Below are 57224 nucleotides of genomic sequence, written 5' to 3' on the forward strand. Positions count from 1 at the left end.
ACTTCGCGGCCGGCATGTCGGGCGGCATTGCCTATGTGTATGACCCGGCCGGCGACTTTGCCACCAAATGCAACACGGCCATGGTCAGCCTGGACAAGGTCGTATCCGCAGCGGAACAGCATCTCGACCGCGACGCCTGGCATACCCAGCACCGCGACGGCGTGCCGGAAGCCGACGAGGTCATCCTCAAGCGCCTGATCGAGCGTCACTTCAAGCACACGGGCAGCACCCGCGCCCGCGTCCTGCTGGACGATTGGGCTGTGGCGCGCGGCAAGTTCGTGAAAGTCTTCCCGAACGAATACAAGCGCGCGCTGATTGAAATGGCTGCCGATGCCGCCATGGAAGTACAAGCCGTCGCCGCCTGAGCCAGCCGAGATGAATGTGAAGGGAGCGGCCGCGCCGCTCCCGCCAGCTAAAAATACAAAGGAACTATCGTGGGTAAAATTACCGGCTTCATGGAATTCAAGCGCCAGGACGAGCACTATCTGGAGCCTGCCGCGCGCCTGAAGAACTACAAGGAATTCGTGCTGCACCTGTCGGATGCGCAAGCCACCGTGCAAGGTGCACGCTGCATGGATTGCGGCATTCCCTTCTGCACCACGGGTTGTCCCGTGAATAACATCATTCCTGACTGGAATGACCTGGTATACCGCGGCGCCTACCGCGAAGCGCTCGACATCTTGCATTCGACTAACAACTTCCCGGAATTTACGGGCCGCATCTGCCCGGCGCCGTGCGAATCGGCTTGCACCCTGGGCATCCACGAAGATCCGGTCGGCATCAAGTCGATCGAGCATAAAATCATCGACATGGGCTGGGAGCACGGCTGGGTCACGCCGCAGCCGGCCTCTTTCAGCACGGGCAAAAAAGTGGCCATCGTCGGTTCCGGCCCTGCCGGTCTGGCGGCGGCGCAGCAGCTGGCGCGCGCCGGCCATGCCGTCACCGTGTTTGAAAAGAGCGACCGGGTCGGTGGTTTGTTGCGTTATGGCATCCCTGACTTCAAGATGGAAAAATCGCACATCGACTTGCGCGTGAAACAGATGGAGGCCGAAGGCGTGGTCTTCCGCACCAGCGTGCTGGTCGGCAAGGATTTCCCTGCCCACGTCAACAACTGGGCCAAGGAAACCATTTTCCCGGAAGACCTGGAAAAAGAATTTGACGCCGTCATCATGGCCGGCGGCGCCGAGCAGCCGCGCGACTTGCCCGTGCCGGGCCGCGAACTGAAAGGCGTGCACTTCGCCATGGATTTCCTGCCGCTGCAAAACAAGGTCAACGCGGGCGACAAGCTCAAGGATCAGATCAAGGCGACGGGCAAGCACGTGGTGGTGATCGGCGGCGGCGACACGGGCTCCGACTGCGTGGGTACCTCGAACCGCCATGGCGCCGCCTCGGTGGCCCAGTTCGAACTGATGCCGCAGCCGCCGGAACAGGAAAACAAGCCGCTGGTCTGGCCGTACTGGCCGACCAAGCTGCGCACCTCGTCCTCGCATGAGGAAGGCTGCGAGCGCGACTGGGCCGTGGCCACCAAGCGTTTCGAAGGCAAGGGCGGCAAGGTGGAAAAGCTGATCGCCTGCCGCGTGGAGTGGAAAGACGGCAAGATGAGCGAAGTGCCGAACTCGGAATTCGAGATGAAGGCCGACCTGGTCTTCCTGGCCATGGGTTTTGTTTCCCCTGTGCAACAAGTGCTGCAAGCGTTCGGTGTCGATACGGATGCGCGCGGCAACGTCAAGGCCAGCACGGACGGCCAAGGTTGCTACCAGACTTCGGTGGCCAAGGTGTTTGCCGCCGGCGACATGCGCCGTGGCCAGTCGCTGGTGGTCTGGGCTATCCGCGAAGGGCGCCAGTGTGCGCGCGCCGTCGATGAGTTCCTGATGGGGGCATCCCTGCTGCCACGCTAATTAACGAGCAATTGTTCGTTTTTTGACAGGGCCACGGCGCGGATTGCGGCGTGGCCTTTGTTATTTTGCTTATCAAGTCAATAACCTTGAGCGCCATCGGATGGGGACGCGATGCGCAGGTCAAATTTCCACTACAATATCTGACTTTCGATTCATTAGTGTTGTATTCTTCCCCTTTACGGGGCTGCCCCAAGGGGTGTCTCAGCAGAGGTTGGCGTTTCTGCACTACAATACGCCATTAAAATAGTGAGCTTCGTCGTGCCAAATCTTGTTGAGATCCGTGATTTACACTTTGCCTATGGAGAACGTTCGATTTTATCGGGCCTTCAAATGGATTTCCCACGTGGAAAAGTTGTGGCCGTCATGGGTGGCTCCGGCAGTGGCAAGACGACCGTATTGCGCCTGATCGGCGGACAGTTGCGCCCGAGTTCCGGTTCCGTGAATGTCGACGGCCAGATCGTGCATACGCTGGCGACCGACGAGTTATATCAAATGCGCCGCAAGATGGGCATGCTGTTCCAGCACGGCGCCCTGTTTACGGACTTGACGGCGTTCGAAAACGTGGCGTTCCCCTTGCGCGAACACACGGACCTCAATGAAGAGCTGATCCGCACCCTGGTGCTGATGAAGCTGCACGCGGTGGGGCTGCGCAATGCGGCGCAATTGAAGCCGGCCGAAATCTCGGGCGGCATGGGCCGCCGCGTGGCGCTGGCGCGCGCCATCGCGCTCGACCCCGAACTGATCATGTACGACGAGCCGTTCGCCGGCCTGGATCCGATTTCCATGGGCGTGACGGCCAATTTGATCCGCAATCTGAACGATGCGCTGGGTTCCACGTCTATCCTGGTATCGCACGACGTGAAGGAGTGTTTCGCCATCGCTGATTATGTGTATTTTCTGTCATCGGGCAAGATCGTGGCGCACGGTACGCCGGCCCAGATGGCCGTGTCGACGCATCCGTACGTCAAGCAGTTCGTCAATGCCGAGGCCGATGGCCCCGTGCCGTTCCACTATCCGGGCAAGTCGCTGGCCGACGACCTGGGCTTGCACGCGGGAGCGGGCCGATGATCGCGCGGTTCCTGGCGGCGATCGGAGCATGGTTGCGGCGCTCAGTACAAGACCTCGGCTTTGCCGTGCGTTCGTTTTTTATCATCATCGCCTCGTCGGGGGGGCTGTGGCGCCGTCCGGGCCTGGTACTCGAGCAACTGTTTTATCTCGGCAGCCGTTCGGTGGTGATCATCGCCGTGTCCGGCCTGTTTGTCGGCATGGTGCTGGGTTTGCAAGGCTATTACACACTGAGTACCTTTGGCGCGACGCAGTCGCTGGGGCAGTTGGTGGCGCTATCCTTGATGCGTGAACTGGGTCCGGTCGTCACGGCGCTGCTGTTCGCGGGCCGCGCCGGCACCTCGCTGACGGCGGAAATCGGCCTGATGAAGGCGGGCGAGCAATTGTCGGCCATGGAAATGATGGCCGTCAACCCGATCCAGCGCGTGCTGGCACCCCGTTTCTGGGCTGGCGTGATCGCCATGCCTATCCTGGGTGGCATCTTCACGGCCGTCGGTGTCATCGGCAGTTACCTGGTCGGCGTGGTGCTGATCGGCGTCGATGAAGGCTCGTTCTGGTCGCAGATGCAGGGCGGTGTGGATGTCTGGAAAGATATCGGCAATGGTACCTATGTCAAAAGCATGGTCTTCGGCATTGCGGTGACGTTCATCGCGCTGTTCCAGGGGTACCAGGCACAGCCGACGCCGGAAGACGTGTCCGGCGCCACCACGCGCACGGTGGTGATTTCGTCGTTGATGGTGTGGTGGCTCGATTTCATGATGACGGCGTTGATGTTTAGCAAGTAATTGCCGATCAGCGAACAACAGCGGGCCTGGGCAAGATGTTGCGCAGGCGGCAGCAAGTAAAAATTATTTAGGATTGTTTATGCAACGTAAATCTTTGGATGTCTGGGTCGGCTTGTTCGTCTTGCTGGGTGTGGCGGCATTGATGTTTCTGGCGCTCAAGGCCGGCAATATGAGCTCGCTGTCTTTCAGCAAGACGTATACCATTAGTGCCAAGTTCGACAATATTGGCGGCCTCAAGCCGCAGGCGCCCGTCAAGGGCGCTGGCGTGGTGGTGGGGCGCGTGGCGGAGATCCGCTTTGACGACAAGACGTACCAGGCGCTGGTGAAACTCGACATCGAAGATGGCTACAAATTTCCGAAAGACAGCTCGGCCAAGATTTTGACGGCCGGTTTGCTGGGTGAGCAGTATATCGGCCTGGAAGCAGGCGGCGATCTGACGAACCTGGCAGAGGGCGACAAGATTGCCCGTACTCAATCGGCCACAGTGCTGGAAGACCTGATCAATCAGTTCATCTACAGCAAGGCAGCGGAAGGAAAGGACAGCAAATGAGCGAGTCGACCAAACAATCCCAAGGCAGCCTGGCGCGTATCGGCCTGGCCCTGGCCATCGCCGCCAGCGTGAGCGCTTGCGCCACCGGCACCAATCCGCGCGACCCGCTGGAAGGGTATAACCGCGCCATGTTCAAGTTCAACGACACCGTCGACAAGGTGGCCCTGAAACCGGTCGCCACGGCCTACAAGACGGTCACGCCATCGTTCGTGCAAACGGGTGTGGGCAACTTCTTCGGCAACTTGTCCGATGTGTGGAGCGCCGTGAACAACTTGCTGCAAGGCAAGGGTGAAGCGGGTTTGCAAGACGTCGTGCGCGTCAGCATGAACTCGACCTTCGGCATCTTCGGCCTGATCGACATTGCCTCGCAGGCGGGTATTCCGAAGCATAACGAAGACTTTGGCCAGACCCTGGGCTGGTATGGCATCCAGCCTGGTCCGTACGTGATGCTGCCGCTGCTGGGCCCATCGACCGTGCGCGACACGGTGGCCCTGCCGCTCGATATCACGGGCGACCCATGGCGCTACAAGGACCCTGTCTCGGTACGCAATATCGGTACGGTGACGCGCGTGGTCGACAAGCGCGCTGCGCTGCTCGACGCGACCAACCTGATGGAAGCGGCCGCGCTGGACCGCTATGAATTCATCCGCGACGGCTTCCTGCAGGCGCGCGAAAGCAAGGTTTTCGATGGCGACACGGACCGCCGCGACCGCAAAGTGCCAAAAAACGACACCAGCGATTATGAGCCGGCCTATGAGGCGCAACCGCAGCCTGTCCCAGCGGAAACGCCGCCTGCGACGGCAGCGGCCGATGTGGCGCCCGCGGACCTCGTAACATCTGGTAGCAATACCGTGGCTTCCGAGGCAAGGCCTCAGGAGTAAACTCCGGTACAGAAACACCACGGCTGCGATCAACGTCAGCCGGTGCATAGCAACACCATGAAAGGTAGAACCATGAAATTGATGAAACAACTGCTGGCGATGGCGACCATCGCCTTTGCCACCGCCACCCAGGCCGCCCCCGCGACGGAAGCGCCGGACGTGTTGGTCAAACGCATCAGCCAGGACGTGATCGACACGGCCAAGGCTGACAAGGCGATCCAGGCTGGCGATATCAAGCGCGTCACCGAATTAGTGGAAAGCAAGATCTTGCCGTATGTGGATTTCCAGCGCATGACGGCCCTGGCCGCCGGCCGCTTCTGGCGCGACGCCACGCCGGACCAGCAAAAGCAGCTGTCCGCGGAATTTCGCACCTTGCTGATCTACACGTATTCGGGCGCCCTGTCGCAGATCAAGAACGAAACCGTGGAATTCAAGCCGATGCGCGCCGACCCGAGCGACACGGAAGTGGAAGTGCGCTCGCAAGTCAACGTGGCGCGCGGCGAACCCGTGCCCCTGAACTACCGCGTGGCGAAAACCCCGTCCGGCTGGAAGATCTATGACATCAACGTGCTGGGCGCGTGGCTGGTGGAAACGTACAAAAGCAGCTTCGCCAGCGAGATCAGCAAGGGCGGCATCGATGGCCTGATCAAGACCTTGCAGGCAAAAAACAAGGCCCTGGCCAGCCGTCCCGCTGTCAAAGCCAAATAATCGGCTATCATATAGCTCCTGAACCAGCTCCAGACCAGCGCAGCCCGACGCCATGCCCGACTCTCTCGACACCTTGCAATCCCTGACTTCCCTGACCGTGCACAATGCCACTGTGGCATTGGAGCAGGGTCTGGATGCCATCCGCTCGGGTCAGACCAAGTTCGACTTGCGCAACATCAAGGCTGTCGATTCGGCCGCCGTTTCCGTCATGCTGACGTGGCAGCGCGCCGCGCAGGATGCGGGCGGTGTGCTGGAGCTGAAAAACCTGCCGAACAACCTGAAAAATCTCACCAAGCTGTATGGCGTCTGCTCGCTCGTCTCGAGCACACTGAGCGCCGACGACTGCGGCAGCGCCGACGGCCACGCCGAACGCAGCCCGTCCGACCTGCATCATCATTGATCCTGTCCCACTCCCCGCATCAGCAGTAGCTTTCAAGCCGGCAGGCCAGCAGCGCCGCCGGATTGATCTCCAAGTGTTCCACGAATTTTCCAACTATAATTGACTGTTGCGCCGTCCTCGTCTGAAGGGGGCGCCCTGCACCGGCCAGCCGGCCTGGATGTCCCCGGCAACTGGCGCATCACACCAGACGCATTACACTTGAAACAAGCACATGACCGCAATTCAAATCACGAATGTAGAAAAGAGCTATAAATCGCTCAAGGCGCTGGGCGGCGTGTCGCTGGCCATCGAGGAAGGCGAATTTTTCGGCCTGCTCGGCCCGAATGGCGCCGGCAAGACCACCCTCATTTCCATCATCGCCGGCCTGATACGCCCCGACGCGGGCACCGTCAAGATCCATGGCCACGATGTGGTCAAGGACTTCCGCAATGCGCGCCGCAACCTGGGCGTGGTGCCGCAGGAGCTGGTGTTCGACCCGTTCTTCACCGTGCGCGAAACCCTGCGTCTGCAGTCCGGCTATTTCGGCCTGCCGAACAACGACAAGTGGATCGACGAGGTCATGGAAAACCTCGACCTGACCGGCAAGGCCGACACGAATATGCGCGCCCTGTCCGGCGGCATGAAGCGCCGCGTGCTCGTCGCCCAGGCGCTGGTGCACAAGCCGCCCGTCATCGTGCTCGATGAGCCGACGGCCGGCGTCGACGTGGAGCTGCGCCAGACCCTGTGGAAGTTCATCTCGCGCCTGAACCGCGAAGGTGGCCACACGGTCGTCCTGACCACCCACTACCTGGAAGAGGCGCAAGCCATGTGCCAGCGCGTCGCCATGCTGAAAACCGGCAAGGTGGTGGCGCTCGATACCATGTCTGCCCTGATCCGCCGCATCGCCGGCTCGCAGCTGCAGGTGCACCTCAAAAATGGCAGCCTGCCGGCCGACCTGCAGCACCTGGTGCTGCACCCGGAAGAACAGCAGGCGCCGAACAAGTTCAGCCTGCGCGTCAACGAATACAGCGAAGTCGAGAAAATCCTCGCCCGCCTGCGCGAAGCGGGCGTCGAAATCGATGAAATGCAATTGCAACAAGCCGACCTGGAAGATATCTTCTTGCAGATCATGGATAAAGGTACCGTATGATTTCGACAGGATTTCGCACCCTCGTCTACAAAGAGACGCTGCGCTTCTGGAAAGTGGCGACGCAAACCGTGGCCGCGCCCGTGCTCACGTCGATGCTGTACCTGCTGGTGTTCGGCCATGTGCTCGACGGCCGCGTGGAGCCGAGCCCCGGCGTCAGCTACACGGCCTTTTTGATTCCCGGCCTGGTGATGATGAGCGTGCTGCAAAACGCGTTCGCCAATTCCTCGTCCTCGCTGATCCAGTCGAAGATCACGGGCAACCTGGTGTTCGTGCTGCTGACGCCCCTGTCGCACTGGGAAATCTTCTCGGCGTATGTACTCGCTTCCGTCGCGCGCGGCCTGGCCGTAGGCTTTGGCGTGTTTGCCATCACTTGCTGGTTCGCCGACCTGTCGTTTGTCGCACCGCTGTGGATCGTCATCTTCGCGTTTCTCGGCGCCGCCATGCTGGGCACCATGGGCCTGATCGCTGGCATCTGGGCCGAGAAATTCGACCAGCTGGCCGCCTTCCAGAACTTCCTGATCATGCCGGCCACCTTTTTGTCGGGCGTGTTCTATTCGATCCACTCACTGCCGCCGTTCTGGCAGACGGTATCGCACCTGAACCCCTTCTTTTACATGATCGACGGCTTTCGCTACGGCTTCTTCGGCGTGTCCGACGTCAGCCCATGGCTCAGTCTTTCCATCGTCGCCGGCTTCCTCGTGATCCTGGCGCTGGCATCGATCCGCCTGCTGAAAAGCGGTTACAGATTGCGCCATTGATTGCGGCACATCCCATTACTACCTTATTCAATATCAAGGACTTATCGTGACCACCACTCCAGAACTGATCCACGGCTACCTGTCGGCCGGCCTCGAATGCACGCACCTCGAAGTGGAGGGCGATGGCCAGCACTTCCAGGCCGTGATCGTCTCGCCCGCGTTTGCCGGCAAGCGTTTGATCCAGCGTCACCAGATCGTCTATGCGGCGCTGGGCGACCGCATGCGCGAGGAAATCCATGCGCTGTCGATGAAAACCCTGACACCTGAAGAATTCCAAGGATAAGCACATGGACAAACTCCTCATCAACGGCGGCAACCGCCTGAACGGCGACATCGCCATCTCCGGCGCGAAAAACGCCGCCTTGCCCATCCTGTGCGCGGGCCTGCTGACTGCGGGCGACCTGGACCTGACCAACGTGCCGCATTTGCACGACGTGGCCACCATGTTGAAACTGCTTGGCCAGACGGGCCTGAAGGTGCAGCAGGACGGTGACCGCGTGGTGTTGAACGGCAGCGCCATCACCACCCTGGAAGCGCCGTATGAACTGGTGAAAACCATGCGCGCCTCGATCCTGGTGCTGGGCCCCATGCTGGCGCGCTTCGGCGAAGCCAAGGTCTCGCTGCCGGGCGGCTGCGCCATCGGTTCGCGCCCCGTCGACCAGCACATCAAGGGCCTGGAAGCGCTGGGCGCCGAGATCCGCATCGAGGCTGGCTACATCTACGCCAAGTGCGCCAAGCTGAAAGGCGCGCGCATCGTCACCGACATGATCACCGTCACCGGCACCGAGAATCTGCTGATGGCCGCGACCCTGGCCGAAGGCGAGACCATCCTGGAAAACGCCGCCTGCGAGCCGGAAGTGACCGACCTGGCGCACCTGTTGGTGGCCATGGGCGCGAAGATCGACGGCATCGGCACCAGCCGCCTGGTGATCCAGGGCGTCGACGCCTTGCATGGTGCTTCGCACGCGGTCATCGCCGACCGTATCGAGACGGGCACCTTCCTGTGCGCCGTGGCGGCCACCGGCGGCGACATCACGCTGCGCAATGTGCGCACCGATATCCTCGATGCGGCGCTCGACAAGCTGCGCGCCATGGGCCTGACGATGACCTTCGGCGCCGACTGGATCCGCGCCGAGATGTCGGCGCGTCCGAACCCCGTCAGCTTCCGCACCACGGAATACCCGGGCTTCCCGACCGACATGCAGGCGCAGTTCATGGCGGTGAACACCATCGCCAACGGTGCCAGCCGCGTCACCGAGACGATCTTCGAGAACCGCTTCATGCACGTGCAGGAAATGAACCGCCTGGGCGCCGACATCACCATCGAGGGCAATACGGCCATCATCGCCGGCGTCAAGCAGCTGCGCGGCGCACCCGTGATGGCGACCGACCTGCGCGCCTCGGCGTCGCTGGTGATCGCCGCCCTGGCGGCCGATGGCGAAACCCTGATCGACCGCATCTATCACCTCGACCGCGGCTACGACCGCATGGAAGTGAAGTTGTCGGCCGTCGGCGCGAACATCGTGCGCATCAAGTAAAAACAAGAAAAGGAACGAGCATGAACGGATCGAACAACGGTGACAGCTCCCAGCTGATCCTGGCGCTGTCAAAAGGCCGCATTTTTGAGGACACCATGCCGCTGCTGGAAGCGGCCGGCATCAAGGTGCTGGAAAACCCGGAGACCTCGCGCAAGCTGATTTTGGCCACCAACGATCCGAACGTGCGCGTCATCATCGTGCGCGCCAGCGACGTGCCGACCTACGTGCAGTACGGCGCGGCCGATTTCGGCGTGGCAGGCAAGGACGTGCTGCTGGAACACGGCGGCGAAGGCCTGTACCAGCCGATCGACCTGAATATCGCCGCCTGCCGCATGTCGGTGGCGGTGCAGGCCGGTTTTGATTATGAAAAGGCCGTGCACCAGGGCGCGCGCCTGCGCGTGGCCACCAAGTTCGTGCACACGGCGCGCGAGCATTTCGCCGCCAAGGGCGTGCACGTCGACCTGATTAAGCTGTATGGCTCGATGGAGCTGGCGCCTTTGGTGGGCCTGTCCGACGCCATCGTCGACCTGGTCAGCACGGGCAGCACCCTGCGCGCGAACAACCTCGTCGAGGTCGAGCACATCATGGAAATTTCGTCGCGCCTGGTGGTCAACCAGGCAGCGCTCAAGCTCAAGCGCGAGCGCTTGCAGCCGATTATCGAGGCGTTTGAACGCGCTTCGCAAGCCTAGACACTCTCAGTAGCAGAAAGCCGATTATGCCGATACAGATACGCAAGCTCGATTCAAGCCAGGATGGTTTCCAACAATCGCTCGATACGCTGCTGGCGTTCGAGGCGGGCACCGATGCGGCGATTGAAACGTCGGTGGCGAAGATCCTGGCCGACGTGAAAACGCGCGGCGACGCCGCCGTACTGGAATACACCAACCGTTTCGACCGCATCCCGCATGGCGGCGCGGCGGAAATGGCGGCCTTTGATATTTCGCAAGCCGAATTGCAGGCGGCCCTGAACGGCTTGCCGTCGGCGCAGCGCGAAGCGCTGCAGATCGCCGCGCAGCGCATCCGCGCCTTCCACGAACGCCAGCGCGAGGAATTGCGCGGTTTTAGCTACACCGAGCCCGATGGCACGGTGCTGGGCCAGAAGATTACGCCGCTGGACCGGGTCGGCATCTACGTCCCGGGCGGCAAGGCAGCGTATCCGTCGTCCGTGCTGATGAACGCCATTCCCGCGCATGTGGCGGGCGTGGGCGAAATCATCATGGTGGTACCGACGCCCGATGGCGTGAAAAACCAGATGGTGCTGGCCGCCGCCGCGATCGCCGGCGTGACGCGCGTGATCACCATCGGCGGCGCGCAAGCGGTCGGCGCGCTGGCCTACGGCACGCAGACGATTGCCGCCGTGGATAAAATCGTCGGCCCCGGCAACGCCTATGTGGCCGCCGCCAAGCGCCGCGTGTTCGGCATCGTCGGCATCGACATGATCGCCGGGCCGTCCGAAATCCTGGTGCTGTGCGATGGCACGACGGACCCGGACTGGGTCGCCATGGACCTGTTTTCCCAGGCCGAGCACGACGAGCTGGCGCAGGCGATTCTGCTGTGCCCCGACGCCGGCTACATCGCGCAAGTCGAAGAGAGCATCGCCAAGCTGCTGCCGACGATGCCGCGCCAGGCCACCATCAGCACCTCGCTGGCAGACCGCGGCGCCTTGATCAAGGTGCGCAGCATGGAAGAAGCCTGCGAGATCGCCAACAGCATCGCGGCGGAACACCTGGAGATCTCGGCGGAGAACCCGCAGCAGTGGGCCGAACAGATTCGCCACGCGGGCGCCATGTTCCTGGGCCGCTTTTCGTCCGAATCGCTGGGCGACTATTGCTGCGGCCCCAATCACGTGCTGCCGACCTCGCGCACGGCGCGCTTTTCGTCGCCGCTGGGCGTGTACGACTTCCAGAAGCGCTCGTCCATCATTCACGTCAGCGAAGCGGGCGCGCAAACCCTGGGCCGTGTCGCAGCCACCCTGGCGTATGGCGAAGGCTTGCAAGCGCACGCGCGCAGCGCCGAACTGCGTCTGAAGCCGCAGCCATGACGCAGTTGGCGGAGCAGCCGGACTGGGTCAACCGGGTCTATTGCGAAGATGCGCTGGCGGGGCTGGCGCGCATTCCCGATGGCTCGGTGGACCTGATCCTGACGGATCCGCCGTACAACCTGGGCAAGGACTACGGCAACGCCTCGGACCAGCAATCGGTGGCCGACTACTTGCGCTGGACGGAAGCGTGGATCGATGCGGCGCTGCCCAAGCTGAAAGCCAACGGCAGCCTGTATATCTTTCTCACCTGGCGCTATTCGCCGGAGATCTTCGTCATGCTGAAACAGCGCATGGCGATGATGAATGAAATCATCTGGGACCGCCGCGTGCCATCCATGGGTGGCAGCGTGCGCAGCTTTTCATCGGTGCACGACACCATCGGCTTCTTCGTCAAGCGCAAGGATTACTACTTCGACCTTGACGCGGTGCGCATCGCCTACGACGCGGCCACCAAGAAAGCCCGTTCGCGCTCGATCTTCATCGGCGCGAAATGGCTGGAAGTGGGCTACAACCCGAAAGACTTGTGGAGCGTCTCGCGCCTGCACAAGGAACACCCGGAACGGGCCGACCACCCGACGCAAAAGCCGCTGGAAATCATCGAGCGCATGCTCAAGGCTTCGTGCCCGCCCGGCGGCGTGGTGCTCGACCTGTTCATGGGCAGCGGCACCACGGCCCTGGCGGCGAAACGCTGCGGACGCGATTTCGTCGGCTTTGAACTCAATCCCGATTACTGCGCCATCATCGAACAGCGCCTGGCGGCACTGGCGCAGGAGCTGGCCGCACCGGCTGCTCCCGCGCCGAAGGCCGCCAAGGCGGCGAAGAAGCCGGCGGCTGCCAAAAAACCGGCTGCCGTGAAAAAGCCGCCCGCCGTGAAAAAAGCGCCGGCCCGCAAGGCGCGCAGCGCCGCCGTGCCGGAAGACGTCGTCATTTAGTCTCCATTTAATTCCATCAGGAGTGTTTGCAGCATGTCTTTCCTCGATCAGTTAATCAGCAACACCGTGCGCTCCGATGTGCGCGCCGTCAACAGCTACCAGGTCGCCGATGCCAGCGGTTACATCAAGCTCGATGCGATGGAAAACCCGTATCCGCTGCCGCCGCAGCTGCGCGAAGAACTGGGCGCGCGCCTGGCCGGCGTGGCGCTGAACCGCTATCCGCCGTCGTACGCCAGCCTGCAGGCGGCCATCTGCGCCAATCTGGGCGTGCCAGCCGGCTACGACGTCATGCTGGGCAACGGCTCCGATGAACTCATTTCCATCCTGGCCATGGCTTGCGCCCGCCAGGAGCCGGGCCAGCGCGCCGTGCTGCTGGCGCCCGTGCCGGCCTTCGTCATGTATGCGCGTTCGGCGCAGTTTGCCGGCATGGATTTCGTCGGCGTGCCCCTGCAGGCCGACTTCAGCCTGGACATGCCGGCCATGCTGGCGGCGATTGAACAGCACCGTCCGGCGCTGGTCTTCCTCGCGTATCCGAACAACCCGACGGGCAACCTGTTTGCCAGCGCCGACATCGAACGCATCCTCGCCGCCCTCGGTGACACCGGCATCGCCGTCGTCGACGAAGCCTACGAGCCGTTCGCGCAGCGCAGCTTCATGGGTCGCCTGCCCGAATTCGAGAACCTGGTGGTGATGCGCACCGTGTCGAAACTGGGCCTGGCGGGCATACGTCTCGGTTATATGTCGGCCGCGCCGGCCCTGCTGGCGCAATTCGAGAAAGTGCGTCCGCCGTACAATGTGAATGTGCTGACGCAGGCGGCGGCCGAATTCGCGCTCGAGCACCTCGACGTGCTCAATGCCCAGGCGGATCTGCTCAATAGCGCGCGCGACGACCTGGCGCTGCGCCTGGCGGCGTTGCCCGGCGTGACCGTGTTTCCCTCGAAGGCAAATTTTCTTCTGATTCGTGTGGCTGATTCCGACGATGTTTGTGCAAAACTGCTTGCCCGCAGGGTTTTAATAAAAAATATGAGTAAAATGCATGCTGCGTTGGCCAATTGCCTGCGCATCAGCGTCAGCACCCCGGAAGAGAATTCCCTTTTTTACGATGCCTTCAAGGCATCCCTCGTTTAGCCTATCGCCAGAGCCTCCCATGAACCGCACCGCAGAAATCACGCGCAACACCAATGAGACGCAAGTTCGCGTCGCCCTCAACCTGGACGGCACGGGCCAGCAAAAGCTCAACACCGGCGTGCCCTTCCTCGACCATATGCTGGACCAGATCGCCCGCCACGGCTTGATCGACCTGGATATCGAAGCGACGGGCGACGTGCATATCGACAACCACCATACGGTGGAAGACGTGGGCATCACCCTGGGCATGGCCGTGGCCAAGGCCATCGGCGACAAGAAGGGCATCCGCCGCTACGGCCATGCGTATGTGCCGCTGGACGAGGCGCTGTCGCGCGTGGTGCTCGATTTCTCGGGCCGCCCGGGCATCGAATACCACATCCCGTTTACGCGCGCCATGATCGCCGGCTTCGACGTCGACCTGACGCTGGAATTTTTCCGCGGCTTCGTCAACCATGCGGGCGTGACCTTGCATATCGACAACCTGCGCGGCACGAATGCCCACCATCAATGCGAAACCGTGTTCAAGGCCTTTGGCCGCGCGCTGCGCATGGCTGCCGAGCTCGACGAGCGCGCGGCCGGCATCATTCCATCGACCAAGGGCTGCCTGTAAGCGCCCGCGAACCACTGTAGATTCCGAGATCAAACATGAATAAAATTGTGGTGGTGGATTACGGCATGGGCAACTTGCGCTCGGTGGCGCAGGCGCTGCGTGCCGTGGCGCCGGAAGCCGACGTGCGCATTTCCGGCCTCGCTGCCGATATCGACAGCGCCGACCGCATCGTCTTGCCGGGCCAGGGCGCCATGCCCGACTGCATGCGCAGCCTGCGCGAATCGGGCGTATTGGAGGCGCTGCTGCGCGCCGCCGACAGCAAGCCCGTACTGGGCGTGTGCATCGGCGAGCAAATGCTGTTCGACGGCAGCGAAGAGGGCGATGCGGCCGGTCTGGGCTTGTTGCCAGGCAAAGTCGTGCGCTTCCAGCTCGACGGCCAGCTGCAGGAAGACGGTTCGCGCTTCAAGGTGCCGCAAATGGGCTGGAACCAAGTGCGGCAAACGGCGTCCCATGCGATGTGGGATGGCATTGCCGACAACGCGTATTTCTACTTTGTGCACAGCTATTTTGCTCAACCTCAAGAGGCGGCGCACACGGTGGGCGAGACTGTCTATGGCGCGCCGTTCGCTTGCGCCGTCGCGCGTGATAATATTTTCGCGACACAGTTTCATCCTGAAAAAAGTGCTGCCGCTGGCTTGCAGCTGTACAAGAACTTTGTTCACTGGCAACCTTGATGTGACCTACGTGACCTTTTCAGCTTTTTTTCGCTTCTTCACTCACTTTAAACCACACTGACCATGCTGCTAATTCCCGCCATCGACCTGAAAGACGGTCACTGCGTACGCCTGAAACAAGGCGATATGGAACTTGCCACCGTATTTTCCGAAGACCCTGCCGAGATGGCCCGCCATTGGCTGATGCAAGGCGCGCGCCGGCTGCACCTGGTCGATCTGAACGGCGCGTTTGCCGGCAAGCCGAAGAACGAAGGCGCCGTCAAAGCCATCCTGAGGGCGGTGCAGGATTTCGCACTGGAAAACGACATCGAGGAAATTCCCGTGCAACTGGGCGGCGGTATCCGTGACCTCGACACCATCGAGCGCTATCTCGACGCCGGCATCACCTACGTCATCATCGGCACGGCGGCCGTGAAAAGCCCCGGCTTCCTGCACGACGCCTGCGGCGCCTTCCCGGGCCATATCATCGTTGGCCTGGATGCCAAGGATGGCAAAGTGGCAACGGATGGCTGGAGCAAGATGTCGGGCCACGAAGTGATCGACCTGGCGAAAAAATTCGAAGCCTACGGCGTCGAATCGATCATTTACACGGACATCGGCCGCGACGGCATGATGGGCGGCATTAACATCGAAGCCACCGTCAAGCTGGCGCAAGCCGTCAAGATCCCCGTCATCGCCTCGGGCGGCCTGCACAATATCGGCGACGTGGAAGCGCTGTGCGCGGTCCAGGCCGAAGGCATCGAAGGCGTGATCTGCGGCCGTTCCATCTATGAAGGCACGATCGACCTGGCGCAGGCGCAAGAACGCGCCGACGAACTGACCGACGCCGCCGTTTAAGCCAGCCCGGCCGGGGCGTGCTCACGCATGCCTGGGCCTGGCGACAATCTGGAACCCATCATGCTTGCAAAACGTATCATCCCCTGCCTCGACGTGACCAATGGCCGCGTCGTCAAAGGCGTCAACTTCACGCAATTGCGCGACGCCGGCGACCCGGTGGAAATTGCCCGCCGTTATGACGAGCAGGGCGCCGATGAAATCACTTTCCTCGACATTACCGCGTCGAGTGACAATCGCGGCCTGATCTTCGACATCATCGAGGCGGTGGCGTCGCAAGTGTTCATTCCGCTGACCGTGGGCGGCGGCGTGCGCGTGGTGGAAGACGTGCGCCGGCTGCTCAACGCGGGCGCCGACAAGGTCAGCATCAACACCTCGGCCGTGACGAATCCCCAGCTGGTATTTGAGGCATCGCAAAAGCACGGCTCGCAATGCATCGTCGTGGCCATCGACGCCAAGCAGGTGTCGCCCGGCAAGTGGGAAGTGTTTACCCATGGCGGGCGCACCGCCACGGGCCTGGACGCCTTTGCATGGGCCAAAAAGATGGAAAGCCTGGGCGCCGGTGAAATCTTGCTCACCAGCATGGACCGCGATGGCACCAAGGTGGGCTTCGACCTGGGCCTGACGCGCGGCGTGTCCGACGCCGTCAGCATCCCCGTCATCGCCTCGGGTGGCGTGGGCGGCTTGCAAGACCTGGTCGACGGCATCAAGGTGGGCCGCGCGGACGCCGTGCTGGCCGCCAGCATCTTCCATTATGGCCAGCACACGGTACAGGAAGCCAAGCGTTTCATGGCGCAGCAGGGCATTCCCATGCGTCTGGCGTAAACAAAATAGTACCCAGGATATAGAACATGCAAAACGGAACCATCGTAGCAAGCAATGCCAAGTGGCTGAAAAAGGTCAAATGGGACGAGCACGGCCTGGTGCCCGTGATCGCGCAGGAAGCGGGCAGCAATGACGTGCTGATGTTCGCCTGGATGAACCGCGACGCGCTGGCGCGCACGGTGGAGCTGGGTGAAGCCGTGTACTGGAGCCGTTCGCGCAAGAAACTGTGGCACAAGGGCGAAGAATCGGGCCACACGCAAAAGGTGCTGGAAATCCGCCTCGATTGCGATGAAGACGTGGTCTTGCTGAAGATCGAGCAAGCGGGCGGCATCGCCTGCCATACGGGCCGTCATTCGTGTTTCTTCCAGAAATTCGAAGGCGACGAAAAAACGGGCGAGTGGCAAATTACCGACCCCGTGCTGAAAGACCCAGAGACGATTTACGCGGAAAGCAAGAGCAAATGAGTGAAACCCTGAAGCGCCTGGCCGCCGTGATCGAATCGCGCAAGCTGGCCAACGGCGGCGACCCCGCCACCTCCTATGTCGCGCGCCTGTTTGCCAAGGGCGATGACGCCATCTTGAAAAAAATCGGCGAAGAAGCGACGGAAACGGTGATGGCCGCCAAGGATGCGCGCCGCGACAACGACCCATCGAAGGTCCTGTACGAATGTGCCGACCTGTGGTTTCACTCGCTGGTGATGCTGGCGCAGTTCGACCTGACGCCGCAGCAGGTGCTCGACGAGTTGGCACGCCGCGAAGGCTTGTCCGGCCTTGAAGAAAAGGCGGCGCGCAAGGATGAGCTGCGCGACGCCGGCGAAACAGACAAACACTGACCTACTGGAGCGTACGTGGATAACTGTATTTTTTGCAAGATTGCTGCAAAACAAATTCCTTCGTCCATCGTGTATGAAGACGACGACTTGCTGGCCTTCAAGGACATCAATCCGGCCGCCCCCGTGCATTTGCTGCTGATTCCGAAGCGCCACGTGGCCAGCCTGTCCGACTGCGACGACAGCCATGCAGAAATGTTGGGCAAGCTGCTGAGCCTGGCGCCGAAGCTCGCCGCCGAGTTCGGCTGCGCCGTCAGCTATGACGCCGATGGCACGCCTGCCGGCGGCTTCAAGACCATGATCAACAGCGGCCCGAACGGTGGGCAAGAGGTGTATCACCTGCACATGCATGTGTACGGCGGTCCCCGCCCCTGGCGTGGCCAGCACTGATTTCGCCGTACGCCGGGTTCACGTGTATACTACCGGCATTGGTCGACGCTATTCGGGCACCGTCCCGCAAGGAGAATGTGATGGGTTCATTGAGTATTTGGCACTGGGTGATCGTTCTGGTCATTGTGATGCTGGTCTTCGGCACCAAGAAACTGGGCAATATCGGCGGTGATATCGGCAAGGCCGTCAAAGGCTTCAAGGATGGCGTCAAGGGCGACGATGACGCGCCGGCAGCCAACACCCCTCCTGCTGCGCCATCGCAAGTGGCCGACAAAAGCACCATCGACGTCGAGACGAAAGAGAAAAGCAAGTTCTGATAGCGTGGCGGGGCGCTTGCCTCGTCCGGTAACAGCCCTTGTCCGCTTATGATCGATCTCGGTCTCTCTAAAATCGCCATCATCGGCGTGGTTGCGTTGATAGTCATCGGCCCTGAAAAGTTGCCGAGAGTGGCGCGCATGGCCGGTACCCTGTATGGCCGCGCGCAACGCTACCTGAACCAGGTGAAATCCGAAGTCTCGCGCGAAATTGAAATGGAAGAGCTGAAAAACCTGCAGAAGGAAGTGCAGGATGCAGCCCATTCCGTCAAGCAAAGCGTGGAGAAATCCATGCATGGCGTGGAAAACTCGATCTCCGGCAACCTGGCCGAGGTGGAAAACGCCTGGCGCGGCGATTCCAGCTCGTATGAGGGGCATCACGATGCGCATGAAGCCATGCTGCGCGCCACCAATGAAGACCTGGCCCGCAAGGCGCGTGAATTCCGCCGCAAGAAGCTGGTGCGCAATTCCGCCATCCCTGGCTGGTACAAGCAGCGCCATGGCGGCAAGCTGCACGTGCAGTCGGCGGCCGCCCGCGTGGCGCGCTTCCGTCCGCGCACCAGTTCCTCCTCCTTTTACTCATGAGTAGCAAATCCCCGGTGGAAGAAACCTTTATCTCGCATCTGGTCGAGCTGCGCAACCGCCTGGTCAAGGCCTCGATCGGTATCGCCGTCGTCTGCGCCGTGCTGTTCTATTGGCCCGGCCCCTCGCAGATCTACGATTTTATTGCCGCGCCGATGATCGCCTCGCTGCCGGCCGGCTCGAAAATGATCGCCACCGGCGTGATTTCGCCGTTCCTGGTGCCGATGAAAGTGACGCTGGTGATCGCCTTCATCGTCGCCTTGCCCTGGGTGCTGTACCAGATGTGGGCGTTTATCGCCCCCGGCCTGTACACGCATGAAAAGCGTCTGATCGCGCCGCTGGTCATTTCCTCGTCCCTGCTGTTCATCGCCGGCGTGGCCTTCTGCTATTTCTTCGTGTTTGGCCGCGTGTTCCACTTCATCAGCGATTTTTCGCCATCGTCGATTGCGGTGACGCCCGATATCGAAAACTACCTCGATTTCGTCATGTCGATGTGCCTGGCCTTTGGCGCGACGTTCGAAGTGCCCGTGGTGGTGGTGATCCTCGTGCGCATGGGCTTGGTTACTATCGCGAAACTCAAGGAAGTGCGTCCCTACATCATCGTCGGCGCCTTCGTGATTGCCGCCATCGTCACACCGCCGGACGTGGTCAGCCAGTTCTCGCTGGCCATCCCCATGTGCCTGCTGTTCGAGTTGGGCCTGCTGGTGGCGCCCATCTTCGTCAGGGCCACCCAGGCGCCGGAAGAAGCGTCCTAGACGCTCTACTATACTAGCAAGCAAAAGCCGCTGACCTCTTTCGGGAGCAGCGGCTTTTTTATCGCCGGATGGGTAGGTGAGTGCTTACTGCAGCATTAGTTTGCTGAGGATGCCCAGGTTGAGCAGGATCAAGGTACTCATCATCCAGTACACGTGTTTCATGTCCGCGCCCTGGCGCAAGTCCAGGCGTTCCAGGCGGGCGTCGAATTTTTGCTCGGAAGTAGCGAATCTGGCATCGAACTTCTGCTCGGAGTTATCGAATCTGGCATCGAACTTCTGTTCCAGTGCATCTATTCTGCGATCGAACTTCTGTTCCAGTACATCTATTCTGCTATCGAGTTTCAGTTCCAGTGCATCTATTCTGCTGTCGAGTTTCAGTTCCAGTGTATCTATTTTGCTGTCGAGTTTCAGTTCCAGCGCATCTATTTTCACATCAAGGGCCCCTACCCTGGTGTCGACTCTTTGCGCCACCAGCTTGATTTCTCCCAGCAGATTGCGCTCCAGCGCCGCCAGTTCGCCATGCACGACGATTGCCGACCCCAGCACATCACCCAAGGCTGCCGCATGGGCTTCCGCTTGCTGCACGGGTACACCGGCCGAGGCGAGGCGTTTGGCGTAATCGAGGGTGTCGAACTGGATGGGCATATGCATGGACGCTCCTGAGATCCAGCCTAGCAGAAAAATCGGCAATTGCCAGTGAGGAGTGCGGTGGCGCTTGCCTTCCCATCAGCTTAATGGACAAGGGCGCTGGCGGTTTGCGACGGCGCAAACGCATGCAAAAAGGGCGCCGCAGCGCCCTTTGCAAGCTGACGGCGAGCGCCGCTTAGTTCATCAGTTCCTTGATGACTTTCACGGGCGCGCTGCCGTAGCTGAGGAATTGCTCGTGGAAATCCTTCAGCACGAATTTGTTGCCCAGCGCTTGCTTGCGCTGTTCGCGCAAGTCCATGATTTCGCTGTAGCCGCTGAAATAGCTGGTCAGTTGCACCGAGCTCAGCTGCACGCGGCGCCATTTTTCCGTCGCTTCACGCTTGGTCTGGAAGGCCTGGCGCGTCAGCAGGTCCAGCGCCTGCTCTTGCGTCATGCCCTGCACGTGCACGCTGTAGTCGAGGATGGTGTTGGTGACGCTGCGCAAGTTCCACTTCGAGTACATCAGCCACATTTCCGGCGCATTGTTGCCATAGCCCGATTCAAGCATCATGCGTTCGCCATACACGGCCCAGCCTTCAATCATGGCGCCGTTGCCGAAGATCGATTTGACCAAGGACGGCGACTTGTTGGCATACACGAGTTGCGTGTAGTGGCCAGGGATGGCTTCGTGGATGTTCAGGATCTGCAAGATCCAGTGGTTGTACTCGCGCAAGCTGCTTTCCGCCTGTTCCGCCGTTTCGCCGTCGAGCGGCGTCACGTTGTAATAGGTGCGGTCCTGCGGACGGTAGGGGCCGGGCGCCTCGATGCTGGCGCCGGCCACGCCGCGCTGGTAAGCGGGCGTTTCACGCACGACCAGGGGCTTTTTCGGGTCCATCGTCAGCAGGTTGTGGCTGGTCACCCATTCCTGCAACTCGGGAATCTGGCGGCGGATTTCCGGCACGAAATCGGCGGGCGCCACGTGATTGCTGGACAGCTTGTCGATCACCATGCCGATCTTGGCAGTGCGGTCCGCCGGCTTGGCCGTGGCGCCCATGGTTTTCACCCACAGCTCGTCGGACAGGCTATCCATGTGCTCAAGCAACTTTTCGCGCGCGGCCAGGGCTTTCTGGTACATCTGCTCGGCGCTCACGCTGGCCTGGATATCGTAGGCAAATTTCTGTTCGTACAAGTCCTTGCCGATGCGGAAGGAGCGCGCATTGCCGTTCTGTGCCAGCGCGGCATCCTGTTCCGTCAGCCAGGCCGCATAGCCTTGCACGGCCGAGCGGGCCGCGGCGATGCGCGCGTTGTACAGCTGTTTTTCGAGCGGCGTCAGGATGGACGCCTGTGCCGTCTTGTTCAGGTCATCAAGCACGCTGAGCACGCCGGCGCTCTGGGCGATGGCCAGCTGCGTGTGTTCGCGCGTGGGGTTGACGATACTGGCGCGCGCGGCCGCATAGTATTGCGGCACGCTGGCGATGCGCTTGAGCAAGGTGCGCAGGCGCTGCGGCTGCGCTGCGTATTCCGTATTCAGGATGAAATCGATGGAGCCGGCCACGTTGTACTGGGCGGGATTCCATTCGAATTCGCGGAAGGTGGTCAGATACCAGCGGTCCGATTGCAGTTTATTCGTCAGCAAGGCCAGGTCGGTACGTTGCTTGTCCGACATTTTGCTGGCATTCAGCTTGCCGAACTTGCCCAGCCATTCTTCGATGAAGGCCAGTTGCTTCTGGCGGCTGGCCGCGTCGGGAATGCTCAGGTTGGCGGCGCCATCGTACTTGCCGACCGAAATCGCGCTTTCCGGGTCCAGGCGCCACAGGGCCGTGAGGAACTGGCCGCTCAGGTTATTCATGGAGCGGTCGCTGCTGTTCTCGCTGGCGACGGCGGCGACCGTGGCTGCCGTGGCGGCACTGACGACGGCCGCTTTCTTGGCGACGGTTTTTTTCTTGCTGCTGCTGGTACCGGCCTTGCCGTTCTTCTGCGGCTTCTTAGCGGCGCTGGCCGGTGTCAGGGTAAAGGCCAGCATCAATGCGGCGAGCGCAACTTTATTTCTTGTCAGCATAGTTTATCTCTTGAATATTTTGTTGTTTGCCATTATAAGAAAATAATAAACTTCTAATATAAGTAGCAAACAACTATTGAAAGGTTGGCTTTGCTTGCCAGGGCGGCCAAAGATTAGCATTAATTGCCGCGCTTGCGCAGTTTTTTGCCAGGCAAGCCAGCCCCGCTAGACGACGATGGCGCTGCTTTGCAGCATCTCCTGCTGACGCGCATTGATGGCCGCCACGGCATCCTTGCCGCGCGCCATGCCGGTGGCGTGGATTTCGATGTCTTGCGTGTAACGCTGGCTGACGCGCACCGTGTAGGACTGGAACAGCCAGCTCCAGAAATTGGTTTCGTAGACGGCTTCATCCATGTCACGCCATTTGACGCCCATGAGTTTCTTTTTCCACGGCAAGATGCCGGAGGCCAGCCACACGCCCGCCTCATCAATGTACAGCTGATAGCTGCGGATGGTCAGCAGGCGGTAGCCGACGATCAGGGCTGAGCCGATCAGTACCACGAAGGCGGCGCGCGCGTTGTACTTGAAAGCCAGCGGCAGGGCGGCAAAGAACAGCAGCACGGCAATGACGAAGGTGCTGACATAGGCCGTCCAGGATTTGCCGCACAAAAAGGTGGCGCGCTGGCCGGCGCTGGTGGCGATATAGTCGGTCATGGGGTGGCAGAGAAACAGGGAAAAAGGATCATCGCATGGAACGCCGTTTCCCCGTTCATTTTTTCAATCTCATGGCTTCAACCCTTCCTGCAGCATGCCCAGCATGTCGCTGGCCGACATGCGCGCGGCCGCGTCGCTGCCTTCCAACAGACTGTCGGCCAGGTCGCGCTTGTGCTGGTGCAATTCGACGATGCCTTCCTCGATCGTATGTTTCGCCACCAAGCGGTAAATGGTGACGGGACGCAATTGCCCCATGCGGTGGGCGCGGTCCGAGGCCTGGTCTTCCACGGCCGGATTCCACCACGGGTCCATGTGGATCACGTAATCGGCCGCCGTCAAATTGATGCCCATGCCGCCCGCTTTCAGGCTGATCAGGAAAACGTCGCCTTCGCCCGCCTGGAAGGCGTCCACGCGGCGCTTGCGCTCCTGCATGGGCGTGCTGCCGTCGAGATACTGATAGCTGACGCCATGCTGCTCCAGGTGCTGGCGAATGAGTGTTAAATGGTCGACGAACTGGCTGAAGACGAGCACCTTGTGGCGGTTTTCCAGCAAGCCCGACAGCAGCTCGGCGAAGGCCGCCAGCTTGCTGCTGGCCAGGCCCAGTTCCGGCGCCACCAGTTGCGGATTGCAGCAGGCGCGGCGCAGCTTCATGATTTCCGCCAGGATCTGGATGGCCTTCTTCGACGCCGGCCCTTCCACCATGGCCAGCTTTTCCAGCGCTTCGCGGCGCAAGGATTCGTACAGCGCCGTTTCCTGCGGCGACAGTTCCACTTCCAGCACGATTTCCGTGCGCGACGGCAATTCGGACAGCACTTGCGTTTTTGTCCTGCGCAAGATGAAGGGGGCGATCAGGCGGCGCAAGCGCAGGCGCGCGCCGGCGGCCGCCCGCTTGTCCTGATCCTTTTCGATCGGTCCCGCAAAGCGCAAATTAAACTGGTCGAGGGTGCCCAGCAAACCGGGGTTAATAAAACGGAACAGATTCCACAGTTCGCCCAAATGGTTTTCCAGCGGCGTGCCGCTGGCCAGCATGCGGAAATCCCCTTGCAAGGCCATCACGGCTTGCGAGCGCTTGGTGGCGCCATTCTTGATCGCTTGCGCCTCGTCAAGCACGATGGTATGCCAGCGCACGCCGGCAAACAGGGCCGCTTCCTGCTGCAGCAAGCCATAGCTGGCCACTACCAGGTCGAACGGCTGCAAGGTATCGAGCATGTCGGCGCGGTCGCCGCTGCCGAACAGTTTGATGTTCAGGGTGGGCGCAAAACGCTGCGCTTCGCTGATCCAGTTCATGCACACGGACGTGGGGGCCACGACCAGAGTGGGGCCGTTGGGCGCGCGCGCCAGGATCAGCGCCAGCGCCTGTAGCGTCTTGCCGAGTCCCATGTCGTCGGCCAGGCAGGCGCCCACGCCCCAGTGCGCCAGGCGCGCCAGCCATGCGTAGCCGGCCAGCTGGTAGTCGCGCAAGTCGGCTTGCAGGGTGCTGGGCAGCTGCGGCTGATAATCGTCGAGGGCGCGCAGGCGCAGCAAGTGTTCGCGCCAGAGTTTGTCGGCTTTCACGCCGCCCGCATCGTTGGCCAGCTCTTCCAGCGCGAAGGCGGCCAGCGGGTGGATGTGCACGCCATCGGCATGCGCTTCGCCATACGCGGCCAGTTCGGACAGGCGGCGGTGCAATTCGTCGCTCAGCGCCAGGAACTGGTTGTCGCCCAGGGCCACGAAGCGGCTTTTATTGTTCTGCATCAAGTCGAGCAGGGCGCGCAAATCCATCACCTTGTCTTCATCGATCTGCACTTCGCCGCTGGCGGCAAACCAGTCTTTTTCGCTCTTGATATTGAGGCGCATCTGGCCGCTGTCGATGCGTTTCGACACGCGCATGGTTTCGCCTTCGGGCCAGGCCAGAACGATGCCAGCGGGATCGAGCGCCTGCAGCTCCACCAGCAACTGCAAGCCCAGCGCTGGCTGGCCCAGCAGCCACTCGCCATGCTCCTCTTCCGCCTCTTCCAGCACCAGGCATTTTCCAATCAACTGGCGCTGCGCTTCGCGTTCCCCGTTCAGGTCGCGCCGTGCCTGCACAGCCCGGCCCGCCACGTCGGCAAACACGCTTTCGGCACCGCTGCCGGGCGCGTAATAGGCGCCGTTGTCGAGCAAGGGGCGCACCAAGATCTGCATCTTGAGGCCCTGCTGGTAGGGCAGCAGGTGCACGTGCAGGCGGTGGTCGGCCGTGATGACTTCCGCGTCGCCGGCGCCGCCGCCGATATCCGATTGCACGGTGACCATCGAGGAAATGGCGCCGATCGCTTGCATCACCTGTTTTTCCGCATGCAGGGGCACGGACAGGCCCAGGCCCACGATGGCGCCGATGCGCCGGTGCTCGTCGAGGATGTGCACCACGCGCAAGCGCGTCGGCGTTTCCCTCTGCACCACGACATTGCCGCCGTTGTCGGGTAATGGCGGCTGCATGCCCAGCCACAGCTGCCCCTCGTGCGACTTGATCAGCAGCTCGGGCGCGCCGGCGATCAGTTCCACGCGCGTGTCAGGATGGTCGAGCCAGAACACCAGCGGGTGGCCCACCAGCAAGATGGCGGCCTTGTCCAGCTCGATTTCATAGCGCGGTGCTGATGAATAATATTGTTTGAACGGTGCGATGCTGCCCGCCGCGCGGGCGTCCTGCGGCGTAAGGAAATCGATGTCGCCCGCCTCTTCGGCCAGGCGTTTGAGGCCCATGGCGCGGCCCTTGCTCCAGCCGCCCCGTGCGTCGCGTTTCTGCTCGCGCACTTCCACGGCCGTCAGGCCGAAACGCGGGTCGAACGCCACCAGCCACACCAGGCGCGAGACGCTGCCGATGGCTTCGGCGGGTGCGTTTTGCTGCAGGTTGATCAGCGCGCTCAGCTGGCGCTGCCACGCTTCCTGGCGCTCGAACCACGGCGCCATGTCCGTCAAGCCGTGCTGCGCCCGCTTGGACGTGGCGTAGCGCTCCTGCTGCGGCTCGCCCAGCAAGCCCAGCAAGCCGGCCGCTTGCGCGGCGATCAGGTCGTAGCCGGCCGCATCGGCTTGCTGCACCAGCAAGCGCAATTGATCCTTGCGTTCGCTCAATTGCGGTAGCGCCAGCCAGTAGTACAGCAAGGCCTGAAACAGCTGCGCCTGCAAGCCCGTTTCCCAGCTGCGCGTAGGGATCGCATCTGCTTGCAGCACGCCGGCGCGCACCAGGCGCAAGGTGTTCAACTGCTGGTAGACGATGCTGTCGTGGTTCGGTTGCGCATGCAGCGCGATATCGAGATAGGTTTCCGCGTTTTTCAGCAACTTGGCGTCGTTGCCGCGCAGCAGGGCCAGCACGTACAGGTGGCCGCCGATGCCCGTAAAGCACAGCTTGCGCTTGCCCGCCTCCTTGCGCAGTCCTTTCAGGGCCGTTTCGAAGCCCGCCACGGCGTGCGCACGTTCGCCGCGCAACAGGGCGATGCTGCTGTCGACAAACAGCGCCTGCGGCCCCTGCTGGCCTGCCAGGTAGCGCGCGGCGGCGTCGAGTTCGCCGCACAGCAGGGCATCTTCCGCCAGGGCCAGCGGCAGGGCGGCGCCGATATGGTCGCCAGCCGCCGCCTGGCGCGCGTGGTGCGCGCGCGCGTAGCTGCGGATGGCGTGCGCCGTGTCCGGCTCGCGCGGGGCGTTGCCCAGCAGCACGGCGAGGATGTCATCCTGCAGTTGCGGCATGACGAAAGACAGCATTTCCGGCTCGAACGGGCGGCCGAAAATCTCGATCAGCGGATGCAGCTGCTGCGCTTCATAGCACGCCATGCAGGCGGCCAGGATGGCGGCCACCTGGCGCACCTCGTCATTGCGCAGCAAGGCGATGCGCAGGCGCGCCACGCCTTGCCGGTAGCTGCGCAATTCCACATAGCCATCCCAGTTGCGGCGCACGGGGTTGATGGTTTCGATGGCCTGGCACAGGTCGCGGAACGCCAGGTGCTCGATGGCGGCGCGCATGGCGGGCCAGCGCAGCTTGGCTTCGCAGGCATAGCCGCGTCCCACCACTTCGGACGCCAGCGCGTGCCGCGTCAAATGTTGCAGCATGCCCGTGACGGTGAGCAGGGCAAACGGCGTGCCGTCCGGCTCGACGACATTGGCGCGCTGCAAGTGTTCATACACGGCATGCTTGCCCACCGGTTCGCCCGCAATGGCCAGCAAGGCCAGGATCATCTGTTCGTGCTGCTCCAGTGCGGCGAATTCGTCTAGCAGGAGCTGGTCTGAATGCGGGTCTGTCATGCGGGCAAATTGGCGATGTGCACGGGCGGCTCGCCGGCCGCCACGGGCAGGCCGAATACGCGCTGGTAGAAATACAGTTCCGCCTCCAGCGTGCGTACGATGTTTTCCGCCTTGCGGAAGCCGTGTCCCTCGCCTTCGAGCGGCACGTACGCGACGGGCACGCCGCGCGCCTGCAGGGCGTCGACCATCTGTTGCGACTGCTGTGGCGGCACCACCTTGTCATCGAGGCCCTGGAAGAAGATCATCGGGCGCGACAGTTTATCCGTGTGGTGGATGGGCGAGCGCTCAAGGTACAGCGCCTCGGCTTGCGGCTGCGGGGCGATCAGGTAATCGGTATAGCGCGATTCGAACTTGTGCGAATCGTCGTCCAGGCCCTTCAGGTCGGATACGCCATAGTAGCTGGCGCCCGCCTTGAAGACGTCGTGGAAGGTCAGCGCGCACAGGGTCGTCAGGCCGCCCGCGCTGCCGCCGCGCACGATCAGGCGCTCGGGGTCGGCCAGGCCGTTGGCGGCCAGGTAACGGGCGCCGGCGATGCAGTCTTCCACGTCGACGATGCCCCATTGTCCGCGCAGCGCGTCGCGGTATTCGCGGCCGAAACCGCTGCTGCCGCCATAGTTGACGTCGAGCACGCCGATGCCGCGGCTGGTCCAGTACTGCGTCGCCAGTTTCAAGGTATTGCTGGCCATGCTGGTGGGGCCGCCATGGCTGATGACGATCACGGGCGGCAAGGTGCCGGCCGGCGCCTGCACGTCGCCATTGGTCGGCGCATAGAAGAAGGCGTACGCCGTGCGACCGTTGCTGCTGGGAAAATTCAAGCTGCGCGGCACGGACAGGTAAGCCAGCGCGGGCAAGTGTGCGATCGATTGCGCCAGCACTTCCAGCTCATGGTTCGACAGGTCGATGCGCGCCAGTTCCAGCGCGATGGTGGGGCTGCCGCCCAGCAGCGCGACGAAGCCGGGGCCCACGCGCAGTTCGCGGATTTCCTGGTACGGGTGGGGAATCGGTTCCAGTTTCGCCTCGGCCACGTTCAATTGCGCCAGGTAGCTGACGCCGGCCTGGATATACGTGCAGACGATCTCGTCGTCCGACAGAAAACCGTACATGCTGGCGCCGAAAGTCCAGTGCGGCGTGGCAAATTCCGCTTCCATCGGGCACAGCGCCTCGATGTCGGCGCCGTGCAGGCGGTACAGATTCCACCAGCCGCTGCTGTCGGAAACGAAGTGCAGCAAGCCGTTCGGCGACCATTCCGGCTGGCAAATCGACTCGCGCGCGCCGCCGGCGATCAGGCGTGGCGACCCCAGGCTGCCGTCCGCGTGCACATCGGCCAGCCACAGTTCCGTGCCTTGCCACGGCAGGCGCGGGTGGTCCCAGCTGATCCAGGCCAGCTGGCTGCCGTCCGGCGACAAACGCGGCGCGGCATAAAAGTCGTGGCCGCGCGCCAGCACCGTGTCGCGCCCGTCGAAGCCGACGGCGGCCAGGCAGTTTTCCGGATGCGCGTGGCCTGCATCCGGGTGCTGTTCGCGCACGGCGATCAAACGGGATCGGGCCGCATCGACGACGAAGTCCGCGTGGCGCGTGTTGCCACCCGTGGTGAACGCTTCGGGCGTGGCGTCGCCGGCCACGCGGTACAGGCAATTGTCGGCGAAATGCGAAAAATACACGGTATCGCCGGCCACGGCATACGCGCCGCCGCCGTATTCATGCACGCGGGTGCGCACATTGAACGGTACCGGCGTGAGTTCATCGACACGCGCGCCGCGCTGGCGCAGCAGAGTATTGCGGCCGGCCTCGCTGGCGCGCCCGGCCAGCCAGAACACGTCGGCCCCATCCGCCCCGCCCAGGGCCAGCTGCGTCAGCGGCGAGGCGCCGGCGGCGACGATGGCCGCGCTGATCGGCGATGGCCAGATGCCATAAGGGGTGCTGGATGCGGTCGAGGTCATGCGGGCTCCGTATAGTGAGGGGATCAAGGGCCGCCAGGCAGGGTCAGGGCGCGCGGCGGCGTGCATCATCATAATGGAAGGGCTGGCACAACGAAAGTCATCGCTGTGCGTGGCAAATGCTGCAAAGCGGCACCGGAATCAATGAAATGGCGGCGATTGGATGCGATAATACCGCTTCTCCAAGCTCGATTGCCTGCCATGCCACAATTTGCTCCGCTTCAGAATGACACTTTCCTGCGCGCCTTGTTGCGCCAGCCGACCGAGCACACCCCTGTCTGGCTGATGCGCCAGGCGGGCCGCTACCTGCCCGAATACCGCGCCACGCGCGAGCGGGCCGGCTCCTTTCTGGGCCTGGCAAAGAATCCCGATTACGCCACCGAAGTGACCTTGCAGCCCCTGGAGCGCTTCCCGCTCGACGCGGCCATCCTGTTTTCCGACATCCTGACGGTGCCTGACGCGATGGGCCTGGGCCTGTATTTTGCCGATGGCGAAGGCCCGAAGTTCGAGCGCCCGCTGCGCACGGAGCAGGATGTGAAGGCCTTGCAAGTGCCGGACCTGGAGTCGCTCGACTACGTTTTCAAGGCCGTCACGCAAATCCGCACGGAACTCAATGGCCGCGTGCCGCTGATCGGTTTTTCCGGCAGCCCGTGGACCCTGGCGTGCTACATGGTGGAAGGCAGCGGCTCGAAAGAGTTCCATACCATCAAGAAGATGCTGTACAACCGCCCGGACCTGATGCACCACATCCTGGCCATTAACGCTACTTCCGTGGCGCAGTACCTGAATGCGCAAATCGATGCCGGCGCGCAAGCCGTGATGATTTTCGATTCCTGGGGCGGTGCGCTGGCCGATGGCGCCTACCAGGAATTCTCGCTGGCCTACATGCAGCAAGTGGTGGCGCAGCTGAAACGCGACAAGGATGGCGTCAAGATTCCCGCCATCGTGTTTACCAAGGGCGGCGGCCAGTGGATCGAGCAGATCGCCGACATCGGCGCCGATGCCGTGGGCCTGGACTGGACCGTCAACCTGACGCGTGCGCGCCAGCTGGTCGGACATAAAGTGGGCTTGCAGGGCAATCTCGATCCGGCCATCCTGTTCGCCAGCCCCGAGCAGATCCGCGCTGAAGTGGCGAAAGTGCTCAGCGCCTTTGGCGCGCCGTCGGCAGGCACGGGTCACGTGTTCAACCTGGGCCATGGCATTTCCCAGTTCACGCCGCCGGAATCGGTGGCAGCCATGGTGGAAGCCGTGCACAGCATGAGCCGCGCCATGCGCAGCGGCCAGTAAGAAAGTACCGCTTCCCCTGGCGCAGGGGTAGAAAAGGCAGGCTTTCCAGCGAAAGCCTGCCTTTTTCTTTGCTGCGCCTTAGCAAGAAATACCGACTTATGCACAATTTTTTTTGCTGCGGAAATAAGAGGCAGTCGAAAATCCATGCCCGGGGATGCTCTGCAAGTGCTTGATTATTAAGAAATAAAAAATGCCTTGCCCGGCGGACTTTGTTGCAATTGATAAGGTTATTCTTCCGTCTGTCAGCCTTATTCCTTCATTGTCCACAAAGTTATCAACAGATTCTGTGGATAAAATTGAAAAGTATTTTGTTAACCGATACTTAGCGTCGATGTTCAGATTTCACCTGAAGTGCATGTTGCACTGCATGATCATTCAACAATGTTTCGCCGCCCGCCAGGCAAAACCGAACGCTTGCCCGGCAATTGTCAACTTTGCCTCAATATGGCGGAGATTTTTACGCAGGGCATGCATCAAAACGGTGCTTATTCCTGCACAAAAAAATCAGAAATGGTTCAGTTATGCACAGCGGCGGAAATGCCCCACGGATTTATCGCCTTCCGGGGATCAATTTTTAAGTCATTGATTTTAAATAGTTAATTTTTCTTGCGTGCCCCTCTTGACGGCGATCAAAATTTTCTGTCCACATTTTTGTGAAAGTTAATTTTGCTTTGTCCACAAAGTTATCCACAGAATTTTCTTCAGGCATGATGACACGCTGTCCCGCCTGCTGTTAGGCGTTTGACGGACGAAACAAGTATCATGGCCCGCTGGCTTGATGCCTGACCTCCCGACGCGCGATTGACCCTGCCGCGCGTTTTTTATAAGATAGGCCAACTCCCCATGTCGCAGTGCATTTTGACGTCGTGCATCCTGAAAGTCGCGCTCGACACGCCCCTGAACGCCCTGTTCGACTACCGCTGGAACGCGGCGGCGGATGCGGACGCCGGCGCGGACGTACCGCTGCCGCAAGTGGGGCAGCTGGCGCTGGTGCCGTTCGGCCGGCGCGAAGTGATGGGGCTGATCGTCGGCATCTCAAGCAGTACCGACGTGCCCGCCGCGAAATTGAAGGACGTGCTGGCCGTGCGCAGCCAGCTGGCGCCGCTGTCGGAACAGTGGCTGGCGCTGGCCGCCTTTGCCGCCGATTACTACCAGCGTCCGCTCGGTGAAGTGGCGCTGCCGGGTTTACCGAAGAATCTGCGCGTGCTGACCACCGTGGCACTGGACCGCGCCATCAAGAAGCTGGCCAAGCTGGCCGATGCGCACGATGGCACGCCGCTGAACATGCCGGCACTGAATGCCGCCCAGCAGGAAGCGGCGGACGCCATCGGCGGCGCCCGGGGTTTCAAACCGACCCTGCTGTACGGCGTGACGGGCAGCGGCAAGACGGAAGTATATCTGCAAGCCTGCGCCCAGGTGCTGGCGCGCGAGGACGATGCGCAAATCCTCATCCTGGTGCCGGAAATTAACCTGACGCCCCAGCTGGAAGGCAATATCCGCGCGCGCTTTCCCGGCGTCATGCTGGCCACCCTGCACAGCAGCCTGTCCGAAGGCGAACGCATGCTGCACTGGCTGGCCGCCCACCAGGGCCAGGCGCGCATCGTGCTCGGTACGCGGCTGGCCATTCTGGCCTCCTTGCCGAAACTCAAACTGATCGTTATCGACGAGGAACACGACCCGTCCTACAAGCAGCAGGAAGGCTTGCGTTATTCGGCGCGCGACCTGGCCGTGTGGCGCGCCTGGCAATTGCAGATTCCCATCGTGCTGGGTTCGGCCACGCCCTCGCTGGAAAGCTGGCACCACGCGCAAACGGGGCGCTACCGCAAGCTGGAATTGCGCGAGCGGGCCGTCAAGAACGCGGTGTTGCCGCGCGTCAAGATCCTCGACATGGAGCGTGACAAGCCGAAAGATGGCCTGACTTCGCATCTGATAGCCGCCTTGAAGCTGCGCATGGAGCGCGGCGAGCAGTCGCTGCTGTTCCTGAACCGGCGCGGCTATTCCCCGGTGATCTGCTGCGAATCGTGCGGCTGGATCAGCAATTGCACGCGCTGCACCTCGTTCATGGTGCTGCACAAGCCCGAACACCGGCTGCGCTGCCACCATTGCAGCCTGGAATTGCGCATCCCCCGCCATTGCCCCACCTGCGGCAATGTCGATCTGCAACCGCTGGGACGCGGCACGCAGCGGGTGGAAGAAGGCTTGCAGCAACTGTTTCCCGAGGCGCGCATTTTGCGCATCGACGCCGATTCCACGCGCAAGAAGGGCAGCGCGCAGGAAGCGTTCGACACCGTGCACCGGGGCGAAGTGGATATTTTGATCGGCACGCAGATGGTGGCCAAGGGCCACGATTTCAAAAAGCTGACGTTAGTGGGCATTTTGAATCCGGACACGGCCCTGTTTTCGCAGGATTACCGCGCCAGCGAACGCCTGTTCGCCCAGCTCATGCAGGTGGCGGGCCGGGCCGGGCGGGCCGCGCAGACGGAAGGGGGCAGCGTCAGTGAGGTGCTGATCCAGACGCGCTATGCGCGCCATCCGCTGTATGACGCCGTCGTCAACCACGATTACGACCATTTCGCCACGACCTTGCTGGAAGAGCGGGCGCAGGCGGCGTTGCCACCGTACCTGTTCCAGGCCCTGCTGCGCGCCGAGGCGCCCGAGCTGGCCACGGCCATCGAGTTCCTGCAGGCGGCCAAGGAGTGCATGGCGCACCCGCAGGTGACCATCAATGACCCGATTCCCATGAGCATGACGCGCGTCTACAACGTGGACCGTGCCCAGCTGCTGCTGGAATCGCCCTCGCGGCCCGCGCTACAGGCGTTTTTAAAAGAATGGTTAAGTGAGCTGCGCGCCATGAAGTCACGCGTGAAATGGTCGCTGGAAGTGGACCCGCTCGATATTTAAATTAAGTCACTGAATTAGTTCAGATACGCGCGCGCCGACTTGACGATCTGCTCCGACAGCAGCTTGGTAAACGGCGTGTCCAGGGTCCAGGCATGCCAGCTCAGCGGTACGTCCAGGGTGCTGCCCGGCAGCAGATCCACGAGGCGCTCTGTCGCCAGCGCTGGCGCGGCCAGGCGCTGCGGTATCAGGCCGTAGGCCAGGCCATCCTGGACGCAGCCGCGGCGCGCCGCTTCCACCGGTAAGGTGTGGTGCGGAAATGGTTCACGCATGCTCAATTGTTCAGCAAGGAAACGCGCCAGCAAGCCGTGCTGGCCCACCACGGCGGGCGCCAGTTGCACCGCTTCGGCACTGAAACCATCGCCGAACCAGTGGCCCGCAAACACGGGCGTGGCCACGCAGACATAGCGCAGCATGCCCAGCGGCGTGACGCTGGTGGCCGCGGCCGCGTCAATCGCTGTGCCGGACTCGGCCGACACGCAGCCAAACACGGAGCCGTCGCGCACCATCTGCAAGGCGCTGTCGCTGTCGGCCAGGCGCACGTCGAGCTGGCAACGGGGCGGCGCCAGCAGGGCGGATAAAGTGTCGGCGAACCAGGTGGCCAGGCTGTCGGCATCGATGGCGATGGCGATTTCCGGCATGCTGACGCTGTTGCCCAGGTCGATGTCGAGCGACGCTTCCATCAGCTTGACGTTGCGGTGATGCACGATCAGGCGCTGGCCCAGGCCCGTCGGCACGGCCGGCTGGCCACGGATGATCAGCAAGCGCCCGCTGGCGTCTTCCAGCGCCTTGATGCGCTGCGAGACGGCCGACTGGGTGATGCCCAGCGCCAGGGCGGCCTTGTCGAAACTGCCATGGCTGGCAACGGCGTCCAGCACGGCCAGCGCGCGATAATCGAGTGATCCCATTAGCTCAGCTTATAAATTCTAAAAATGATTAGTTATACTAATACATATATTGCAGCAAAGTAAAACCTTATTTTCGGCAAACGGGTAGTATCGAACGCTGTGAGCAACCTCAGTGGGATGGACAGCAGGATGAAAACACTACAAGTGGATGTGGCCGTGATCGGCAGCGGCACGGCCGGCATGACGGCGCACAAGGCGGCGCGCATGCAGGGCAAGCGCGTGCTGATGATCGAAAGCGGGCCGTACGGCACGACCTGCGCGCGCGTGGGCTGCATGCCCAGCAAACTCTTGATCGCGGCGGCCGAGGCGGCCCATGCGGTGGCTGCCGCGCCCGCTTTTGGCGTGCATCCGGGCCCCGTGCGCATCGATGGCCGGCAAGTGATGGCCAGGGTACGCAGCGAGCGCGACCGCTTTGTCGGCTTCGTCCTCGACGGCGTCAACGCCATTCCCGAGGAAGAAAAACTGCGCGGCCATGCACGCTTCATCGCGCCCGGAAAATTGCAGGTGGATGAGCATACCCTTGTCGAGGCCACCAGCGTGGTGATTGCCACCGGTTCCACGCCCATCGTGCCGCCCGAATGGCAGGCGGCGGGAGAGCGCGTCATCACCAGCGACGCCGTATTTGAATGGACGGACTTGCCAAGCTCCGTGGCCGTGGTCGGCAGCGGCGTGATCGGCCTGGAGCTGGGCCAGGCGCTGGCGCGACTGGGCGTGCGTGTGACCATGTTTGCGCGCGGCAATAAAGTCGCGCAACTGACGGACCCGCTGGTGCTGCAGGAGGCGGGCGCCGTGCTGGCGCGCGAACTCGACATCCGTTTTCAGACCAGCGTCGCGCACGTGGAAAAAACGCCAGACGGCGCCGGCATCCTGCTCACCAGTCGCGATGGCGATGGCCAGGAAAAAACCGAGCAGTTCGCGTATCTGCTGGCCGCCATTGGCCGCCGTCCGAACGTGGACCAGATCGGCCTGGAAACGGCGCAAATCAAGCTCGACCGCCACGGCATCCCCCTGCATGACCCGCACACCATGCAGTGCGGCAAGAGCGCGATCTTCATTGCGGGCGACGCCGACAATGCCATGCCGCTGCTGCCCGAGGCGGCCGACGAGGGCCGCATCGCGGGCGACAACGCGGCGCGCTTTCCTGACGTCAAACCGGGCTTGCGCCGCACGCCGTTGACCATCGCCTTCACGGAGCCGCAGATCGCCACTCTGGGCGCCACCTACCAGCAATTGTGCGTGAGCCACGCGGGCCGCTTCGCCGTCGGTGCCGTGTCATTCGGCAATCAGGGCCGCAGCCGCGTGATGCTGCAAAACCAGGGCTTGCTGCGCGTGTATGCGGAGTTTGGCAGCAAGCGCTTTCTCGGCGCCGAGCTGATCGGCCCACGGGCGGAACACTTGAGCCATTTGCTGGCCTGGGCATGCCAGGCACAGCTGACGGTGCCGGCCATGCTCGACATGCCGTTTTACCACCCCGTCATCGAGGAAGGCGTGCGCACGGCCTTGCGCGAACTGGCGCTGCACCTGGAAAAAGACCCGGAACACGCACCGGGCTGCGCCGATTGCTCGCCTGGCGTCTGATGCAATTTTGATATTTACACAATTTTGTAGACAAGCGCACATGATTGCGCGATCATCGTTGCCACATTGGAATATTGATTAAAAGCAAAAAACATTTCAAATGGTATATGGCCACGACCACCCGATGGTAAAAAGGGTGGCGGCTAGCGATGACGGAGACGATGTGAAAATTCGGCGCATTTATGCGGGAGAACTCGCCCTGGGCGTGGCCCTGCCCTGGGACGTGCATGATGAGACGGGCAGCTTGCTGGCCAGGCTGGGCCATGTCATCAGCAGCGAGAACCAGATCGCATTGCTGCTGGCGCGCGGCGTCATCGCCGATACCAGTGCCGACGTGCCGCGCACGGCGACGGAAGCGCCGTCGGCCCTGCGCATGCTGAACCTCGTCACGGCGGGGCTGGCCCTCGTCTTGCCGGCCATTGCCGCCGGGCAGGTGGGCAGCCACGCGTCCTTGGTGCCGCTGGCGCAGCTGGTGGAAGAGGCGGTGGCACTGGACGCCGACGTGGCGCTGGCCTGCATCCTGCACAACCAGGGCGCGGGCGACTTTGCCGTGCGCCACAGCGTCGACACGGCCGTCATCACGGCCTTGCTGGCGCGCGCCCTGAAACTCGATGATGGTGTGATCCGCAGCGTGCTGCTGGCGGCGCTGAGCATGAATGTGGGCATGCTGGAACGCCATGCGGATTTCCAGCACAAGGCGGGCCCGCTGGACGCGCAGGAACGCGCCTATTTGCGCGCCCATCCGCAAGCGGGTGTCGACTTGCTGCGCGCGGCCGGCGTGACGGACGCCGTCTGGCTGCAGGCCGTGCTACAGCACCATGAAAATATCGATGGCAGCGGCTATCCGCTGGGCACGCAAGGCGAGGCGATCGGTATCGGCGCGCGCCTGATCATGCTGGCCGACCGCTATTGCGCGCGCGTCTCGAAGCGCAGCTATCGCCAGCCCTTGCTGCCGAACGTGGCCCTGCGTGAAATGCTGATGGCCGACAAGGCCACGCTGGATGCGCCGCTGGCCTCGCTGCTGGTGCGCGAGCTGGGCATCTACCCGGTCGGCACCTTCGTCAAACTGTTGAATGGAGAAATCGGCGTCGTCACGCGCAAGGGCTTGAATGCCACCACGCCCCACGTGCAGTCGCTGATCGGCCCGCGTGGCGCGCGCCTGGACGTGCCGCTGCGGCGCGATACGCGCGTGGACTTGCACGCCATCCGCGAAGTGCTCAGCGCAGAGCAGGCGGGGCTGCAGTTTCGCCCCGAGCAGTTGTGGGGCCGCAGCGCCAGAGCTTAATTCAGTTCAGCAAGCCCGCATCCAGCCGTCCCTCGAGCGCCAGCTCGCGCATGATGCGCACCGTGTCGATGTCGGATTCCTTGTAGGCGGAGCGGCGGAAGTCGTCGTACAGGGCGTTGGCCGCATCGGTGGCCGCGTCGTGGCCGTCGTCGTACTGGAAGCGCACCCACAGGCTCGCTTCATCGGGCATCTCGATGGTCATCACCAGCGAGGACGCGCTGATATCCTGTTGCGCCGGCACTTCGTAGCGCACCTGCATTTGCGGCACCAGCACTACCCTGTCGTTGATGACCAGCTCGCCATAGCGCAGGCTGCGCGCGAAACCGGCGTCGCAGCGCTCGCTGATCTGGCATTCGTCCAGGTGCGGCACGAACAGCCTGGGTGACTCGGCGCGCAAGACCAGGCCGCGCCAGACTTGTTCCAGGCTCAGGGTGTCGATCAGCGGGTTGAGCGGATCGTTGATTTCAATCAGGTGTTCAAATTTCATGGGACTGTCATTCGGTAAGTGGGCGCGCACGGGCGATATAGGCGGAATGGTACTCCAGGCTTGACATCGCCGCACGCATGGCATGGGCCAAGATGGCGGCAATTGGCGAGATATCAATGCCATTGCCTGTTTTTTACGCAGATCTTGCCGTGCAAATGGGGCGCGCGACGCTGTTACAATGGGCTGCTGTTCCCTGCGGAAATACCCTGATGTCCAAAGCACCACAGTTCGGTCTGAATGCGCCCCAAAGCGAAGCGGTTACCTACCTCGACGGCCCTTGCCTGGTGCTGGCGGGCGCCGGTTCGGGCAAGACGCGCGTGATCACGCAAAAGATCGCCCATCTGATCGAAGACCGTGGCTATGACCCGCGCACCATCGCCGCGCTGACCTTTACCAACAAGGCGGCGCTGGAAATGCAGGAACGCATCGCCAAGCTCTTGAAGCAACCGCGCCAGGCCAAGCAGCTGACCGTGTCGACTTTCCACTCGCTGGGCGTGAAAATCCTGCGCCAGGAAGCCAATGGCGTCGGATTGAAAGACCGCTTTTCCATCATGGACAGCGACGACTGTTTTTCCCTCGTGCAAGACCTTGCCATTACCACCGATAAACAGGTGATACGCGGCATTCAGAACGCCATGTCCTTGTGGAAAAACGGCCTGATCGACCCGGACATGGCGCTGGCGCAAGCCAAGGATGAGGACGAGGCGAACGCGGCGCGCATCTACCGCAGCTATGTGGCAACGCTCTCCGCCTACCAGGCCGTCGATTTCGACGATCTGATCCGCTTGCCGGTGGAACTGTTCCGCAACAACGGCCCCGTGCGCGACAAGTGGCAGCGCCGCCTGCGCTACCTGCTGGTCGACGAATACCAGGATACGAATACGTGCCAGTACGAACTGGTGAAACTGATGGTGACGGGCATCGGCAAGAAGCCGATGTTTACGGCCGTGGGCGACGACGACCAGGCCATTTATGCCTGGCGCGGCGCCACCGTGGAAAACCTGAAGACGCTGGAGACGGATTTCCCCGACTTGCGCGTCATCAAACTGGAGCAGAATTACCGCTCTACCATGCGCGTGCTGAACGCGGCCAATGCCGTCATCGGCAACAACCCGAAACTGTTTGAAAAGTCGCTGTGGTCGGAACATGGCCTGGGCGAGCCGATCAAGGTGCTGGGCATGCAGACGGACGAGCAGGAGGCGGAGCAGGTCGCCATCATGATCTCGGCCGACCATTTCGAGCGCAAGAACAAGTTTTCCGATTACGCGATTTTGTACCGGGGCAACCATCAGGCGCGCATCATCGAGCAGTGTCTGCGCAAGGAACGCATTCCGTACACGATTTCGGGCGGCCAGAGCTTCTTCGACAAGGCCGAGATCAAGGACATCATCAGCTATCTGCGTTTGCTGGCCAACGAAGACGACGACCCGGCCTTCATTCGCGCCGTGACGACGCCGCGCCGCGGCGTGGGCCAGTCGACCCTGGAGGTGCTGGGCGCGTTTTCGGGCCAGTGGCAGTGCTCGCTGTTCCAGGCCGTGTTCAAGGGTGGTATCGAGGCCAAGCTGACGGACCGCCAACTGGGGCCATTGCGCGATTTCTGCAACTTCATCAACGACCTCGAATCGCGCGCCAGCCGTCCCGGTGCGGCCGGCAGCGGCGACAACGCGGCCGAAGTGCTGGACGACATGATGAAGGAAATCCACTACGAATCGTATCTGTACGATGCCTTCGAGGAACGGCAAGCGCAAAGCAAGTGGCAGAACGTGCTGGAATTCGTCAACTGGCTGAAGGAACGGGGCAGGGGCGGCAAGGACCGCGACGGCGAAGAAAAGAACGTGCTGGAACTGACACAGATGGTGGCCCTGATGACCATGCTCGAAGGCAAGGACGAAGAGCAGGATGCCGTGCGCATGTCCACCTTGCACGCCTCGAAAGGCTTGGAGTTCCCGCACGTATTTCTGGTCGGTGTGGAAGAGGGCATCTTGCCGCACAAGGGCGACCCCGACGCACCGGCCGAAACCATCGCCGCGCGCATCCAGGAAGAGCGCCGCCTGATGTATGTGGGCATCACGCGCGCCCAGCGCACCTTGCACGTCACCTGGTGCAAGAAACGCAAGCGGGCGGGCGAGCAAGTCCATTGCGACCCGTCACGTTTCATCAAGGAAATGCAACTCGATGTGGGCGACGCCGTGCCGACCGAGTCGGAAATCATTTCGCCCAAGGAACGGCTGGCGCGCATGAAGGCCTTGCTGGCCACGCCGAAGGCTTAAGCGGCGTTCACGCTTCCACGGCGCCGTCCGGCGTGGTTTTTGGCACGATGGCCAGCTGCATGCCCAGCGCATCGAGCATCTTCAAAATGGTTTCGAAGCGCGGCTTGCTGCCTTCGCGCAAGGCTTTATACGCGCCTTCGCGCGTGATGTCGGCCCTGGCCGCCACCTTGCCCATGCCGTAGGCGCGCACCACGTCATTCATGGCCGACTGGAACAGCTCGGCGTTGCCGGTGGCGACGATTTCGCTCATGTAGGCGGCCACGGCGGCTTTGCTGGTCAGGTGTTGCGTTGGGTCAAATTTGCTCAGGCCTAATGCTTCCAGGTCGTCGAGGTCGAACGTGTCACTGTGAATGTCTTGGTTCATTTCTGTCGTGCTCCTGTGGATGCCGCCGCCGCTTTCTTCAGGGCCGCCTGCCGGGCTTTCAAGTCCCTGAGGATCGCTTGCGCCTGCTTGATGTCGCGTTGCTGGCTCGATTTGTTTCCACCCAGCAGCAACAAGATCAGGGTGCCCCGATTCGTTTCGTGAAAATACACGCGCCAGCCGGGTCCCGTCTGTAAAAAACGCAGCTCGCACACGCCTTCGCCCACTGGCCGCCAGTCGCCCTTTTTTCCGTGCTGCAAATGCTTGATGCGCGCATCAATGGCGGCGGCCGCCACGTCGTGCAGGGAATCTTCCCAGCGCCGGTATTCGGCCGTCTTGCGCGTATCGATCAGGTCAGGCAAAGTGGATACGTCCAGTGTAATCGTTCGTTCTCATTCGTCAAGCGGTTTGATTCAGCCATCAGGGGAGAATAGGCAGAAATGGCCACCTGACCGATGGGGAATGGACGAGGTTTGTCCTGGCTCACGCCGCTGCGGCGGTAGAATGCCGCTTTCAGTCAGGAATCACCGAGAGCACCATGGACAATGCAGAACAGATGGAAACACGTTTCGTCGATATCGAAATCAAGCTGGCGCAGCAGGAAGACCTGGTCGAGTCGCTGAACCAGATGGTGTACCAGCAGGGCAAGCGCATCGACCAACTCGAGGCGATGCTGCACAAGCTGGGTGAGCACGTGCGCGACGGGGCGCAGCAGGCAAACGGCGGACTGGTGAACGAACGTCCGCCGCACTATTAATCAAGGAAATTGCCTGGTTACCGCTGCTCGTCCAGCGCGGTCCATGTCGGCAACTGGTGCTTGCGCCGGTCGCGGGCATAGACGCTGGCCATGGCGATGCCAAACAGGCTGCCTGCCGCGCAGGCCGCCACCAGCGCCGCCAGGGGCGATAACGGGGTGCCGGCATCGGGCCGCGACCAGAAAAAAAACCACATGATCAGGCCCCAGAACATGCCGAACCAGAGCCCCATGCCGAGCGCGGCACGCAGGAAGGACTGGAAATGCGGCGGCGGAACTTGCACGCCGGCCTTCCACAACAGGCGTATCAGCGGCGGCGCATAGTGGCTGCGAGCCATGCCCGTGTTGCTCAACAGTGCCAGGGCGCGTGTCTTGCGGTGCTCAAAGCTCATGGATTCTCCGTGTATTGTTGCCTAATGGATACTATATGCCATACAGGTCAGCTGAGTATTGATATTTTTCATTGGTACGGGCAGAGGAGCTGCCGTATTGGCGTGCATGTCCGGAGAGTCGAGCATGAAAACCTTTCATATATGGGCGTATCGCTACCATCAGTAGTTGCGGGTGACGCAAGTGTGTCAGGCTGTTATTATTTCAGGCTGGCCCGCGACATAATCGCGGCTCTCTTGCGTTTCTTGAAAGAAGACATGACCCGTCCTACAATGCTCGTCATCGCCGCCAGCCTGATGCTGGCACCAGCCGCCGCCGCTTTTGCCGCCACCACCGTGCCCACCACTGCCGCTACCGCGGCCGTCGCCTTGCCCGCCTCGAACCCGTTTGCGCAGGCCAGCAGCCTGCCGTTCAACTATCCGCCGTTCGACAAGGTGCAGGATGCCGACTACGCACCCGCCTTTACAGCAGGCATGGCCGCCAACCTGGCGGAAATCAACGCGATTGCCAATAATCCGAAAGCGGCCACGTTCGACAACACCATCGTCGCCATGGAACGCTCGGGCCAGCTGCTGAGCCGCGTGCGCACCGTGTTTTCCGTGATGTCCGGCTCGAACACGAATGAGACGATCCAGGGCCTGGAACGCGAACTGGCGCCGAAAATGGCGGCCCACAGCGACGCGGTCATGCTCAACGACAAGTTGTTCAAGCGCATCGACAGCCTGTACGCCAAGCGCGACAAGCTGGGCCTCGATGCCGAATCGAAGCGTTTGCTGGAACGCTATCACACGGATTTTGTACGCGCGGGCGCCAAGCTGTCGGCGGCTGACAAACAAAAGCTGCGTGCCTACAACGGCCAACTGGCGGCCCTGTCGACCAAGTTCGCGCAAAATGTCTTGAAAGAATTGAACGCCTCGGCCGTCGTCATCGATACGCGCGAAGAACTCGACGGCCTGTCGCCGGCCGCCATCGAAGTGGCTGCCGGCCTGGCCAAGAAGCGCGGCCTGGACGGCAAATACGTGATCGCCCTCGTCAATACGACGGGCCAGGCGCCGCTGTCGCTGCTGACCAACCGCGCCGTGCGCGAACGCATCATGGCCGCCTCGCAAGCGCGCGGCAGCCGTGGCGGCGAGTTCGACAATACTCAGGAAGTGCTGGAACTGGCGAAACTGCGCGCTGAACGTGCCGCGCTGATGGGCTACCCGAACTACGCTGCGTATTCGCTGGAAGACCAGACGGCGCACGACACCACCGCCGTGAACGCCCTGCTGGGCGAGCTGGCGAAGCCGGCCGTCGTCAATGCGCGGCGTGAAGCGGACGATATCCAGAAGGTCATCGATGCAGGCAAAGGCGGCTTCAAGGTGGGCGCTGCCGACTGGGCCTTCTATAGCGACAAGGTACGCGCCGAACGCTACAACTTCGACGAGACGCAACTCAAACCGTACTTTGAAATGCACAGCGTATTGACCAAAGGCGTGTTCTTTGCCGCCGGTAAATTGTATGGCCTCACCTTCAAGCAGCGCACCGACTTGCCCGTCTACACGTCCGACATGCTGGTGTACGACGTCTTCAATGAAGACGGCACGCAGCTGGCCATCTTTACGCTGGACCCTTACGCGCGCAGCAACAAGCGCGGCGGCGCCTGGGCGAATGCCTACGTGGGCCAGTCGGGCTTGCTGAACCGCAAGCCGGTGATTGCGAATAACCTCAACATTCCGAAGCCGGAAGCGGGCCAGCCGACCCTGATGACGTTTGACGAAGTCAACACCATGTTCCACGAATTCGGCCATGCGCTGCACGGCATGTTTTCGAACGTGAAATACCCGCGCTTCGCCGGCACCAGCGTGCCGCGCGACTTCGTCGAATACCCGTCGCAAGTCAATGAAATGTGGGCGCTGTGGCCGGAAGTGCTGCAAAACTACGCCAAGCACTACCAGACGGGCGCGGCCATCCCGGCCGAGCTGCTGGCGAAAGTGACGGCGGCCGACAATTTCAACCAGGGCTATAAAACCACGGAATACCTGGCGTCGGCCCTGCTGGACCAGCGCTGGCACCAGCTGACCCCGGCACAGATCCCCACCGACGTGCTGGCGTTTGAAAAAACCGCCTTGGCGGAGGCCGGCGTCGATTTCGCGCCGGCGCCGCCACGCTACCGCACCACGTATTTCTCGCACGCGTTCGCGGGCGGCTACTCGGCCGGCTACTACGCGTATCTGTGGTCGGAAAAGCTCGATGCCGATACGGTCGAATGGTTCAAGGAAAACGGTGGTTTGACGCGCAAGAACGGCGACTGGTTCCGTAATAAACTGCTGTCGCGCGGCGGCAGCGCCGATGCGCTCGACATCTACCGCAACTTCCGCGGCCGCGATGCGAAGATCGAGCCGCTGCTGGAACGCCGTGGCCTGAGCGTTAAACAAGCCGGCAAGTAAACAGGGGTATTCCCGGCATCAAAGCCGGGTGCATGAAAAAGGCTGCCAAGCGATTGGTAGCCTTTTTTATTTGGCAATGTTGATTGCAAACCGTGGTAAACCGCGCATTTGGCGTGATGCACCACAGGATCGCCCATGTTGGATGACGCCTGTGTGACAGGCTGCTATGATCTGCCACTGGCCCGCGACGCGATCGCGGTTCTTCCCCGCGCTTCCTGAAAGATGTCATGATCCGTCCACAACTGCTCGTCATCGCTGCCAGCGTCATGCTGGCCCACGCCGCTCCATCCGCCCTGGCCGCCACCGCTGCCAACTCCGCACCCGCCGCCATCAGTGCCCAGAATCCCCTGTTGAAAGTCAGCCCGCTGCCATTTCAGATGCCGCAGTTTGGTCTGATCAAGGATGGTCACTACGCGCCGGCGTTTGCCGAAGGCATGAAACGCCAGTTGGCCGAAGTCAACGCGATTGCCAACAACCGCCAGGCGCCCACGTTTGAAAACACCATCGTGGCCCTCGAGCGCACGGGACAGCTGCTGCACCGCGTGCAAAGCATCTTCAGTAACATGACCTCGACCAATACCAATGCCGTGCTGGAAGCGGTGGAAGTGGATGTGTCGCCCAAGCTGGCCGCGCATGGCGACGCGATCACCCTGAATCCAAAACTGTTTGCCCGCATCGACACCCTGTACGCCAAGCGCGACAAGCTGGGCCTCGATGCCGAATCCTTGCGCTTGCTGGAACGTTATCACACGGATTTCGTGCGCGCCGGCGCCAAGCTGTCCGATGCGGACAAGGAAAAATTGAAAGCCTACAACGCCGAGCAGGCAGGCCTGGAAACGGCCTTCGCGCAAAACGTGCTGAAGGAAACGAATGCCAAGAGCATCGTCGTCGACACGCGCGCCGAACTGGCAGGCATGACGGACAGCGATATCGATACGGCTGCCGCTGCCGCCAAGGAACGCGGCTTGAACGGCAAGTTCCTCATCGCCCTGGTCAACACCAGCGGCCAGCCGCCATTGGCCGTATTGACGGATCGCAAGACACGTCAGCGTTTGATGGATGCCTCGCTGAACCGGGGCAGTCAGGGCGGCGAGTTCGACAACCGCGCCATCGTGCTGAAGCTGGCCAAATTGCGCGCCGAACGGGCCACCTTGCTCGGTTACGCCAATTACGCCGCGTACTCGCTGGAAGACCAGACGGCCAAGACGACGACCGCCGTCAACACCCTGCTGTCGGAACTGGCCAAACCGGCCGTCGCCAACGCGCGCCGCGAAGCGGCCGACTTGCAGCAAGTGGTCGATGCGGAAAAGGGCGGTTTCCAGGTGGCAGCGGCCGACTGGGCCATCTACACGGACAAGCTGCGCAAGCAACGTTTCAACTTTGATGAAAACGAGCTGAAACCGTACCTGGAACTCAACAGCGTGCTGAACAACGGCGTCTTCTTTGCCGCCAATAAACTGTACGGCATCAGCTTCAAGCAACGTACTGATTTACCGGTGTACAACCCGGACGTGCGCGTCTACGACGTGACAGACGCCAACGGCAAGCCGCTGGCCCTGTTCATCGCCGACTTTTATGCGCGTGGCAACAAGCATGGCGGTGCGTGGATGAATGAATACGTGTCGCAATCATCGCTGATGGGCACGCATCCTGTCATCGCCAACCAGTTGAATATTCCGAAGCCGCCTGCGGGCCAGCCGACGCTCTTGACCTTCGATGAAGTGACGACCATGTTCCACGAATTCGGCCATGCGCTGCACGGCATGTTTTCGAACGTGAAATACCCGCGCTTTGCCGGCACCAGCGTGCCGAGCGACTTCGTCGAGTATCCATCGCAAGTCAATGAAATGTGGGCCGTCTGGCCGGAAGTGCTGCAAAATTACGCCAAGCACTACCAGAGCGGCGCGGCCATGCCGCAGGAATTGCTCGACAAGGTCACGGCGGCGAAGAAATTCAACCAGGGCTTCATGACCACGGAATACCTGTCGGCGGCCCTGCTGGACCAGCGCTGGCACCAGCTGGCGCCAGCGCAGATTCCGACCGACGTGCTGGCCTTTGAAGCGGCATCGTTGAAAGACGCTGGTGTCGACTACGCGCCCGTGCCGCCGCGCTACCGCACCAGCTACTTCTCGCACAGCTTCTCGGGCGGATACTCGGCGGCCTATTACGCCTACCTGTGGTCGGAAAAGCTGGACGCGGAATCGGTCAACTGGTTCAAGGAAAACGGCGGCCTGACGCGCAAGAATGGCGACTGGTTCCGCAGCAAATTGCTGTCGCGCGGCGGCAGCGTCGATGCGCTGCAACTGTTCCGTGACTTCCGTGGTCGCGATGCTACCGTGGAACCATTGCTGGAACGCCGCGGCTTGAATGCCAAGTAAGTCGTCCTCATCTGAAGCTTGCGTTGCGTTGACATGGCGCACGCAAGCTTTCTGTGCCAGCGGCGTAGAATTGAGTAAGATGTAAATGAAGACGTAATCAAGGCAGTCGAAAGAGTATATGAGTCAGCAAGATTTGAATGGTATTACCCTGGAAGGTATCGTGACGCGCCTGCATGCCCACTACGGCTGGGACGGCCTGGCCAAGCACATCGATATCAATTGCTTCATCAGCGATCCCAGCATCAAGTCGAGCCTGAAGTTTTTGCGCAAGACCCCGTGGGCCAGGAGCAAGGTGGAACAATTGTTTCTGGACACACAATTTACGGACTGACAGGAAAAAGATATGGATAGCAAACTCAAGGAATCGCTGCAACAGCTGCAATCGACCATCGCATCTGGCGATCCTGTGGATGAAGAAACGCATGGTTTGCTGCAAAAGCTCAATGGTGATATTCAGCAACTGCTGGAAAAGCGCGCCGCGCAGGAACAGGACGAAGAGTCGACCACCTATGGCCTGGCCGAGCGCAGCCAGGAATTGTCGGCCAAGTTCGCCGTCAAGCATCCGAAACTGGAGCCGGCGCTGCGGGAGTTGGGTGAGATTTTAGCCAATATGGGTATTTGAGCAAGTCTTGAGAAATGCCGGGCCCGTTCCTGCGGGAAAGGGCCACATTTCCCCAAGTGATTGAAAAATAAACGTTTTTTATACGAAAATCCAACAGTAAAAAGCAGGCCGTCAGGTTGGAAATGGCCAATTCCGGTACAATCCGTACCCTATGAGCTCCCCTACCAATTTATTTGCGACCGTTCCCAAGCGGTCTGCCCGCGCTGCTGTGGCGCCTTTCCTGCCGATGTCGCGTGCCGAGATGGACGCGCTGGGCTGGGACCAGTGCGACGTCATCCTCGTCACGGGCGACGCCTACATCGACCATCCGAGTTTCGGCATGGCCCTTGTCGGCCGCCTGCTCGAAGCGCAAGGCTACCGCGTCGGCATCATCAGCCAGCCGGACTGGCTGTCGGCCGACGCCTTCCGCATCCTCGGCAAGCCGCGTTTGTACTACGGCATTACCGCCGGCAACATGGATTCCATGGTCAACCAGTACACTGCCGACCGCAAGATCCGCTCCGACGACGCCTACACTGCGAATGCCGAACCGAATAAACGCCCGGACCGCGCCGTCACCGTGTACGCCCAGCGCGCGCGCGAAGCGTATCCCGACGTGCCGGTGGTCATCGGCAGCATCGAAGCGTCGCTGCGCCGCATCGCCCATTACGATTACTGGTCGGACAAGGTCCGCCGTTCCGTCTTGCCCGATTCCAAGGCCGATCTGCTGATTTTCGGCAATGCCGAACGGGCGCTGGTCGACCTGACGCACCGTCTGGCTGCCGGCGAAAACATCAAGGATATCCGCGACTTGCGCGGCACGGCCTTCATGGTGCCGTCCGGCTGGTTGCCCGGCGACGACTGGGGCGTGCACAATTCCACCCGCGTCGATGTGCCCGGCAAGGTCGATCCGCACTACAGCCCGTACGAGATGGTGCAGGAAGACAAGACCGCCTGCGCCACGGAAAATGCCTCGAAATCGGCCGAAGTCATCAAGCCGATCCGCATCATGAGCCGCGAAGAGCGCCTGGCCATGGCCAAGGAAAAGCACGACAAGACCGTCGTGCGCCTGCCCGCCTACGACGTCGTCAAGGATGACCCCGTCATGTATGCGCACGCTTCGCGCGTGTTCCACCTGGAATCGAATCCCGGCAATGCGCGCGCCATGGTGCAGGCGCACGGCGAACGCGACGTGTGGCTCAATCCGCCGCCATTGCCGCTGGCCATGGACGAGATGGATGGCGTGTACGACATGAATTACGCGCGCGCGCCGCACCCGAGCTATGGCAAGGCGCACATCCCGGCCTGGGAAATGATCCGTTTTTCCGTCAACATCATGCGCGGCTGCTTCGGCGGCTGCACCTTCTGCTCGATCACGGAGCATGAAGGACGTATCATCCAGAGCCGTTCGGAACCGTCGATCTTGCGCGAAATTGAGCATATCCGCGATAAAACCAAAGGCTTTACGGGCACCATTTCCGATATGGGTGGTCCGACGGCGAATATGTATCGCCTCGCTTGCAAGGACAAAGAGATCGAAGTGTCGTGCCGCCGCCTGTCGTGCGTGTATCCGTCCATCTGCGTGAATCTGGGCACGGACCACAGCAAGCTCATTTCCCTGTACCGCAAGGCGCGCGCCATTCCTGGCATCAAGAAAGTGCTGATCAGCTCGGGCTTGCGCTACGACCTGGCCGTGCGTTCGCCCGAATACGTGAAGGAACTGGTGACGCACCACGTGGGCGGTTTGCTGAAGATTGCGCCCGAGCATACGGAAGAGGGCACTTTGTCGAAGATGATGAAGCCTGGCATCGGCGCGTATGACGAGTTCAAGGAAATGTTCGACCGTTTCTCGCTGGAAGCGGGCAAGAAGCAGTATTTGATCCCGTACTTCATCGCCGCCCATCCGGGCACGACGGACCTGGACATGCTGAATCTGGCCCTGTGGCTGAAGAAAAACAATTTCAAGCTGGACCAGGTGCAAACCTTCATGCCCACGCCGATGGCCATGGCGACGACCATGTATCACACACGCAAGAATCCTTTGCGCAAGGTCACGGCCGACTCGGAAGTGGTGGAAACGGCGCGCAGCGGCAAGATCCGCCGCACGCACAAGGCTTTCCTGCGCTACCAGGACCCGGCCAACTGGCCGATTTTGCGCGAAGCGCTGGTCAACATGGGCCGTGGCGACTTGATCGGCAATGGCGACAAGCACTTGATTCCTGCCTGGACCTCGTCCGAGTCGGGTGGCCTGGCCGCAGGCGAACGCAGCCGCCAGACGCATGGCGCCGGCACGCCGGACAAGTTCAAGGTCACGCCGGGCAAGAACCGCATCGCCCTGGGCGGCACGGCTGCTGCGCCGAAAGCATCGGCGGCGGAATCGAAAGTGCGGCCCTCGATCTTGTCGACCATCAAAACGAAGGCCAAGCCGGCCGCCGTGTCGATGGGCCGTGGCAGCAAGCCGCCCGCCAAGGGCGGCCATGCCGCACCGGCACGGGGTGGGCGCAAGTAAACTGCCCTCGGCGCCTCGGGCATCGCCTGAAAACCCGGCAACGCGGACTGCGTTGCCGGGTTTTTTGCTTTCCGCGCACCAAGATGGTGCGCGACACCTGCTTGGCGGCAGGATTTTTACCAATATTTAAAAATTGAATAGAGCAAAAGGCAATTTTCTCTTGTGGCAACTTACTGTTTGAAAATATACTCGTTGCATATTTAGCCGTACGGCAACAAAGCTGCCATTCTGGCAAGCGATACAGGCGTACGGCGTCAGCGTTGATATGAAAAGAGATGCCAATTGAAATGCCCTTCCTGCCAGGCCGAGAATAAACCGGGTGCAAAATTCTGTTCTTCCTGTGGCACGACGTTTGCCGTTGCCGCCGCCGTTGCCACCCCGGTGCCAGGCAAATCCTGTGGCCAGTGCGGCCATGATTGCAAGGCCGATGCCAAATTCTGCCCCAAGTGCGCGTTCAGCTTTGCCGTGGCGCCCGTTGCCGCAGCGGTGCCGCCGCCTCTGCCGGAGCCCATCATTGCGCCGGCCATCGAGCCCGTGCCTGAACCTCTCCCGACGCCAGTGGTGAAATCTGTCGCGGCACCGGCGCCGCCGCCCGTGCTGGAAAAGCGCCAGCCGGAAGCCATGCCCGCTCCTGCACCAGAACCTGTCCCCGCGCCCGCACCTGTCCCCGCGCCCGCACCTGTCCCCGTTCCCGCACCCGCCAGCGTGCCCGAAGCGCCAGCCGACAACCCGGCCGGTGGCAGCCGCGTAAAGCTGATTGCTGCAGCCGTCGCAGCGGTAGTGCTGCTGGGCGGTGCAGGCGGGTATTATTTCCTGTCAAGCAAGCCGCCAGCGACTCCGCCGGCACCCATGCCAACTGTGCAGCCGGAACCTGCGCCTGCCGCCGAAAAGCCGCTGGTCATCAGCGACCCTGCGCTCGATGGCGCCACGACGGCCGATTTCGCCGCGACACCGGCTGCGGCTGCGGACGAACCCGCGCCGGTACCGGCTGCCGTTCCTGCTCCGGCACCGGAGCCAGCGCCAGCGCCAACGCCAGCCCCGGTCGTGGAAAAGCCCGCCAAGCCCGTCAAGGCAGCAGCGCCAGCTGCCCCCGCCAACAAGGCTACCGGGCTGGAAAGCGTGATCACGGAGAGCCTGTCGGAAGCGAGCCACTGCATGAGCCAGCGCAAATACGACTGTGCCATTGCCAACGCGAATGCCGTGTTGCGCATGGACAAGGGCAACCGCTACGCGCTCGACATCAAGCGCAAGGCAAAAGACGCGCAAGACAAGGCGCTGTCGCAAATCCAGATCGAGTAAGCCGCGCTGCTTGCCTTCCCCCTATTTTGTTCCTCCCGGAGAATAACGTGAAAAACTTGAAACAAATTGCCAAGCCCATGGTGGCGCTGCTGGTTGTGTCCTCGATGCTGGCCGGTTGCGCCGCGCCGGGTGGCCCTGGTGCCACTGGTACCACCACCGCAGGCACGGAAGCGGCCAGCGGTGAATGCAATACGGCCATGCTGGCAGGCATCGGCGCTGTCGTGGGCGGTTTGCTGGGCGGTGGCACGAATACCGTGCGCGGCGCGGCCTTGGGCGCCAGCCTGGGCGCACTCGCCTGCGTGGCTTTGAATTATCAAAGCCAGCAAGTCAAGACGGCGCAGCAGGTGCAGGCCGACTATAAGGTGGCCAACAAGGGCAAGCTGCCCGAGCAGTCGACCTTGGTGAAGTATGAGACGGCCTTTACGCCATCTTCCGTACGTCCGGGCCAGAAGGCGCAGACCAATTCGTATATCGAAGTGGCAGCCGGCACGCGCGATCCGAACCCGCTGGTGGAAGAAGAATTGAGCCTGTACAAGCCAAATGGCGACCTGATCAAAACTGTGCGCAAGGTGGTCAGCAGCAATAACGGCAGCGGCGCCTACAAGGGCGGCTTCTCGATTCCCATGCCCGAAGGCGTGCCGCAGGGCATTTACCCCGTGCGTACCGCCTTGTACCTGAATAGCAAGCGTGTCGGCGGCCAGGACGTCAAACTGCAGATCGTCCAGCGCCAGGCGCCTGCGAGCGAGCTGCAACTGGCGCTGGCCTACTGACACTGCAATACCACGGGGCGGCCAGGCAGGCCGCCCCATCCCGATTTCCCCCTTCCAGGCTAGACATGACCATTTCCACAGAAGCACATAAACCGTTTCCCTTTTCCTCCGCCGTAGGATCGCTGATCGAAGCGACCGACGCCATCAAGAATTTCCGTGCGATTGCCCTGCTGGCCCTGACCTTCATCGGCGCCGTGCTCGTCGGTGGCGTGCTGATGATGCTCGCCGGCAGCATGAGCAGCCCGCTGCTGGCCTTTTTCGGTGGCTTGATGGCCTTCCTGGTGATGTTTTACGGTTCCAACGCCGTGGGCATCTTGCTGATGCGCGATGCGCAGGGCCAGCCTGGCTTGAGCCTGGTTGATGCCGTGCTCGTCTCGCTGTACACCAGCCACCGCCTGATCGCAGTCGTCTTCCTGGAATTTTTGATCGTGCTGGCGGCCATGATCGCCATCGCCATCATCTTGTTCGTTTGCAAAATTCCCGTGCTGGGCCCCGTGCTGTACGCGGTGGTCTTCCCCTTGTCGGCCATCGTGCTGGGCGTGCTGGTGTTTGCGCTGTTCTACGTGATGTTGCCGCTGGCCGGCCCCGCCGCCTGGTCGGGCGCCAGCGTGTTCCAGATCATTGCCCGCCTGAACCAGATCGTGCGCACCAAGCTGGTGTCGGTGATCCTGCTGGAAGTGCTGCTGTTCCTGATCACGTCGTTTACCGCGCTGCTGATCTTTGGCGTGCTGGGCACGGGCGTGTCGCTGACCACGGGCATGTCGGCTGGCATCTTGGGCCTGGGCGACCAGATGAACATGTACGCGCTGGCCTCGGGCCTGGGTGGCGGCAGCGGTTCTGGCTATATCATCGCTGCCGGCCTGGGCGGCGGCTTGCTGATGGCGGCCGCGGCCGTTGTACCTGGCCTGATCTTCACCAAGGGCGTGTGCATTATTTACCTGAACGCCACGCGCAATGTCGATTTCAGCGCCTCTGAAGCGAGCCTGAACGACGGCCTGGCGGTGGTCAAGAAAAAGGCCGAGGAAGCGCGTGAACGTGCGCGCGCACTGGCCGAGCAGGCGACGGCTCCAGCCGCTCCAGCCGCTCCAGCTGCTCCAGCCGCCCCGGCAGCGCCAGCTGCTGCGCCGGCTTGCCCGAATTGCAAGGCACCGGTCGCGTCCGATGACGTGTTCTGCGGCGAATGCGCGCACAAACTCAAGTAAGGCTGACCATGGCTCACTTCTGCACCAAATGCGGCACGGCCTATGCCCCGGGCGCGCGCTTTTGCGATGAATGCGGCAATACCTTGCCTGCCGCGGCAGCGGCAGCACCGGCGCCGGCCAGTCCGGCCGGGGCTGGCGTGCAGCGGCGCCACGTCATGATTGCCGGCGGCGTGCTGGCGGTGGTGATCGTGGCAGGTGGCGCCCTGGCGTGGCTGCTGGCGCCCGAAGCGGCCTCGGCCAGCAGTTTCAGCCGCGCCATCGATGCCCACCTGACTGCCGACGAGGCGGCGCGCGACAAGTTGCTCTGCTTGACCAACTTGCCGTACCAGAAGGAAGAAATCCGCGTGGCCTCGTACGACAGTTCCACTCGGCAATGGCTCGATATCCTCGTGCGTAGCGGGCTGTATGCCGCTCCCGTCGAGCAAAGCAGCGGTGGTTGGGTTGCGCAATCGCAATTTGTCTACGCGCTGGCCGCTCCGGGCAAGGCGGCCTTGCGTGGCGACAAGCTGTGCGTGGCCAAGGGCGTGAAAGTGGCCAAGGTCAGCGGCTACGATCAGGTGCGCGACCTGGGCGCACAGCACGTGGCGATGGCCAAGGCCACCCTGGTATTGACCGATGAGGCGGCGTGGGTCGCCAAGTCGGCGGACCGGGCACTGATCCTGCAACGCTTACCGGACGGCGACCTGGAAGTGCGGTTGCCGCTGGCGCTGGTCGACAAGCAATGGCAAGTCATCGACGAAGCGCAGATGAGCCAGGCGGCCATGACCGGTGTGATAGGCAAAGCGCCGGCCGTGCAGGGCGCGGGCATGCTGGACAAGCTGAAGAGCGCGTTCCGCTTTGGTGGCCACCCGGCTGTGGGGAAATGGCAGGCGGCGATGGGCAATGTCCTGGAATTTACAAGTGACAGCGTGATCAATAACGGGACCTCGACTAAGGCCACCTTCACCACCAAAGGCAATACCGTGACGATCACGCCGGAAGGCGCGGGCGATGCGGCCATGGACATTATCGTCAGTGACGATGGCAGCACGGCGCAGATCAGCATGGGCGGCATGCGGGTGACCACCCTGCGGCGCATGCGCGATTAAGCGGCGAGTCAGGCGGCGCAGCGTGCCGCCTTGCATCATTCCAGAAGCCCGGCCATGCCGGGTTTTTTTACGCCCGCCAGGCAGCGGCGTGCCCGTCAATTTATCTTGACACCAAGATAGTTTATACTCACACTGGATTTTTATCTTAATGTCGAGATAGTTGCATGGCCTCTTCTTCTGCCCGTCCCGCCTGGGGCGATATTCTGCTCACGGCGCTGGCTCCCCTGATCTGGGGTTCCACGTATATCGTCACATCCGAACTGCTGCCGCCGCACCGCCCTTTCACGGCGGCCCTGATCCGCGTGTTGCCGGCCGGCTTGCTGTTGCTGCTGCTGATGCGGCGCCTGCCAGCGCGGCGCGAGTGGGGCCGCGTGCTGATTCTTTCCGCACTGAATATCGGCGTGTTCCAGGCGCTGCTGTTCGTCGCCGCCTACCGTTTGCCGGGCGGCCTGGCGGCCGTAGTGGGGGCCATCCAGCCTCTGCTGGTGATGGGCCTGGCCTGGGGCGTGGAAGGGCGCCGCCCGGCCCGCCTGGCCTTGGGGGCCAGCGTGCTGGGCGTGGCCGGCATGGGCGTCCTATTGTTGTCGCCGCGCACCGTGTGGGAACCCGTCGGCATCGCCGCCGCGCTGGGCGGCACGGCTTGCATGGCGGCCGGCACGTACCTGACGCGGCGCTGGAAGCCGGACTTGCCCGTGCTGGCGCTGACGGGCTGGCAATTGCTGCTCGGTGGCCTGATGCTGGCGCCCGTCGCCTGGCTGGCCGATGCCCCGTTGCCGGCCTTGTCCCTGCAGCAGGTACTGGCTTACGCCTACCTGTGCCTGGCCGGTGCCCTGCTGGCGTATGCGCTATGGTTTCGCGGCATCGCCAGGCTGTCGCCCGTGGCCGTGTCTTCGCTGGGACTGCTCAGTCCCCTGATGGCCGTCGTGCTGGGTTGGGCCCTGCTGGGCCAGGCCATGACGGGCTGGTCGATGCTGGGCTTGCTGCTGGTGCTGGCCAGCGTGCTGGCGGTGCAGTGGGCCAGTGCCCGTCCCGCAACAAACTCCTGACTTCTGCGCATTTCTCCTCGGCAGGCCGATCGCATCGGCCTGCCTGTCTCCCTCTGGGCGCTGCCTTTTTGCTGCACCGCACATACTGTTTTGCTTGCACTGTAATAGGGCATTGAGGCACTATTCGCTTCGCGCAAACGTTTGCGCGCAATGAAATTCCATAAAAGCATGCTCGACACGTGCTTGACCAACAACTCTGGAGACGCTCATGACATCCCGTATTCGCCTGAAAATGATTGCCGCCGCTGTCCTGGTGTGTGCCTTGCCCGCCGTGCCGGCGATGGCGCAGACACCTGCCAAACCGAAGGTGGCGCTGGTGATGAAGTCGCTTGCCAATGAATTTTTCCTGACCATGGAAAATGGCGCCAAGGCGCATCAGAAGGCGAATGCCGCCAAGTACGACTTGCTGTCGAACGGCATCAAGGATGAAACGGATACGTCGAGCCAGATCAAGCTGGTCGAGCAAATGATCGTCTCGCGCGTCAACGCGCTGGTGATCGCGCCGGCCGACTCGAAGGCGCTGGTGCCGGTGCTGAAAAAGGCCATCGACGCGGGCATCATCGTCGTCAATATCGACAACAAGCTCGACGAGAGCGCCCTGAAAGAAAAGGGCATTACCGTGCCGTTCGTCGGTCCGGACAACCGCAAGGGCGCCAAGGTCGTCGGCGACTATCTGGCCAAGCAGATCAAGAAGGGTGACCCCGTCGGCATCATCGAAGGCGTGTCGACTACCTACAACGCGCAGCAGCGTACCCTGGGTTTCCAGGACGCCATGAACGCGGCCGGTGCGAAAGTCGTCAGCGTGCAGTCGGGCCAGTGGGAAATCGCCCCTGCCAACACGGTGGCGGCCGCCATGCTGAACGCCAACCCGAATATCAAGGCCTTGCTGTGTGGTAACGACAACATGGCCATCGGCGCCATTTCCGCCATCAAGGCGGCCGGCAAGACGGGCAAAGTGCTGGTCGTCGGCTATGACAACATCAACGCCATCAAGCCGATGCTGGCCGATGGCCGCGTGCTGGCCACCGCCGACCAGTTCGGCTCGCAGCAAGCCGTGTTCGGCATCGAGACCGTGCTGAAAGCGCTGGCGCAGAAGAAGAAACAGGCCGAGCTCGGTGGCGTCATCGAAACCAAGGTCGAACTGGTCGCCAAGGGCGCCAAGTCCTGATCGCCTGATCGTTTGATCCCGCCGGGGCCGACGGCGCTTGCTCACCGAGCAGGCGGCGCCGGCCCCGCCGCCACTACTGCGGAGTTTTATCATGCCCACCGACATACCCCCGGCGCCAGCCGCCATTCCCCTGTTAACGCTCGATAACATCGGCAAGTCCTATGTCGGCCCTGTGCTGGGCGGCGTGGGCCTGCGCTTCGCCGCTGGCCAAGTGCTGGCGCTGACGGGCGAAAACGGTGCCGGTAAAAGCACGCTGTCGAAGATCATCTGCGGCCTGGAGCAAGCCACCACGGGCACCATGCTGCTCGACGGCAAGCCTTACCAGCCCGCCTCGCGCGGCGCCGCCGAGGCGCTGGGCATCCGCATGGTGATGCAGGAACTCAATTTGATTCCCACCTTGTCGATCGCGGAAAACCTGTACCTGAAAAATTTGCCGCAGCGTTTCGGCTTCATCGACCGTACGCGCCTCGAACGCGATGCGCGCGAACAGATGGAGAAAGTGGGCTTGGGTGGACTCGACCCGTGGACCCTGGTCGGCGAGCTGGGCATCGGCCACCAGCAAATGATCGAGATCGCGCGCAATTTAATTGGTTCCTGCCGCCTGCTGGTGCTCGATGAACCGACAGCCATGCTGACGCACCGCGAAGTGGAATTGCTGTTCCTGCAAATCGAGCGCCTGAAGGCCGAAGGCGTGTGCATCATCTATATTTCCCACCGCCTGGAAGAACTCAAGCGCGTGGCCGACCGCATCGCCGTGCTGCGCGACGGCCAGCTCGTGTGCGATGACGATATCGCGGGACACTCCGCCGCCGACCTGGTCAGCCTGATGGTGGGCCGTTCCGCCGATGACGCCGTCGACCTGAGCGGGCGCAGCATCGGCGCGCCGCTGCTGCGCGTGCGTGGCCTGGCGCGCGGCAAGGTGGTCAACCCGACCTCGTTCGACTTGCGCGCCGGCGAAATCCTCGGCATTGCCGGCCTGATCGGCTCGGGCCGCACGGAATTGCTGCGCCTGATCTTTGGCGCCGACCGCGCCGATGCCGGTGACGTGTTTCTCGGCGACAGCGAGGTACCCGCCGCCTTGCACTCGCCACAGGCCGCCGTGAAAGCGGGCATCGCCATGATCACGGAAGACCGCAAGGGCCAAGGCTTGTTGCTGCGCCAGTCCATCGCCGTCAACACCACCCTGGCCTCGCTTGACACCGTCAGTGGCGCAGGCTGGCTCAATGATGCGGCCGAAGCGTCGGTGGCCGACGACTATATTCAGCGCTTGGGCATCCGCTCGCGCAACAGCGCGCAAACGGTGGCCGAGCTGTCCGGTGGCAACCAGCAAAAGGTGGTGATCGCCCGCTGGCTGTACCGCGA

General features: G+C 62.0%; 54 protein-coding genes and 1 pseudogene (2 of these 55 cut by a window edge). 45 read left to right on the top strand and 10 right to left on the bottom strand.

Annotation, left to right across the window (positions count from 1 at the left end; genetic code table 11):
- From ACP7EG_RS23475 to tatC, 26 genes are all read left to right on the top strand, one after another.
- On the top strand, positions 1-365 hold the 3' end of the coding sequence (locus ACP7EG_RS23475) for a glutamate synthase-related protein (RefSeq protein WP_426089515.1). The gene continues 4336 nt to the left of window position 1, outside the view; only the last 365 of its 4701 coding nucleotides appear in the window; the start codon falls outside the window, past its left edge; the stop codon is at positions 363-365.
- Between the two features lie 69 nt (positions 366-434).
- Positions 435-1898: a glutamate synthase subunit beta gene (locus ACP7EG_RS23480; protein ID WP_426089516.1), complete on the top strand. Its 1464-nt coding sequence runs from the start codon at positions 435-437 to the stop codon at positions 1896-1898.
- Positions 1899-2156: 258 nt separating this feature from the next.
- A complete protein-coding gene (locus ACP7EG_RS23485) occupies positions 2157-2966 on the top strand; it encodes an ABC transporter ATP-binding protein (protein WP_426089517.1) in 810 nt (269 codons plus the stop codon).
- Positions 2963-3748, top strand: a complete 786-nt coding sequence (mlaE, locus tag ACP7EG_RS23490; protein WP_426089518.1) for a lipid asymmetry maintenance ABC transporter permease subunit MlaE — start codon at positions 2963-2965, stop codon at positions 3746-3748. The genes ACP7EG_RS23485 and mlaE overlap by 4 nt, the downstream gene beginning before the upstream one ends.
- Before the next feature lie 79 nt (positions 3749-3827).
- On the top strand, positions 3828-4298 hold the full coding sequence (gene mlaD / locus ACP7EG_RS23495; protein ID WP_426089519.1) for an outer membrane lipid asymmetry maintenance protein MlaD: 471 nt from the start codon (positions 3828-3830) through the stop codon (positions 4296-4298).
- On the top strand, positions 4295-5179 hold the full coding sequence (locus tag ACP7EG_RS23500) for an MlaA family lipoprotein (RefSeq protein ID WP_426089520.1): 885 nt from the start codon (positions 4295-4297) through the stop codon (positions 5177-5179). The genes mlaD and ACP7EG_RS23500 overlap by 4 nt, the downstream gene beginning before the upstream one ends.
- 72 nt (positions 5180-5251) lie before the next feature.
- Entirely contained in the window at positions 5252-5887 is a 636-nt protein-coding gene (locus ACP7EG_RS23505; RefSeq protein ID WP_426089521.1) for an MlaC/ttg2D family ABC transporter substrate-binding protein, read from the top strand.
- Between the two features lie 52 nt (positions 5888-5939).
- On the top strand, positions 5940-6287 hold the full coding sequence (locus ACP7EG_RS23510; RefSeq protein ID WP_099761517.1) for an STAS domain-containing protein: 348 nt from the start codon (positions 5940-5942) through the stop codon (positions 6285-6287).
- Positions 6288-6498: 211 nt separating this feature from the next.
- On the top strand, positions 6499-7416 hold the full coding sequence (locus ACP7EG_RS23515) for an ABC transporter ATP-binding protein (protein ID WP_426089522.1): 918 nt from the start codon (positions 6499-6501) through the stop codon (positions 7414-7416).
- Positions 7413-8174: an ABC transporter permease gene (locus ACP7EG_RS23520; protein WP_070290316.1), complete on the top strand. Its 762-nt coding sequence runs from the start codon at positions 7413-7415 to the stop codon at positions 8172-8174. The genes ACP7EG_RS23515 and ACP7EG_RS23520 overlap by 4 nt, the downstream gene beginning before the upstream one ends.
- Positions 8175-8220: 46 nt before the next feature.
- Positions 8221-8457, top strand: coding sequence for a BolA family protein (locus ACP7EG_RS23525; RefSeq protein WP_034753824.1), 237 nt, complete (start codon positions 8221-8223; stop codon positions 8455-8457).
- Between the two features lie 4 nt (positions 8458-8461).
- Complete coding sequence (gene murA / locus ACP7EG_RS23530; protein WP_076569461.1) at positions 8462-9712, top strand: UDP-N-acetylglucosamine 1-carboxyvinyltransferase; 1251 nt, start codon at positions 8462-8464, stop codon at positions 9710-9712.
- A gap of 20 nt (positions 9713-9732) precedes the next feature.
- Positions 9733-10401: an ATP phosphoribosyltransferase gene (hisG, locus tag ACP7EG_RS23535; protein ID WP_034753828.1), complete on the top strand. Its 669-nt coding sequence runs from the start codon at positions 9733-9735 to the stop codon at positions 10399-10401.
- Positions 10402-10427: 26 nt separating this feature from the next.
- The gene (hisD, locus tag ACP7EG_RS23540; RefSeq protein WP_071074995.1) at positions 10428-11753 is read left to right on the top strand and encodes a histidinol dehydrogenase; all 1326 of its coding nucleotides are present in this window, start codon (positions 10428-10430) and stop codon (positions 11751-11753) included.
- On the top strand, positions 11750-12685 hold the full coding sequence (locus tag ACP7EG_RS23545) for a DNA-methyltransferase (protein ID WP_426089523.1): 936 nt from the start codon (positions 11750-11752) through the stop codon (positions 12683-12685). The genes hisD and ACP7EG_RS23545 overlap by 4 nt, the downstream gene beginning before the upstream one ends.
- A 33-nt stretch (positions 12686-12718) precedes the next feature.
- Positions 12719-13813: a histidinol-phosphate transaminase gene (hisC, locus tag ACP7EG_RS23550; protein WP_426089524.1), complete on the top strand. Its 1095-nt coding sequence runs from the start codon at positions 12719-12721 to the stop codon at positions 13811-13813.
- 19 nt (positions 13814-13832) lie between these two features.
- Positions 13833-14423 carry an imidazoleglycerol-phosphate dehydratase HisB gene (gene hisB / locus ACP7EG_RS23555; RefSeq protein WP_426089525.1) on the top strand — a complete coding sequence of 197 codons (591 nt, stop codon included), beginning with the start codon at positions 13833-13835 and terminating at the stop codon, positions 14421-14423.
- Positions 14424-14458: 35 nt separating this feature from the next.
- A complete protein-coding gene (hisH, locus tag ACP7EG_RS23560) occupies positions 14459-15097 on the top strand; it encodes an imidazole glycerol phosphate synthase subunit HisH (protein ID WP_081344364.1) in 639 nt (212 codons plus the stop codon).
- Between the two features lie 63 nt (positions 15098-15160).
- Positions 15161-15934, top strand: coding sequence for a 1-(5-phosphoribosyl)-5-[(5-phosphoribosylamino)methylideneamino]imidazole-4-carboxamide isomerase (gene hisA / locus ACP7EG_RS23565; protein ID WP_426089526.1), 774 nt, complete (start codon positions 15161-15163; stop codon positions 15932-15934).
- 60 nt (positions 15935-15994) lie between these two features.
- Complete coding sequence (gene hisF / locus ACP7EG_RS23570) at positions 15995-16756, top strand: imidazole glycerol phosphate synthase subunit HisF (protein ID WP_096232613.1); 762 nt, start codon at positions 15995-15997, stop codon at positions 16754-16756.
- A gap of 26 nt (positions 16757-16782) precedes the next feature.
- Entirely contained in the window at positions 16783-17220 is a 438-nt protein-coding gene (hisI, locus tag ACP7EG_RS23575; RefSeq protein WP_070219635.1) for a phosphoribosyl-AMP cyclohydrolase, read from the top strand.
- Positions 17217-17588 (top strand): phosphoribosyl-ATP diphosphatase, encoded by a 372-nt coding sequence (locus ACP7EG_RS23580; RefSeq protein ID WP_034753849.1) that lies wholly within the window; start codon positions 17217-17219, stop codon positions 17586-17588. The genes hisI and ACP7EG_RS23580 overlap by 4 nt, the downstream gene beginning before the upstream one ends.
- A gap of 15 nt (positions 17589-17603) precedes the next feature.
- Entirely contained in the window at positions 17604-17975 is a 372-nt protein-coding gene (locus ACP7EG_RS23585) for a histidine triad nucleotide-binding protein (protein WP_426089527.1), read from the top strand.
- An 80-nt stretch (positions 17976-18055) separates the two neighbouring features.
- Complete coding sequence (gene tatA, locus ACP7EG_RS23590; RefSeq protein WP_071075001.1) at positions 18056-18292, top strand: Sec-independent protein translocase subunit TatA; 237 nt, start codon at positions 18056-18058, stop codon at positions 18290-18292.
- 48 nt (positions 18293-18340) lie between these two features.
- A complete protein-coding gene (tatB, locus tag ACP7EG_RS23595) occupies positions 18341-18874 on the top strand; it encodes a Sec-independent protein translocase protein TatB (protein WP_426089528.1) in 534 nt (177 codons plus the stop codon).
- A complete protein-coding gene (gene tatC / locus ACP7EG_RS23600) occupies positions 18871-19626 on the top strand; it encodes a twin-arginine translocase subunit TatC (RefSeq protein WP_071075003.1) in 756 nt (251 codons plus the stop codon). Before tatB ends, tatC begins: the two co-directional genes overlap by 4 nt.
- Before the next feature lie 84 nt (positions 19627-19710).
- Here tatC and ACP7EG_RS23605 read toward each other — a convergent pair whose 3' ends face one another.
- From ACP7EG_RS23605 to ACP7EG_RS23625, 5 genes are all read right to left on the bottom strand, one after another.
- Positions 19711-20277, bottom strand: coding sequence for a hypothetical protein (locus tag ACP7EG_RS23605; RefSeq protein ID WP_426089529.1), 567 nt, complete (start codon positions 20275-20277; stop codon positions 19711-19713).
- A gap of 172 nt (positions 20278-20449) precedes the next feature.
- Positions 20450-22312 (bottom strand): DUF885 domain-containing protein, encoded by a 1863-nt coding sequence (locus ACP7EG_RS23610; protein ID WP_426089530.1) that lies wholly within the window; start codon positions 22310-22312, stop codon positions 20450-20452.
- 165 nt (positions 22313-22477) lie between these two features.
- Complete coding sequence (locus ACP7EG_RS23615) at positions 22478-22966, bottom strand: hypothetical protein (RefSeq protein WP_426089531.1); 489 nt, start codon at positions 22964-22966, stop codon at positions 22478-22480.
- A 69-nt stretch (positions 22967-23035) separates the two neighbouring features.
- Complete coding sequence (locus ACP7EG_RS23620) at positions 23036-27217, bottom strand: DEAD/DEAH box helicase (RefSeq protein ID WP_426089532.1); 4182 nt, start codon at positions 27215-27217, stop codon at positions 23036-23038.
- Positions 27214-29157 (bottom strand): prolyl oligopeptidase family serine peptidase, encoded by a 1944-nt coding sequence (locus ACP7EG_RS23625; protein ID WP_426089533.1) that lies wholly within the window; start codon positions 29155-29157, stop codon positions 27214-27216. Before ACP7EG_RS23625 ends, ACP7EG_RS23620 begins: the two co-directional genes overlap by 4 nt.
- 198 nt (positions 29158-29355) lie before the next feature.
- Here ACP7EG_RS23625 and hemE point away from each other — a divergent pair, with 198 nt between their 5' ends.
- Together hemE and ACP7EG_RS23635 are read left to right on the top strand one after the other, a co-directional pair.
- The gene (hemE, locus tag ACP7EG_RS23630; protein ID WP_426089534.1) at positions 29356-30441 is read left to right on the top strand and encodes a uroporphyrinogen decarboxylase; all 1086 of its coding nucleotides are present in this window, start codon (positions 29356-29358) and stop codon (positions 30439-30441) included.
- Positions 30442-31284: 843 nt separating this feature from the next.
- Positions 31285-33342, top strand: a complete 2058-nt coding sequence (locus ACP7EG_RS23635; RefSeq protein ID WP_426089535.1) for a primosomal protein N' — start codon at positions 31285-31287, stop codon at positions 33340-33342.
- Between the two features lie 14 nt (positions 33343-33356).
- Here ACP7EG_RS23635 and ACP7EG_RS23640 read toward each other — a convergent pair whose 3' ends face one another.
- Positions 33357-34247 (bottom strand): ArgP/LysG family DNA-binding transcriptional regulator, encoded by an 891-nt coding sequence (locus tag ACP7EG_RS23640; RefSeq protein ID WP_426089536.1) that lies wholly within the window; start codon positions 34245-34247, stop codon positions 33357-33359.
- 129 nt (positions 34248-34376) lie between these two features.
- Here ACP7EG_RS23640 and ACP7EG_RS23645 point away from each other — a divergent pair, with 129 nt between their 5' ends.
- Both ACP7EG_RS23645 and ACP7EG_RS23650 read left to right on the top strand, forming a co-directional pair.
- Complete coding sequence (locus tag ACP7EG_RS23645; protein WP_426089537.1) at positions 34377-35825, top strand: dihydrolipoyl dehydrogenase; 1449 nt, start codon at positions 34377-34379, stop codon at positions 35823-35825.
- A 163-nt stretch (positions 35826-35988) separates the two neighbouring features.
- Positions 35989-37110, top strand: a complete 1122-nt coding sequence (locus tag ACP7EG_RS23650) for an HD-GYP domain-containing protein (RefSeq protein ID WP_426089538.1) — start codon at positions 35989-35991, stop codon at positions 37108-37110.
- Position 37111: 1 nt separating this feature from the next.
- Here ACP7EG_RS23650 and ACP7EG_RS23655 read toward each other — a convergent pair whose 3' ends face one another.
- Entirely contained in the window at positions 37112-37597 is a 486-nt protein-coding gene (locus tag ACP7EG_RS23655; RefSeq protein WP_426089539.1) for an SRPBCC family protein, read from the bottom strand.
- A 209-nt stretch (positions 37598-37806) separates the two neighbouring features.
- On the opposite strand from ACP7EG_RS23655, the gene ACP7EG_RS23660 reads away from it, so the two are divergent.
- The gene (locus ACP7EG_RS23660; RefSeq protein WP_071075128.1) at positions 37807-39867 is read left to right on the top strand and encodes a UvrD-helicase domain-containing protein; all 2061 of its coding nucleotides are present in this window, start codon (positions 37807-37809) and stop codon (positions 39865-39867) included.
- Between the two features lie 7 nt (positions 39868-39874).
- Here ACP7EG_RS23660 and ACP7EG_RS23665 read toward each other — a convergent pair whose 3' ends face one another.
- Together ACP7EG_RS23665 and ACP7EG_RS23670 are read right to left on the bottom strand one after the other, a co-directional pair.
- Entirely contained in the window at positions 39875-40231 is a 357-nt protein-coding gene (locus ACP7EG_RS23665; protein WP_131688131.1) for an addiction module antidote protein, read from the bottom strand.
- The gene (locus tag ACP7EG_RS23670; protein WP_426089540.1) at positions 40228-40590 is read right to left on the bottom strand and encodes a type II toxin-antitoxin system RelE/ParE family toxin; all 363 of its coding nucleotides are present in this window, start codon (positions 40588-40590) and stop codon (positions 40228-40230) included. The genes ACP7EG_RS23665 and ACP7EG_RS23670 overlap by 4 nt, the downstream gene beginning before the upstream one ends.
- A gap of 176 nt (positions 40591-40766) precedes the next feature.
- Between ACP7EG_RS23670 and ACP7EG_RS23675 the strand changes: the two genes are divergently transcribed.
- Positions 40767-40985 (top strand): SlyX family protein, encoded by a 219-nt coding sequence (locus ACP7EG_RS23675; RefSeq protein ID WP_070290273.1) that lies wholly within the window; start codon positions 40767-40769, stop codon positions 40983-40985.
- Positions 40986-41002: 17 nt separating this feature from the next.
- On the opposite strand, the gene ACP7EG_RS23680 is transcribed toward ACP7EG_RS23675, so the two are convergent.
- Positions 41003-41374, bottom strand: a complete 372-nt coding sequence (locus tag ACP7EG_RS23680; RefSeq protein ID WP_426089541.1) for a DUF6404 family protein — start codon at positions 41372-41374, stop codon at positions 41003-41005.
- A 255-nt stretch (positions 41375-41629) separates the two neighbouring features.
- Between ACP7EG_RS23680 and ACP7EG_RS23685 the strand changes: the two genes are divergently transcribed.
- From ACP7EG_RS23685 to ACP7EG_RS23745, 13 genes and pseudogenes are all read left to right on the top strand, one after another.
- Complete coding sequence (locus tag ACP7EG_RS23685) at positions 41630-43801, top strand: M3 family metallopeptidase (RefSeq protein WP_426089542.1); 2172 nt, start codon at positions 41630-41632, stop codon at positions 43799-43801.
- A gap of 227 nt (positions 43802-44028) precedes the next feature.
- Complete coding sequence (locus tag ACP7EG_RS23690) at positions 44029-46179, top strand: M3 family metallopeptidase (protein ID WP_426089543.1); 2151 nt, start codon at positions 44029-44031, stop codon at positions 46177-46179.
- Between the two features lie 118 nt (positions 46180-46297).
- On the top strand, positions 46298-46510 hold the full coding sequence (locus ACP7EG_RS23695; protein ID WP_070219603.1) for a VF530 family DNA-binding protein: 213 nt from the start codon (positions 46298-46300) through the stop codon (positions 46508-46510).
- A 12-nt stretch (positions 46511-46522) separates the two neighbouring features.
- Positions 46523-46801, top strand: a complete 279-nt coding sequence (locus tag ACP7EG_RS23700) for a DUF4404 family protein (RefSeq protein ID WP_071075022.1) — start codon at positions 46523-46525, stop codon at positions 46799-46801.
- A gap of 226 nt (positions 46802-47027) precedes the next feature.
- Positions 47028-49289, top strand: a complete 2262-nt coding sequence (locus tag ACP7EG_RS23705; protein WP_426089630.1) for a YgiQ family radical SAM protein — start codon at positions 47028-47030, stop codon at positions 49287-49289.
- Between the two features lie 282 nt (positions 49290-49571).
- A pseudogene (locus ACP7EG_RS23710) lies at positions 49572-49679 on the top strand (zinc-ribbon domain-containing protein); the annotation flags it as partial.
- A gap of 144 nt (positions 49680-49823) precedes the next feature.
- A complete protein-coding gene (locus ACP7EG_RS23715; protein ID WP_426089632.1) occupies positions 49824-50588 on the top strand; it encodes a hypothetical protein in 765 nt (254 codons plus the stop codon).
- 47 nt (positions 50589-50635) lie between these two features.
- Positions 50636-51358, top strand: a complete 723-nt coding sequence (locus ACP7EG_RS23720; protein ID WP_099761587.1) for a hypothetical protein — start codon at positions 50636-50638, stop codon at positions 51356-51358.
- Positions 51359-51423: 65 nt separating this feature from the next.
- Positions 51424-52560: a zinc ribbon domain-containing protein gene (locus tag ACP7EG_RS23725; protein ID WP_426089544.1), complete on the top strand. Its 1137-nt coding sequence runs from the start codon at positions 51424-51426 to the stop codon at positions 52558-52560.
- 8 nt (positions 52561-52568) lie between these two features.
- A complete protein-coding gene (locus tag ACP7EG_RS23730; RefSeq protein WP_426089545.1) occupies positions 52569-53648 on the top strand; it encodes a zinc-ribbon domain-containing protein in 1080 nt (359 codons plus the stop codon).
- Between the two features lie 164 nt (positions 53649-53812).
- Entirely contained in the window at positions 53813-54694 is an 882-nt protein-coding gene (locus tag ACP7EG_RS23735) for an EamA family transporter (RefSeq protein WP_426089546.1), read from the top strand.
- A 208-nt stretch (positions 54695-54902) separates the two neighbouring features.
- Positions 54903-55862: a sugar ABC transporter substrate-binding protein gene (locus ACP7EG_RS23740; RefSeq protein WP_426089547.1), complete on the top strand. Its 960-nt coding sequence runs from the start codon at positions 54903-54905 to the stop codon at positions 55860-55862.
- Positions 55863-55953: 91 nt separating this feature from the next.
- A protein-coding gene (locus tag ACP7EG_RS23745; protein ID WP_426089548.1) for a sugar ABC transporter ATP-binding protein crosses the window boundary here: on the top strand, positions 55954-57224 show its 5' portion. The gene runs 280 nt beyond the window's last position; only the first 1271 of its 1551 coding nucleotides appear in the window; the start codon lies at positions 55954-55956; its stop codon lies off the right edge, out of view.

The organism is Janthinobacterium sp. PSPC1-1 (genome assembly GCF_049897625.1).
Lineage (GTDB): Bacteria > Pseudomonadota > Gammaproteobacteria > Burkholderiales > Burkholderiaceae_D > Janthinobacterium > Janthinobacterium tructae.

Coding starts and splice junctions, on each gene's coding strand:
- hisG (WP_034753828.1), top strand. CDS start 9,733: ATGAACGGATCGAACAACGGTGACAGCTCCCAGCTGATCCTGGCGCTG.
- ACP7EG_RS23695 (WP_070219603.1), top strand. CDS start 46,298: ATGAGTCAGCAAGATTTGAATGGTATTACCCTGGAAGGTATCGTGACG.
- murA (WP_076569461.1), top strand. CDS start 8,462: ATGGACAAACTCCTCATCAACGGCGGCAACCGCCTGAACGGCGACATC.
- ACP7EG_RS23500 (WP_426089520.1), top strand. CDS start 4,295: ATGAGCGAGTCGACCAAACAATCCCAAGGCAGCCTGGCGCGTATCGGC.
- ACP7EG_RS23700 (WP_071075022.1), top strand. CDS start 46,523: ATGGATAGCAAACTCAAGGAATCGCTGCAACAGCTGCAATCGACCATC.
- ACP7EG_RS23740 (WP_426089547.1), top strand. CDS start 54,903: ATGACATCCCGTATTCGCCTGAAAATGATTGCCGCCGCTGTCCTGGTG.
- hisD (WP_071074995.1), top strand. CDS start 10,428: ATGCCGATACAGATACGCAAGCTCGATTCAAGCCAGGATGGTTTCCAA.
- ACP7EG_RS23610 (WP_426089530.1), bottom strand. CDS start 22,312: ATGCTGACAAGAAATAAAGTTGCGCTCGCCGCATTGATGCTGGCCTTT.
- ACP7EG_RS23665 (WP_131688131.1), bottom strand. CDS start 40,231: ATGAACCAAGACATTCACAGTGACACGTTCGACCTCGACGACCTGGAA.
- ACP7EG_RS23640 (WP_426089536.1), bottom strand. CDS start 34,247: ATGGGATCACTCGATTATCGCGCGCTGGCCGTGCTGGACGCCGTTGCC.
- ACP7EG_RS23675 (WP_070290273.1), top strand. CDS start 40,767: ATGGACAATGCAGAACAGATGGAAACACGTTTCGTCGATATCGAAATC.
- ACP7EG_RS23730 (WP_426089545.1), top strand. CDS start 52,569: ATGGCTCACTTCTGCACCAAATGCGGCACGGCCTATGCCCCGGGCGCG.
- hisC (WP_426089524.1), top strand. CDS start 12,719: ATGTCTTTCCTCGATCAGTTAATCAGCAACACCGTGCGCTCCGATGTG.
- ACP7EG_RS23655 (WP_426089539.1), bottom strand. CDS start 37,597: ATGAAATTTGAACACCTGATTGAAATCAACGATCCGCTCAACCCGCTG.
- ACP7EG_RS23635 (WP_426089535.1), top strand. CDS start 31,285: ATGTCGCAGTGCATTTTGACGTCGTGCATCCTGAAAGTCGCGCTCGAC.
- ACP7EG_RS23735 (WP_426089546.1), top strand. CDS start 53,813: ATGGCCTCTTCTTCTGCCCGTCCCGCCTGGGGCGATATTCTGCTCACG.
- ACP7EG_RS23705 (WP_426089630.1), top strand. CDS start 47,028: ATGTCGCGTGCCGAGATGGACGCGCTGGGCTGGGACCAGTGCGACGTC.
- ACP7EG_RS23510 (WP_099761517.1), top strand. CDS start 5,940: ATGCCCGACTCTCTCGACACCTTGCAATCCCTGACTTCCCTGACCGTG.
- tatB (WP_426089528.1), top strand. CDS start 18,341: ATGATCGATCTCGGTCTCTCTAAAATCGCCATCATCGGCGTGGTTGCG.
- hisB (WP_426089525.1), top strand. CDS start 13,833: ATGAACCGCACCGCAGAAATCACGCGCAACACCAATGAGACGCAAGTT.
- hisF (WP_096232613.1), top strand. CDS start 15,995: ATGCTTGCAAAACGTATCATCCCCTGCCTCGACGTGACCAATGGCCGC.
- ACP7EG_RS23660 (WP_071075128.1), top strand. CDS start 37,807: ATGTCCAAAGCACCACAGTTCGGTCTGAATGCGCCCCAAAGCGAAGCG.
- ACP7EG_RS23625 (WP_426089533.1), bottom strand. CDS start 29,157: ATGACCTCGACCGCATCCAGCACCCCTTATGGCATCTGGCCATCGCCG.
- mlaE (WP_426089518.1), top strand. CDS start 2,963: ATGATCGCGCGGTTCCTGGCGGCGATCGGAGCATGGTTGCGGCGCTCA.
- ACP7EG_RS23520 (WP_070290316.1), top strand. CDS start 7,413: ATGATTTCGACAGGATTTCGCACCCTCGTCTACAAAGAGACGCTGCGC.
- ACP7EG_RS23645 (WP_426089537.1), top strand. CDS start 34,377: ATGAAAACACTACAAGTGGATGTGGCCGTGATCGGCAGCGGCACGGCC.
- tatC (WP_071075003.1), top strand. CDS start 18,871: ATGAGTAGCAAATCCCCGGTGGAAGAAACCTTTATCTCGCATCTGGTC.
- hisA (WP_426089526.1), top strand. CDS start 15,161: ATGCTGCTAATTCCCGCCATCGACCTGAAAGACGGTCACTGCGTACGC.
- ACP7EG_RS23580 (WP_034753849.1), top strand. CDS start 17,217: ATGAGTGAAACCCTGAAGCGCCTGGCCGCCGTGATCGAATCGCGCAAG.
- ACP7EG_RS23615 (WP_426089531.1), bottom strand. CDS start 22,966: ATGACCGACTATATCGCCACCAGCGCCGGCCAGCGCGCCACCTTTTTG.
- hisI (WP_070219635.1), top strand. CDS start 16,783: ATGCAAAACGGAACCATCGTAGCAAGCAATGCCAAGTGGCTGAAAAAG.
- ACP7EG_RS23620 (WP_426089532.1), bottom strand. CDS start 27,217: ATGACAGACCCGCATTCAGACCAGCTCCTGCTAGACGAATTCGCCGCA.
- mlaD (WP_426089519.1), top strand. CDS start 3,828: ATGCAACGTAAATCTTTGGATGTCTGGGTCGGCTTGTTCGTCTTGCTG.
- ACP7EG_RS23505 (WP_426089521.1), top strand. CDS start 5,252: ATGAAATTGATGAAACAACTGCTGGCGATGGCGACCATCGCCTTTGCC.
- ACP7EG_RS23605 (WP_426089529.1), bottom strand. CDS start 20,277: ATGCATATGCCCATCCAGTTCGACACCCTCGATTACGCCAAACGCCTC.
- ACP7EG_RS23515 (WP_426089522.1), top strand. CDS start 6,499: ATGACCGCAATTCAAATCACGAATGTAGAAAAGAGCTATAAATCGCTC.
- tatA (WP_071075001.1), top strand. CDS start 18,056: ATGGGTTCATTGAGTATTTGGCACTGGGTGATCGTTCTGGTCATTGTG.
- hisH (WP_081344364.1), top strand. CDS start 14,459: ATGAATAAAATTGTGGTGGTGGATTACGGCATGGGCAACTTGCGCTCG.
- ACP7EG_RS23685 (WP_426089542.1), top strand. CDS start 41,630: ATGACCCGTCCTACAATGCTCGTCATCGCCGCCAGCCTGATGCTGGCA.
- ACP7EG_RS23545 (WP_426089523.1), top strand. CDS start 11,750: ATGACGCAGTTGGCGGAGCAGCCGGACTGGGTCAACCGGGTCTATTGC.
- hemE (WP_426089534.1), top strand. CDS start 29,356: ATGCCACAATTTGCTCCGCTTCAGAATGACACTTTCCTGCGCGCCTTG.
- ACP7EG_RS23725 (WP_426089544.1), top strand. CDS start 51,424: ATGACCATTTCCACAGAAGCACATAAACCGTTTCCCTTTTCCTCCGCC.
- ACP7EG_RS23690 (WP_426089543.1), top strand. CDS start 44,029: ATGATCCGTCCACAACTGCTCGTCATCGCTGCCAGCGTCATGCTGGCC.
- ACP7EG_RS23680 (WP_426089541.1), bottom strand. CDS start 41,374: ATGAGCTTTGAGCACCGCAAGACACGCGCCCTGGCACTGTTGAGCAAC.